Below are 57,671 nucleotides of genomic sequence, written 5' to 3'. Positions count from 1 at the left end.
CGCTCGGGTGCCGTCGTCGCAGGTGACATGGGTGCTGCGGTACGACTCCGATACCTTGCCGTCGACTCCTCCCAGGAACCGGGTGTCGGTGATCCGCTGGGCCAGCGTCCGTTCGTCGACCATCCGACGCAACCGACGGTCCCGCACCGGATCACGGTAGAACTCGATCATCGTGTCCTCCTGGCCCGCGTGCTGTTCGGGTCCGAAGGTCGGCTCGGTGACGTCGAGGACACCGTCGCGGGTGACCTGAGTCCGCTTGTAGCGGATGGTGATACCGCGGTCGAGCAGCGCCTCCTGCGTCACCTTCAGCAGCCGCAACACCGCGGGCAGGTCGTCCACAGGTGAGATGACGATGATCTCGTTGCGCACTGCGTTGAAACCGATTGCCTCACAGAGCGGTACCGCCTGCTCGGCCGCGATTTCGTCGCGGGCGGCCACTATGCCCGCGACCTCGAGGATCGCAGCGAGTTCCGCCTCGAGCGCCGCCCCGACCTGCCACAGTTCGTCGCACAGCAGCCGCGCGATCAGGGTCTCGCGCGCGGCACCCGTCGCCTCGGACTCGGTTGTCCTGGACTCCGCTGCCTCGGGCTCAGTCGTCTGCTGCCGCTCGGCTGCCGTTACCCGCACTGCCTGCCGGATCTCGTCCGGGTCCATCCCGGTCACGTCCAGGCCGAGTTGGCCGCACCAGCGGGCGATGTCGGCGTGGAACTCGCGCACCTGGCGGTCGGCTACCTGAACCTGGCGGCGCACACTCGCCCGCAGTTCACCCGGCGGTGTCGCCGGATCCGCGCGCCAGGTCTGCCAGGAAGGCAGTTGCGCGGCGGCCCGCCCCAGCTCCCGCTGCAGCTGCCGGTCCGCTTCGTCTTCTACCAGATCCAGCTCTGCTGGGGGCGTGTCGGTTTCCTCACCGAAAGGCAGGTCTCGGGCACCGTCGCGCAGCAACGCGATGACCTCATCAGCGAGTGTCTGCGGGCTGTCGGCCGCCAGACCTCCGAACCACGCCGACACCACCTCACCCGAACTGTGCGCGGCGCGCTTCGTTTTCGCGATCGCGTAGTGCCCTTGGCCGCTTCGCACCGTGCCCACAGCCACGATCTGGAGCCGGATCATGAAACCGTCGATGTCGATCAGCCGGGGAAGGACCAGGTGGCCCTCGTCGCCCTCGGGATCCGCGTCGTAGCGCAGGTCCTGGAGGGTGAATTCCCGCTCGACTATCTGCCGCGCGGCCTCCTTCGCACCGAAGATGTCCAGCACCTCGTCGGGATGGACGGCCCTGACCACCCGGACCAGGTCCTCCAGCGTGGGGTTGGGGCCGATCTCGCCCCGCGCCAACCAGTTCGGGAAGCCTTCCGGTTCCAGCATCCGCTTACCGCGCCGGTGGCGCAGATACAGCTCCAACAGCAGCGCCTTGACCTCGACCGAGGACAGTGCATGGTGGTATCCGCCCACCGGCTCGACCACGGCGTGGGTGGCCTCGGCGACCGTGCCGTCGGCGCCGAGTGCCAGCTCGATCTGAAGGATTGTGTACTTCTGCGGCCGCAACGGGGTCGGCGGCAGATATACATCCGTGAATTCCGCCGGGTCGCTGAACGCCAAATCCGTCAGGGCACGTCGGTGCCTGCCCTCGAGCGCCACGACACACAGCACCGGGAGGTCCGGGCCCGGCGTGTCGATAACGACAGCGTGCGGGCTGCCGACCTGCCTGCCGTGGGCGAGCCGTTCGGCGATGAAGCGCTCAGCCACCCGGGCATCGAGCTCCCGCATGGCATTGTCGCGTTCGCCGACCACAGTGGCGAGCTGGTCGATATCGCGGTCGCGGCGGACCAGCTCCGCGCGCCGGACCCGTGCGGCGGCGAAGCGCTCGGCATGTGGCCGCAACGGATCGTCCTGCGCCAGCGCGGCCGGATCCCCGAACGCGTCCAATCTGGCCGTCCAGAGCTGCGCCGGGTCTGTTCGCAGTTCGTCGGCGAGCTCTCGCCAGTCGCGCCGCACCTCGGCGAACAGCTCCTCGAACTGCGGGTCCGCCGGCGCCAGCGTAGTCGGGTCGGTGATCTCCAGCCGCTCGGCCAGTTCATCGCGCTGCTGTTCCAGCTCGCGGACCCGGGCAACGGCGGCGACGACTTCCGCCGGGTCGATCAGTCGAGCCGCGGGCACCACCGTCGGCGGTGCGATAGCGGGCTGCGGCTCGGGGCGCGGCACGGTGCGGTATTCGATCGAATAGTCCTGGCCGTTGCGCCCCGGCGCGGAACCGAGCACCCTGTCGAATTCGTCCCGGTGCTGCACAGCCAACCTGGTCAGCGCCCGGTCGTGCCCGCCGTCGAAAGCGACGACGATCAACCGTCGTTCGGCCGGGAACCAGGCGACCTGGTTGTCCCGGTTCTCCCCGCCGGGGCTGCCGGTCAACGCCTCATCGGCGATGATCCGCTCGACAATCGGGCCACACACCTGGGCCTGTATCTCGTCGTCGGCCCGCACCGCCGCCACGGTCTGGTCGTAGTGCAGTTCGGCGGTCAGCACCCGATAGCGCTGCAGCAGCTCCACCAACTCCGGCAGGTGTTGTTCCCGGTTCAGGATGTCGGTTCTGCGGTCGTCCAGCGCCCAGTACGCGGCGAGCTCACGCGGCAGCCCGATCCGCTCCAGGTCCACCTCTTCCTGCGCGACACCGGTTTCGGCGGCGAGGTCGAAAATCAACCTCCGTCGATCATCGGCAACCTGGATACGAGCAGTGGCGATCTCGGCGTCGACCAGCCATCCGGGCTGATCGACGGCCAACCTGCCCGGATCCCGTATCCCGAGCGCAGCCGCCAACTCGTCACGCCGCCGTTCCAGCGCCTGAAGCTGTCCGCGAACATCGGTTGCCGACTCAGGCTGCTCAGGTCGGGCACCCATGTTCTTCTTGGGGCCGCGGCCTGCCTGTTCCCATGGCACGAACCGGACGTCGGCGCGGCCGCCGTCGTGGATGACCATGACATGCACGTCGCCGATGTCCCTGGCATCGGCCAACCAGGCGGTGATCTCCCCGCCGCGCAGCGGGCGATTCGGGTTCGCGACCTTGTCGAAGAGAACGACCTCGTTCTCCTTCAACTTCCATTCCGGGTGCAGCTCAGCGAATTCCTTGCTGACCCGGACAAAGGCCGCGGCATGCGCACCAACCACCGCGCTGGGGTCCCGCATCAGCGGCTCGACTTCCAACCCGACCACGACCACCCGGGCTGTGCCGGTCATCAACGCAGCCGCATCGGCCATGCCCTGCGCGCCAGCGCCGATCGGCCCGTCCGCCCAACCTGCCACCAGATCCTCGGCCAGCACCAGGCCACCCAGCCCGAACTCGGCGTTATCGCGGTCCGACTGCCAGGCTTCCTGCCGGGGACGGCCGAATACCTCCATGACGTTCTGCTCGACCCACAGGGCACAGCCGAACGGACCCTGCTGCAGCTGCGCCAACACAGCCGATATGTCCTCGGCGCGCGACGCCGTCCGCTGGTCGGCGAGCCACGGCGTAGTGCTGTCACCGACAGACGACTCGGTGGGCCGGCGGTCGACGGCGGAGGGCTGTGGTTCCTGCGGCGGTGTGCCCTGGTCGTATGGCGTCGTGGCGTCGCCCGTGAACCAACCTGTCGTCAGATTCCGTAGTCGGCGCAGTAACTTTCGGCCGACACCCTTCAGATCGCCAGTGGGGCTGTGCAACTCCTCGACGGTCGTGGGCAGCTTCCGCGGGACGCTCGTTCCAGCGGGCGAGGGTCTGTCACCGTCCGTAGGCTTATCGGCCGTCGACGGGAAGAACCGTGACTGCCATGGCGCCCGATGCGGCCCCGGCGCGGGGACCGGCCCGGTGCCGTTGCGGATCCCGATCGCCCAGTCCGCCAGCTCCTGGTAGGAGATCCCCCACCGCACCGCGTCCACCACGAACGCTGGATGAGTCGGATCGTCCAAGTGCTCGTACTCGATCTGGACCGAGGCCTCCGACCTGGCTTCGTCCTCGTTCACCAGAAGGTGCGTATTTTCAGCCCCCTTGGCTCGGCTATAGGGGCTGAGCAGATCCGCCCAATCCTCTTCGGAGAGGGTCACCAAACCCCGGTCGACAAAATGCTCGTATGCCTCCTTCAACCACAGGTTGACGTTGATATAGGTGCTTTCGGAATCGGTGGAGTAGGTGAAGGCGTGAGTGACCTCATGTTTGGCCAGGGCCTCGAGCAGGTTGTCGAGGTCACCCGCACGGAATGCTCTGCCCTGCGCTTCTATCGGACGCGCTTCCATCCGATAGAACCGCTCCAGCCCTCGACGGGTGAAGTACCAGCTATTGACAATGACCGCCGGGCCCGTAGCTTCGGCAATCGTCCCCTCCGGACCCAGATAACCGACACGGATATGCCGCAACATGACGTCGAGTGACGGCCGGAATCTCCTGACGATGGAGAGCTCCTCGTCGATCTTCCCGATAAAACGCCGTACTGCCCTGAACGAGATCGACTCGTCATCGCACCCATCGACATCGATACCGGTCCGCGCGGTGAAATCCGTGAGGTACGCAGCCTTCGCCGCTTGCTCTTGCGCCGCCACAGCTTGCTCGGCCCGCAGCATCGCGGCGGTTCGGCCCGCCGTGGCGTCCAGGGCTTGCCCGGCGGCGTCAGCATCCGCATCGTCCGACGCCGACTCCGGGACGATCGTTCGCACAGCGATCGACGTCCCGGTGTCGGGTTCGAGCACCTCCATCCGCAGCGTCGGCATTCGCCCTGTCCTCGGCGACCAGGAAGCGGTCAACACCACCCGCCCGGATGGCGTGCCGTCGAACGCCTCCGCGAGCACCATGGACAGCGCTGGTTCCCACCCCGGAGCCACCGACATGACACGGGACCCGTCGTTGCTGTAGCGCGCGACGTAGCGCGTAACTCCCTCGATCACTGCTCGTGCAATTGGCTGGACTGCCCCTCGCTGAGCGTCCGTGCGAACGGGGAATTCCACCCGCAGCACCCCTGAGTGCGGCCTCTTGAAGGAGTGCGCGTCCACGACAAGCTCCGGATTCTCGCCATCGCTCAGCACCACCCGGAAATCGTCATAAGATTTGTCGCTGGTGGACACCGTCAACCGCGCCGGTGCTGTGGACTGCGCATGACGCAGGTACGCGGCCAGCACGCCGTCTGCTATCGCTGGCGGCGAATCATCGGATGGCTCGAGGCCGATAGTGAAATCGTTGACCGGCGTCCCGATATTCCTTCGGTCGACAGGCACCACTACCGTGCTGGTACCGGGGCGGAATACGAAGAACCCCGAGCCACGGGGACCGCCCGACACCTGGCCTCGGCAGTTCCCGGCGCCGGGCCGCATCGTCATTTCCACCGGTCGGCCCGTGCCCAGGAACCCGACCATGTTGCCCGTCAGCCGACCCATCCAGTTGCCAGCCGATTTCCTCCAGTTTTCCTCCGCCCAGACCGCGGCTACGGATTTGAACGCCTCCGAGAGGCGATCTTTGATCCCCCGGGAGTTTTCGCCCGCATCGAAACGTTCCACCACTGCCGGTGACCCGCCATCTACAGACCTCGCAGGAGAACCGTCCTCGATCGGTGGCTGCTCCGTGGCGGCGAACGTGCGCTCATTGATCGGTGCACCGCTGTCGTCGACCGCAGTCGCCCGGAATGTGGCCTGCGCACTGTCGTATACGAACAGCACCGTGCCGGTTCGGATCGCACGTGGACCACCATCGGCGGCGAATGCGTCATCCAGGAAGTCGCGAGCCTCGACCGTGAGGTCGCCTGCGTTGAAGTCCGGGTCATCCTGCCCGAATCCTTGCTCCAATCCCACACGAGCCCGCCATCCGGCCTCCACCGCCGTCTGAACCAGAGTCAGATCCGCACCCTGCTCGACCGGCACCGCCACCTGCCACACCGACGTTCCCGCCACAGCAGAACCGTCCGGCAGTTGCGCCGACGCCTCGACCGTGACCGCCGTTCCCGGGCGAGGGCCTGCCACCACAGCACGGAATCCGGTCACTCCTGGGCCCCGCCGATGCGACTCCATCACCAACCGCAGCGGCGACGTGGGCAATTCGTCGCGCACACCGACCGTCGACGCCGTCTCGAAAGCCGTCGCCAACACGTACGCGACCGCCTCGCCACCGCGCTGATGACCCGTCAAGTCCTGCACCAACGCCCGCAGCACCGCAGGCCGGAACTCCGGCATCGCGCCCGTCGCGGACAGCACCACAGCCACATCGAGATCGGCACCATCGGGATCAGCGCCGTCCGGCACCCGGAATTCAACGGCTGCCACGTCGTTCGCATGACCACACAGCTCGATCCGGATGCCCCCGGTCGGCAGTGGCATGGCACGGATCGCTCCAGCTGGATCACCAACCATCTCGCCGTGCACGAAGCGGGCCAGCAACGCGGTGATCTCACGCGCCGCAGCACGCTGATCCGCTGACCAGTCCGACATCGCTTCGTCGACCGTCTCGTCGGCGTACACCGTCGAGGCCACTGGCTCTGCAACAGCTGATGCCAGCTGCCGGTCGGTCTCCGGATTTCGCTCGAAGGTCCTGTCCAACGGCAATTTCGGCTCGCGTGGAGAGCGGCCGAACGGGGCCTGCGGGCGCACCACCGGAGTGGCCCCAGCGATCACATCCGCAGGTATCTCCGCGATTTCACCGCCGGGCAGGACGGTGGTCGCGTCGTTGACGCGACCACCATCCTGCCCGGCGGTAAAGGCGACGGTCCAGATACCCCGCAGATCCTGCGCTTCGAGCTCCGTCGGCGCGCCGACGCGGCCGTTGCCCAAGTCCTGTTCCAGGATCGCGCCGTTGCGGCCCCGGTCGTCGCAGATGAACTTCCACAGCCGGACGTGACCGTTGATCCCGTCCCGGGCCTGGCGCAGGCCGTCGATGACCAGCAGCGCCGCACCATTGCGCTCGGCAGGATCCAAGCCTTCCACCCAGGCCAGGAAAGCCGCTTCGACATGCTGGTGCGAGTGCTCCGGATCAACCGCGAACTCCTGCGCGATCCACCCCTCCTCCTGCACAGCCTGCCATACCGGGGTACCGCCGAGACCGCTGTTACGCACCGGGAAACCGAGCATGCCCATAGCCAACGCCCAGCACTGATTCTGGGGGTCCCCCACTTCCGCGAGCACCGCAGCCTCATCGAGGGGCCGGCGGTAGGTACTGTCGCCGTCCACCGGGGAAATCTCGATCGCGTCGGTGAAGAACCGGGTGTCGCCGACGGCGATGGTGGTGACAGCTCTATTGGCATGTTCGCCGTGCTCCACGATCTCACCGGTCGCCGCTGGCTCGGCCGATGGCGCGGGTGTATTCGCGCCTGCTCCGGCCTGATCCGGTGTTCGCGCAGTCAGTTCCCGCAATACGACTTCGCGGGCCAGCATCTCGTCGTGCCGGTCGAGCCGGTCGAGGATGTCATTGCGCACCGTCTCGTCGGATAGCTCTTCGGCCATCGTGCGCAGCGCGGTCGGTGGTACCTCATCCGGGTCGTCGATGACGGCGCCCTCGCCACGCAGCAAAGCAACAGCCTCGTCGAACAGACCGAACCGCTGCTCCAGCAATGCCGCGATCTCGGCGCGCAGCTGCGCCAGCTCCGCTTGCTCCTGGGTCGAATCCGGCGGCTCCGATCCGCCGCCACCATTGCCACCGCCTGCGGCAGCGGCGGGCGGCTGGGCGCGTGCGCCCGCGGTCAGCCATGGCGGTCGTCGTTCACCGCTGGTGCCGTCCGGAACCGCTTCCATCTCGGGGCCCGCCTCGGCGGTTTCGCCCATGACGAACCAGACCACTTTGCCGTCGGTCACGCGGTACCAACCCCAGCGCCCGTCGGTGTATCCGTCGGTGACTCGCCTGCCGCGCCTGCCGGTAGCCCATTGCAGCTCCCAGTCAACCGGATCGACATCGGGCGGGCATGGTGGCCGCGGCTGCAGCGGAGCTGTGCTGCTGGTGTCTTTGACCTTGACCACAATCCAGCGCGATCCGTGGGCGCTGTCGTGCAGGTCCAGTGTGATGGTCACCGGGCCCTCGGCGTATTTGAGCGAGTTCCCGATGATCTCGGAGCCCACCACGAGCGTCAGCTGGATCATTTGGGCAGGCAACCCCATCGCGGCCAGGCGCGCGTTCAGCCAGCTGCGTCCGACCTGGTTATCGGCCCTACGCACGTCGGGATCGTCGGTCTCGATCAGGCCGAGGGTCAGCTCCGGCCGCCGAACGCCACCACGCTGGAAGAACTCCAGCCACACCTTCTTGCCATCGTTCAAGGGTTCGACGCCCCAGTTGCCGGTCAGCGCATCCAGCTGCGGGACACCCTTGTCGAGGTTGCGATCCAGCTCATAGGTCACAACAGGATCCGGGCTGGTGGCGACTACTTCGACATGCAGTCGCTGCGCGCCGATGTCGCCGTCCACCCGGGCGGTCAACCACACCTGCACATCGCCGTGCCGGAACGCCTTATTGACCAAGGCTTTGATCAGTCGCTCCGCATACCGCTGCTGACGCGGATCACGCCAGCCGTGCCAGCGCATCAGATCGCCGATCTCCCGGCGCAGCACACCCTTGCGTCGCTCCCAGTCCTTGCGGGTCATCGCGGTCGGGTCGATTTCGCCACGATCCGCGACTGCCGCAGCGGTATCGGCTTGCTCGCGTTCCTGGGTGCGGATATGCGAGTACACGGCCGCGATGGCGGGACGAGCCCAGATCTTGTTCTTTTCCTGATTGAGCTTGTCCAGGCCGTCGCCAAGCGGATCGTCGTAGCTGCCACGCTGTTCCGGCAGCGCCTGGCCACCCTGGTCGGGCAGCCAGCCCTCGTGCACCACGCCGGCGACGTACTCGACCGCCAGGAAGCTGCCCAGGTCGACCCCGTGGTCGTGGGCGTCCGCCGCGGCCTGCAACGCGGTTCTGGCGCTGGCGCGGCACTGCTCCTGCCAGTGCGGCGGCAGGTCCCAGAGGGTCCTGCGGCTGTTGACATCGAACCGCTCTCGCGCGGGCGTCTCGTCGGTCACCGGTAGACCGTCGATGTGCTTTTCCCGCGGCGTATAGGTTCCGTCGGGCCTGCGGTACAGCTCGCGGTACCCGGCATACCCTTCGGCGGCGACCCGGTCGATATCCATCAGGAGGATGGTTTCCAGCGCGGTGGGGCCGAGCAGCGCGGCGACTTCATCGCGGAGTTCTTCGCCCGCCGGTTCGATGCCGCCGCGACCGACCGGCTTCTCGGTAAACACCATCGTTTCGTGAACGGTCCGGCGCAGTAGACCGTGGGCATCGGTCGCACCACCGTCGGTCTCCAGCTCGGTGATCGTCTCCAGCTCGACGATCAGTCGCCGGGTCCCGGCGATTCCGCTGGCCTGCGCACGGAGTGTGCCATTGCCGTTGGGCAGCAGATCGGAAATCTTCTGGAACAACTCGCCGAGCACCCGGTTCTGCTCGTCCTCGGGCCAATCACCCATCAGCTCCGACAGCGCCCGCACAGCCAAGGCCACCCGCCACGGCTCCTTCTGCCGCAGCGGCGCTTCCATAGCCACCCGGGGAATGAGTTCATCATCGATGGTCACCGACAACAGATCGGTGCCCGAAGCGTGCGCCACCCGCAGCCGCTGAATCGGGAAATCCTGGTCATCGATGAATTCCGGCTCCAGCGAGGCAGCACGGTCACCATCCAGCACGATCCCGACCGTCGCGGCGACCAACTCCGCGGTGGCTTCGTCGATACGCGGGAACAGCGCCAGGACCTCGCGCACCGCGACAGTGACCTCGTCATGTGCCGGACCGACCCGGACCCACACCACGTAACCGCGGCCGCGCGGATACCAGCCTTCCCAGGCACTGGTCTGCTCCGGTGTGCCCTGCACCGACGGCCGGTCCTTGGCAGGAAGGTCGCCGACCCAGGCTTCCAATACGAACGTCGGATTGTCCAGCGCATCGGCTGTCGCCCGCATTTCCAGCGCGCCGCTGGTCCACCGGAATGCCTTGGTCGCGAACGCGGAACAGACGATCACCGCGTCTTCGATCCAGCTCTCCTCCCAACCATCGGTGCGCAGCATCGCGGCCACCAGCATGCTCACCCGGTCCTGGTCCCGCCGGCGGAGGAAGGAGGACAGCCGCTCCAGGAAAGGCTGCCGCTCGACGGTCCACGACACCGTGCGCCTGGTCGGCACGGCGACTTCATTGCGGGGTTCCTCGCCCGCCGGTTCGATGCCGCCGCGGCCGACCGGCTTCTCGGTGAACTCCATCTTCTGGACGACGGTCCGGTGCAGTGCGCGGGTAGCGGCCGCACCGCCGTCGGTCTCCAGCGCGACGATCAGTCGCCGGGCCCCGGCGATCCCACTGGCCTGCGCACGCAGCGCGCCATTGCCGTTGGGCAGCAGATCGGAAATCTTTTGGAACAACTCGCCGAGCACCCGGTCCTGCTGTTCCGCAGGCCAACGACCCATCAGCTCCGACAGCGCCCGCACAGCCAAGGCCACCCGCCACGGCTCCTTCTGCCGCAGCGGCGCTTCCATAGTCACCCGGGGACTGAACTCACCATCGATGCTCACCGACAACAGATCGGTGCCCGAAGCGTGCGCCACCCGCAGCCGCTGAATCGGGAGATCCTGGTCATCGATGAATTCCGTCTCCAGCGAGGCAGCATGGTCACCATCCAGCACGATCCCGACCGTCGCGGCGACCAACTCCACAGTGGCTTCGTCGATACGCGCGAACAGCGCCAGTACCTCGCGCACCGCGACGGTCTCACGTACCAGTTCGGAGTTCTCGTCACGTTCCGTACCGACCCGGACCCACACCACGTAGCCGCTACCGCGCGGGTACCAGCCTTCCCAGGCACTGGTCTGCTCCGGTGTGCCCTGCACCAACGGCCGGCCCTTGGCAGGCAGCTCACTGACCCGGGCTTCCAACACGAACGTCGGATCGTCCGGCGGCCCATCGGTTGTCGCCCACAATTCCAGCGGACCGCCGGTCCGCCGGAATGCCTTGGCCACGAACGGAACACAGGTCAGTACCGCATCCTCGATCCGGCTCTCCGCCCAACCATCGGCGCGCAACATCAGGGTCACCAAGGCGCTCACTCGGTCGACCTCACCCCGACCGCGCATGAGTGGCAGCCGCTCGACGAACCACGACCGATCGATCGTCCACGACACCGTCCGTCGATTCGACGACGGCACACCGGACGGCGGCGGCTCGTGACCGATCGGCACATCGTCGTGCGGCTTGGTGACACCGGGCTCGCCGTTGCCGGGCACATACTCGCCCACCGGCACGCGCCGCCGGTCGGCGAAGATCGCGTGCTCGGCGACGACACCGGGTTGCTGTTGTCCCCAAATGTATTCGCGCTTGATCTCGCGTACCCGGGGGCGTTCCAGGTCACCGACGCGCGCCGCATCCGGCTCCCAGTTGCGCATGGTGAGCAACGGCAGACCAAGCGCATTCACGCCGCCCTCGTACACCAGCTCGCTGACATGCGCGGTCCGGTCGTCGTAGACCCGGACCAGCGCCGCCCGCGCGCCGCGGCCCACCTTCATCACGTCCAGGGCGATGCGGTCGGTGTCCGTCCGCGGCTGCACCGGCTCGTCTTCCAGGACGGGCCTGGCGAGCCCGAAATCTGTCGGCTGCCAGGTACCGCGCAGCCCGGCGCTGAGTTCATCGGCATTCCGGGTGACGCCCGCCAGTGCGCGCGGGTCCGCGCCGGTCCAGTCGGCGATGATGTAGCCGGTGCAGTCCTTCGGTTCGATCCCTTCCAGATCCTCCCGATGCCATGGCGAGGAGAGCCGGGAGACGTCCGGCGAGCGCCATGGTGCAAGGGATTCCGTCCCCACCGCCGCATAGACCGAATGCAGGTGGTGTCCGACACCGGTCGGCCCGAAGTCGTGATCGAGGTCGTCCATCACCGCCGCCACAATGGCCGCGCCCTCCGTGTGCTCGACGAAGGCGACCTCGGGCCTACACCCGGCGTGCGGCAAATGGGCGCGTGGCGGCAACCAGCCGTTGATCCGCTCGATCACCCGGGTCGCGGCCCACTCCGCGTACCCCACGCGCTTCGGCACCACGATCTGGGCGGTGGCCTCGATGCGCCGACCGGTGCCGTCCGGGCGGCCGAGGACGCCCACGGTCTGGTGGTACGCGGCCCGCGCCAGTCCTTCCGCCGCCGCCAGGCCGGTGTGCACCTCCCATCGGCGGGTGGTGTCGAGATCGTTGTAGGCGAACGCAGGCTCGTCCAGCGACAGCAGATGCACCGGTGTCGGCTCGGCACCGGGAATCCGCGCCGCCTGGCGCTGGGCCTGCGCCAACAGCTCCACCAGCTGACCCAGCTCGTCGAACTGCCGCTGCTGCTCGGCCGTGCGCTGGTTCTCCGGCACCTCGGTCAAAGCGGTGATGCGATGCACGATTTCGTACCGGTGGATCCGGTTGAGCCACCGCGCCGGGACACCGGCAAGGTCGATCGGCTGCTCTGGGTGACCACCCTCGGCAAGCGTCCACCGGTCATCGGAGACCAGGGACGCGAAAAACTCCGCAGTGCTGCCGAACTCGTGCCGCCGCGCCCAGATCGCCGCCGCCCGTTCCTTCGCCCCGGGCGCGGGTGGGAACGGCAGGGTGTCGCCCACCGGCGCCACCTCATCGGCAATCCGATCCCAACGCTGATCGATTCTTTCGGCCTGCTTCTGCAGTTCGACGAACTCCTCGGCGACCGTGATCATGTCGGCAAGCTGCTGCTGCTCGTCGTCCGCGGCGAACTGCCGCCGTCGCTCGAACCAGATCTCGCGCAGCGTGTACGGCACCTGGTGGCCCAGTGTCAATACCTCCAAAGGCACTCGACACTGGCCGGCCATCCGGGCAAGGTTCAGCTCGAGGTCCTGGATTCGGTGGAAGACCTCGATACCGGCCACCGCGTCCCAGAAACGGTCCGCCTGCTCCGCCTTTTTCAGAGCTTGATTGAGCTTATGAGCGTCGATGACCATGTCGTCGAACAGCGCTCGCTGCACAACGGTTGCGATCGAGCGGCGGGCGAATTCTTCACCCAGTTTCTGCCACCACCGCTGTGGCGGGCCCAATGTCGCCAAGTCCACCCGGCACTGCCCAGCCATTTCCGCCAGCTGTGCCTGCAGGTCCGCGATCTGCTGCACGGTCTCGATGTCGTCGGCTGCCCGGGCCTTGAGCCGGGTCACCAGATCGTCCAGCCGCCGGACGGTGTCATCGGCCCGCCGGAAGTCCTGAGCGAGCGCGACCAGATCGTCCAGGCCACGGTAGCGCGTCGACTGTTCCGCCGTACCGGGGCGGTATGCCTGCTCCCGCAACGCGCGTACCTCGGTCAGTGCTCCGGGGTCGGCGCCCAACCGCTCGGCGTCCTCCAGGAACTGCGCCACATGCGCCGCATGCTGTTCGCGGTAGCGCTGCTCGGCCTGCTCCCGCTTCGCACCGGCATTGCGGTACTCTTCCACCAGAACCTGGATTCCGTTGAGCTGCAATTCTTTTCGGAAATAGATGACTGCATCGGCCAGCACCTGGTCCTGGACGGCCAGCGCATGCTCGATTGCCTCAGAGGCCACCCCTTCCGGCGAGAGCAAGCGCTCATACCTGGCCCGCTCCTCGAGCCGGTCACGCAAGGCCCGCACTCGCGCCAGCCCATCCGGTTCGAACACACGGCGCATCCCGATCCGCGTCCGGGTGGCATCAAGCTGCCGCGTCATGAGGTCACGCAGACGAGCCAGGTTGGGTCCCAAAACCGGCTCGCCGGAAGCGCTTGCCGGCACCGGATCCGGTACCGCCCGCAGATGCCCTCCGCGCGGCGACCCATCGTGCCGTGGCATACCGAGGATCGCACCGTCCAGGACTGCACCGACCGTCCGCGGACGGCCCTCGGCGTCCCGGATACCAGCGAGCGCCTCCGCGCGGTCTTCGACGAACTCCCGCAACGGCCGCCCCTGAGCATCGAGGCCTGCGGCGATCACCTCCACCGCAGCGGCATCCAGCCGCACCACCTCCGCGGCCAGTTCCGCACCCTGGAACTCCCGCCACACCCCCTTCTCGTCGACATGCCGCAGCACCACAACGAACCGGTTATCGGCATGGCGGCGGAATTCACCGTTCTTGCCCCGGACGCACTCCAATCCGACCGCGTGCCCACCCGATTCGCCGCGACCGACCAACAGCATCCGCGCCCCGCCGCGCTGCTCCAGGTCCGTGACCGCCTCGTCCACCGATTCGAACCACAGCGCCCAATCTCCCACCTCTGCGGCCTCGATAAGCGTCAGCTCATCCACATTTCGCGCCGCAGCGAGCCGATTCACCTCCAGCAAAGGCTCTTTCGGCAAGACCCGCCCGGTGCCCTCAGCGACATGGGCCCGCATCATGCCCGCCACCGGCGGGGCGCAATACCCGATCCCAACCGAGGCGCCCGGCCGCACATAACTGCCCATGCCGTCCATCGGCGAACCTGGCGCGGGCATGCCTGCGGGACGGTCGAGTTCCATACCTACCGGTGCACCGTCCGCGGGTGGTCCCACCTGCCAGAAGCCTGCGTCTTCGTGCCGCAGGTGCGGCGTGGGACCGGTTTCGTCGACGACCAGTCGCACGAACTGCAGGTGATAGCTCTCGGACAGCTCGTCACGGAATTCGGGGTGGTCAAGCAGCAGTGCGAGCAGCGCCCGCTGATGCCGGTCTTCGGTCGCGAAGACGACCAGCTTGTTCTCGGCTGGGACGGTGACGATATTGCCACCCCATTGCCGCGCACCCGGAGTTCGGTCGAGTTCCTCGTCTACCGCGATCAGCGAGACGATGGCATCGGCCTCGTCCGCATGCCGGACGGACGTGGTCCGCGTTTTGTATTTCTCATCGAAAACCAGCACCGATAGCTGGGAAAGCTGCTGGACCCGACCGATGTGCTCGGACAGTTTGTCCGACAAGGCAGTCCGCGCCCGTTGACCACTGCCGAGGGCGGTGAACTTGTCGATCAACCCCTGGCGTTCCGTCGCCAGCTGAGCATGCAGTCGCTGCAGGACCGCGTCCCAGCCATGCTTATCGAGCACATTGGGCCCATCCAGACCTAGGTCCAGCGCCAGCCGAACGCGCTGGAGTTCCGACGCGTCCACCGGCTCCTCACCGGTCAGCAGCCGATAGAGCGCTTCCTCCGGACGCCGCAGATCCCGCCCGTGCGCGGCCATGGCGACGAGCGCTTCTGCCGGCGCTTCGACCGGATCTACTTTGGAAAGCGGAAATAGCTTGAGCAGTGGACCGAGCAGCGGCGCGAAGGTATTCCATTTCCGAAGGCTGTATCCAGATAGTTTTCGAATCCATCGCGAATATCCGGCCCGGACTATTCCCGCTTTCCGAAGCGCCTCATGAGTTTCCCTCAGGTATCGATCGGTCTCATCGGCCCCCGTCTGTCCTCGAGCATCTTGGAGCACATGAGCGAGTTCGTGGAGCAGCAGATCAACCATCGGGCGGCCGGTCCCCTGACGCATCCCGCCCAACAGCATCTCGACCCGATGCACCAACCAAAACACGTGGGGATGTCTCGCATAGAGCCTATTGACGACGAGTCCAGAGACATCGACCCGGCCAGCTTCGAAGAACCAGTTGCGCCGGGTAGTGATTTGGTTCAGCTCGACATCCGAAAAAACATTGAAAACATGCTCGGTAGCGCGGTGGATATCACGGGCTGTCGCGGCCGGAATTTTCTTGTGCAGCAGATCGTCGGCCGCTATTCCATATGAAATACGAAGATCGGACACCATCCAATGCTTGATCGCATCGTCGCCTTCCGGCAAAAATCTATAACGCTGGCGATCCACCAGACGCGGATCCGACCTGATCCGTTTGGTCGGTCGCCGGTCGTACTCGTCGATACGCGTCGGGCGAAGTGGATTTCCTTCTCGATCGAAGATGACGCCGTGAACGAGCAGATCCGCGTCAGCGCTCGGCGAAAACTGCCGCACCACTCCGGCACTCCGGTCGATGATCATGGCCGTGCCATCGAGGTTGGTCAAGAGGTAGCGAGTTCTGCTGCCGCCAGTGCTGTCCACCACCAGAATCGAGAACTGCGGACCCGCTATTCTCAGTTGCCGGATCAGCTCGGCATGATCCCGGAACCGGAACAGTCGGTACCCCGCCCGAGCCTGCAACTCGGCTCCGGTCAGGTGCAGCAGCGGATGCCCGCGAAGGTCGAAGGTAACCGGCCCCAGCCAGTCATCAGTGACCGACCATAGCGCGTCCCCCGTCTCGCCGGGCCTGCCCACCGGCCCGACATGCGCGGGCAGCACACCCGGGTTCGCCAGTGTGGCGGCCACTTCCCGCTCGAGCTGCCCAAGCACCGCAGCCGTGCGGTCATATCTCGAGGCGACCGTAACCAGATACTCCTCTCCCCGATCGACGGTCGATCGCCGGCTGAAATCCGTGGCCCGTTCCGTGAATGGCCCGCCACCCGACAGGTCGAAGCCAATCGACGCGGCGTGACGCTCGAGCTGACCGGACCAATACTCGTACGCCACCACTGCGGCGGTGTGCTCGCGTGCCAGGGAGCTCAGCCACTGACACATCAGGTCTGCATCGTGATACCGCCGGACATCGCGGATCAATCCTGCCCGATGCCCGTCGGCAGTGGTCTCGTCGCCGAGCAGCAGTTCTTGGGGCGAGGTTTCCGAATCGGATCCCAGCTCGCCGACGGCGGCGTCATAGGCCGGCCGCAGCATGGCGCGTTGGACTTCCGCCGCCCGCTGCGCACGCGACAACTCGACCATCCGCTCGGCATAGACTGCCGGCTTCTCGGCGGCTCGACGCTCGGCGAGCGGGATATCGGTCGGGACGCCGCGGAGCTTGCCTTGCAGCGCCTTGGCGTTGCGGATCGCCAGCGCCCGGTCGTCCTCGATGAACTCCGCCAACTTGTTCCCGTTGCCGTCGACGCCTGCGACGATCACCTCGGTCACATCCCGTTCCAGGCGCGCGAGCTCCTTGGTCAGGTCCGCGCCCTCGAACTCTCGCCACCAGCCGTCTTCGTCGACGTGCCGCATGACCACCGTGTTTTTGCCGTTGCGGACCACGCGTTCCAGTCCGATGACGTGCCCACCCTTGTCGCCGAAACCGACAACCAGTGCGCGCACACCGCCGTTGCGCCCCACCTCCTCGACCGCCTCGGCAAGTGGCCGGCCTGCTTGGTCTGGGCCTGGTTTCGTGAACCACAGCGCCCAGTCCCCCACCATGGCCGCGGAGATGAACACGTCCTCGGTCACATTGCCCGCGGCGGCGGAGTCTTTCAACACCAGCTGCGGCAGCGCGGCCAGCAGCGACCCGGTGTCCGCTCCGACATGATGCCGGGTCATCGCTGCCACCGGCTCCGCGCAGAAACCAACTCCGACAAAGGTATCCGGCGCGATCACGGCGCCGTTGTCCGCCGCTGCCTGTTCGGTGGTGTCGGCATCGGGTTCGGTGGCCGTTCCGGCGAACAGGTCGGGCAGTGCTGCCAGCCGCGTGTCCAGGGCCTCGGTGAGCCGATCGACCTTCGCGCGCAGCGTGACCAGGGTCTTCGCCATCGTGGTCATGGCGCCGAGCCGTAGCGCCCGATCCATCGACAGTTCCTGGGCGGTCATCCGCTCTAGTTCGTCGACCAGATCCTGGCCGTCGCCCAGCCCGCCCAAGGTCGTCTCGGCCTCGTCCGCGAGCTCCTCCAGCTCGGCCAAGGTCCCGTCGAGTTCGGCCACGGTGGCCTGCAATTGTTTGACCACGGTCGCGATTTCGTCGCGCTGGTCATTCAGCAGACTCACCCGCGCGGCCCAGCGGCCCGCTTCGCCCGAGTCGACGGGCGAGATCCGGAACTGCGAATAGGATTCGCGCAGACCGTTCTCCAGCATGTCGACGGCGATAATGTGTGCGTTCGCGCGGATCAGTGGGATCAGCTCGGCGTTGGCGATATCGAGGTCGTGCAGGCGCAGCGCGGTCGCCAGCAGCTCCTGGTTCGGTGCGTGTTCCCGACCCAGCTGCTCGACCCATACCGTCACCTCGTCCGGCGTCAGCGGGCGCTGCGGCTTGGGGACCGATCGTTGTCGGTGCAGCAGGTCGGAGAAGGCCGTGGCCAGCCGGACGCGTCGGACCGGCAGTTCCTGGATGGTGGCGGCGGTCACCGCCTCCGCGGCGACGCCGATCCGCGCCATGACCGCGCGCCGGGCTTCACGCTGCCGCAGCGCGTCATTGCGCAGCCGAACCAGCCACTCGCCCAACACAATATCGATACCCCTCGGGAAATCCTCGGGCAATGTCGCGGTCGTGGCCCGCACCGCGTCGGCGAATGCTTTCCGGCGCGCGGCGAGGGTGGTTTCGCGGGCGTAGATACGGTCGATCGCGGCTTTGAGCTGGCGGGTTTCCTCGAACGTCACTCCCAGCGTGGCCAGGGTCAGCTCCACCCCGCCCGCGTGTTCGGGCCGTACCTCGATGTTCCCGGTCCGCCGCGCCAGTTCTCTCGGGTCGAGATCCGCCGGATCGGTGCCGAGCGCCTCGGTGAGTTTCTCGTGTGCGTCGGCGAAAGCCTTTCGGATATGGGCTTCGATATCCGGTTCGGGCAGTTCATCGTCGGGATGCCAACCGTAGGCACTCATGACGCTCTCGATACTGATACCGCGCACTCGTGCGGGCAGTTCGCTCTCGTGCTCGACATCGAGTACCGCGGCGGCCATCCGGTTCAGCCGCGCCACCTCGGCGAGCACCTGGTCCAGTTCCGCCTGGTTCGCCAGACCGTGCCGCACCTGGGCTCGGGTGTAGTGCGCCAGGGCGTCGACCCGGTCCACCAAGGCCGTGGTGTCGGCATGGGCGTCGTAGGCGCGGCCGATGCCGGCCACCCATCGCGGCGCGACCGGCAGCTCGCCCGGCACGGCCAGATGATCCACGATCGCACTGGCCAGGGTGCCCTCATCCGGGTTGGCCGGGTCCAAGCCGAAGCCATCGCGGCCGGTGACGGCCACGACATCATCGACCAGGTCCACCCCGCGCTGGTTGCGCAGTGTGATACCCGGCCGCTGGTGGCCGGTGACAGCGTCGCCGCCTGCCGGGGTCCCGCCGCGCAGTGCACGGACCTTGGCCAAGGCCCGTGCGACCACACCGACCGGCTTCTCCACGACGGGCGGCGGGTGCAGTGGGCGAGGCGGCAGCGTTGCGGGTGCCCGTTCGGCCAGCAGGGCGTCGATCCGGCCTTCGACCCCGGCGAGCAACACGGTGCGTTCGTTGAACTCGACGGCCGCGGCATGCGCGGCGTCGATCCGGTACAGCGCCTCGACTGCCGCGCGGGCCTCGGCGTTCGCCAACCGCGGGTACCGCTGGAACTCCATCAGCAGCTCATGCACCGCTTCCGGAGTCAGCTCCTGCGGCACCTGCCCGCCGAATCGCCGGGCCAGCCAACCGGGATCGACTGCGGCGAGCAGCTGGTCGTGGCGCTGTGCGCGCAGGTACCGGAGCACGCCGGGGCGCTGCGTCGGGCTGCCCCATTCCCGCCACGGCAGCTCCTCGTGGCGAGCCACCGCGCGGATCCGTTCCCGCGCCTCGGCCCGACGGTTGCGCAGCAGCCGCTGTTCGTCCAGCAGCGCGTCGAGCCGACCGGCCAACTTGCGCAGCCGATCCTGTCGCTTCGGCGCCATCGCCTGCCACCATCGGTACCCGGCGGCCTCCAGGCCACCCAGTCCGGTGAGCCGGTCCAGCAGCGCTCCGGCCCGCTCCGCGTGCCGGCCTGCGCCCAGCGCGGCGACGCGGCGGCGCAGCACCGCGGTCGTCCACTTCATCCCCGCCAGGCCGAGCAGCTGCGCCAGCTGGTTGCCGACCTCGGCTGCCCGGTCGCGCATCGGGGTCGTCTCCCTCGGCGCGTTCGCCAGCACATCGGCGTCCTCGCCGAACACCGCTAGGTGAGCGTCGCGCAGCTGGTTGAACTCCGCTTCCGCCGCAGCCTGTTCCCGCTCTAGTTTCGCCAGGTCCTCCAGCAGCGAACGGATGTCGCGCTCCCGGGCCCGGGCTCGTACCAACTCATGCGCCAGCCGCAGGATCTGGTTGCAGCGCAGCAGTTTTCCCTCTGTCGCGGTCTGCGGGTCGCCCGCCAGCAGCTCCAGTTCCCGGATCGCCGCCGGGTCACCGGCCAGCACGGCTTCGGGCGCGATCCCGAGTTCCACACAATCGGCGGCCAGCGATTCGATCGCGTCCCGGGCGTTGCCGGCGCGGGCGTCGGCGTCGGACCACAAGGTGCGCAGTTCGGTGGTGCGTGTGGTCAACGGCACCCGCAGGGCACGCTCGGGCTCGGCGAATCGGACATGCGACTCGTAGCTCGGCCGGAAGGTGACGATCTGGTTGCGCAGGTTCACCGTCGGCCGTCGGGTGCCGAGATCGTGTTGCGCGACCGCCGTGATCTCGGCGGCATCCAGATGCGTCCGGATATGGAACGTGGCGTCTGCGGCGTACGGACCCCAATTCCGGTAGTAATCCCAGGATTCCACGACGCCGTCGAGGTCGCGGGCCAGCTGGTGACCGGCCACCGCCGGTGTGGTCTCGGGCGCCAGCCACACCAGCGCGCCGCGGGTGTCGTCCCGGTCGTTCAGCCCCATTCGCGCGTACCCCAGTGTCCACGACGATTCGGACTTGGACCCCATCACGGTGGCGGTGATCTCGTTCACCATCGGCCTGCCGAGGAAGAACATCAGCGGACTATCCGGATCGTCGGGCCCATCGGTGGCCAGCACATACACCCGACGCGCGGTCCTCGCCGCCCAGCCATCCAGGTCGTGCAGGTCGAGATCCCGGGTTTTCAGGGTCCGCAGCCGGTCCCGTTCGTCGACGCGCAGCTCCCCTCGCTCCTGCGCGGCCAGCAGATCAGCCAGTTCCGCCTCGACCAGCGCGCGGTTCGCCTGGTCACGCGCATCCCAGGAGACGCCTGGTGTCGTGGCCACCCATTCCGGGAGTTCGGCGATCAGCAGGTTCTTCTCCTGCGGGGTCAGCAGCCGCCACCGCCGGTCGACCACCGCGGCGGACCGGCCTGGCTCGATACCGGCGAACAGACCCGCCCAGATCAGGATCGCCTGTTGCCGCGCACTGCGGACGGTCCCCGCCAGAATGGCGTGCCGGGCATGGTCGAGTTCGACCAGCTGCCAGGCGAACTCCTCGACCGCGTCGACGACGATCTGGATGGTGGACAGGAGCGCCAGCTGTGCGGCCGCGTTCGCGCAGTGCAGCAGTTCCGCGTCGTGCTTCAGCGCATCCTCGACCTCCTGTAGCTCGGTATAACGCCAGATCCCGGTAGGCACATCGCCATCGAAGATCACGGCCAACAGCTTTTCGTCGATCCGGCCGATCTCGTCGATCAGCCGCTGCTGACCCTCCCGGCGGATATCGAGCAGGACCGTCGCCCGGTCCCCCAGCGGCGCCAGCCCACCCAGGTCGACCCCTAGGTCTTTGGTATACGAGATGATCTGCGATTCACGCATCGCGATCTGCTTGCGGATCTCCTCCCGCGCCAGCGCATTGGCTTCCAGCAGCTGGGCGGTGCGGTGCAGCTGCCCGAACCTGGACGAGTCCGTGTGCCGCAGACCGATTTCCAGTGCCTCGATGGCCTCGGCCCAGACCCGGGCCGCGACAAAGGCGCCCGCGTGGTCGATGGTGTCGTCGAGCGCCTGCAGCTGCTGACCCATCGGGTCACCGGTCGCCGGGGTCAGTTCCCGGACCCGCGCCGGGGTCAGCAACGCCGGATTCATCTGGTGCAGCTCGGCGAATCCCGCGCCCAAGCGGCCACGCAGAGCGTGCAGCCGGGCCAGGTCCTCGGGTGCCACTGTCGCGGTATCGACCTCGAAATCGACCTCGGTCCGCGCTCCGGTCGCGGCAATCGCCGCCTGGGTCACCTCCCGCTCCCACGCCGTGATAGCACGGGTCGAGGTAATCGCCGACCCCAGTTCACCACGCGGGATCTCGGGCAGCACCACACCCCGCTGGTCGACGGGGGGGATCCAGCTCGGATCGGTCGGGGTCGCGCCCACCCAGAATCCCTGTGTAAGGGTGAGTTTTTCCGAGCCGGGCAGCCGGAACGACCGGCCTTCCGAGTCAGCGGCCATCGTCCAGACGCCCGTGATGTCGGCGCGGTGTATCCGACGAGTCCGGTACTGCGCCCACGATGTTTCGACGCCATGCTCCTGGACGGTGACCGCACCGTGGTTGTACTCGAGCCGCAAAGTGTGGCCGCCGACCCCATGCCTGTCGGGCACCGCATAGCCGATGACCAGCAAAACCGAGGCGCCATTGCGTTTGTCGGCGTCCAGTTTGCCGACCTGGCGGCGGAAAGCGTTCACCACCGGCTGCAACGGGTGCAGCGCGCCGACCGGGAACTGTTGCACGTCCGCCCAGGTCATATCGGCGTCGGCGATATAGTCATCGAGCCGAACACCCTGTGGGCCAGCGTATTCGGGCACAATGATGTCGGGGTTTCCAGTCCGGTCCCGGTGCACCGTGAGGGTCAGCTGCACACAGTCGTTGCGGCCGTCGCCCGAGTCCGGGAGGCGGTGGGCACGGTCGCCATCCTGGAGTTGCTCCTGAGCGGGTGTGGACAGCGCCTGCGCCAGGGCGGCGTCGATCCGCTCGTCCAGGTCGCGGATCGAGTGGCGCAGAACATCGCAGGTGTTGTCCACCGCGATCATCTCGTCCAGCAGCTGGAGCCGAGCGGCCGCCGCACGCAGTTTGTTTGTCACCAGCGTCTGTCTGGCCTGCGCCGCCGCCAACTGAGGCAGCTGCCCGGGTGCCACATTGTCGACCCCGACCAGCCGTGCGAACTTGCCGACCAGTCGCAACTGCCGATCCCACTGGTGCGCCAACGCGGCTCCGGTGGCACCGACACCGCTGTCGCGCAGTGTCTCGTTCGCCGCATCCAGCTCCTGCTGCAGTGCGTGACGACGACGAGCCAGCTGTTCGATGCCCCGGATCTGCGCCACCACCGCCGGAGCGGGATCCGCACCGCGCAGATGCGCCTCGTGCAGATCGTCGGCCAGCATGCCGATCTGCTTGGCGCGCACATCGGCGGCATCGAACTGCACCCACAGTCCGATCACCGCATCCAGCTCACGCAGCGACCGAACCACTTCGACAACCGCCGAATCAATCAGCTGGGCCTGCAGTTTCGCGATCAGCCCGGTAAGCCGACCCGGCTCCAGATCCACCGGCCCGACCCCGAGCTCGACACCGAGCTGCGCAACGAAGTTCGCCGCGATCCGAGCCCGATCCCGTCGCAACTCCCGCAACCGCCCCGGCCCAACTGTCGGGTCGACCCGGAACGGCACTGCGGTTGTTTCCCTGACTCCGAGGATGATGGCGGGAGGCTTCTCGTCCTTCAGTGCGGCGCGCAGGTATTCGCGTTCCAGTTCCGCTTCGTCGCGAATCCGGAGCAATTCCGCGTCCAGTTTCGGTGCGGTCGCCTCGGCTAGGACGAGGTCCAGTTCCGCTTCCAGATGCGGCAGGGTGACGTCCCGGGCGTGGATCTTGTCGTAGAACCGGACCAGCTCCCGCAGCTCCAGGTATTCGGTGACCGCCGTCGAGCGGTCGATAGTCGCTTGCCGTGCGCCGGTCACTACCTGCTTGCGCCGTTCCTCCCACGCAGCTCGGTCTTCGGCACGCTGCTCATCGGTCATCCCGTTGGCGCGCTGTTCGTCGGTGAGCGGTTCGGCGAGCACACCCAGGTGCCAGTCCACCTCCTTCAGCTCGCCGGTCACCTGGTCCCGGTGCATGACCGGTACCGCCCCAGCATTCTCCAGTACCTCGTCGGCGATCAGCTCCGGATCGCCGCGCAGCCAGAGCAGTTCGACCAGCCGGGCCTTCGCACGCCGGAACTTCGCCCGGATCTCCACTTCGTCGAACTGCTCGCCCAGCAGCACATCACCGAGCTGGTCCAGCACCGTGTCCTCGGCGTACAGCGCACTGTCCGGCGGCAACGGCACCGCGTCGCGGCGGTATTTCGCCACGTTGACGGCCTTGCCGCGTACCCGCCCCAACGCTAGATCCTGCAGTTCGATGTCGTGGATGCGCTGAGCCAGACCCTCCATCCGCTGCACCGCGCGACGCAGCTCGGTCGTGTCCAGACCATTCGAATTCGCCTGGTACAGCAAGGTTTCAAGCTGAGTGATCCGGTCCGCCCGGCGGCGCAGCCAGTCGGCGCGCTGGACCCTAGTCACCAGTTCGTACGGGAATTCCTGCCCATCACTGTCCCGCTCCTGCGCGAACAGCTGTGCTCGCACGATGGAATCCGCGGGCAGCAGCAACCCGAGCACCGGGTCCTTGTGCAGCTGGTCCCACAGCAGCCGGTCCCGTTCGCGCATGATCCGCAGCGCGGAACCGATATCCGTCGAATCCGACGGCGGCGGCGGTGGTGGGGCAGGCGGCGCGGCCGGGTGGACCTCCGGTGCCAACACCGCCTCCGCGCCGATCAGCGAGACCGGGTAGTCCGCGCCGACAACAGCGTCGGAACGTTGCCCCTTGGCGAGCGGCCGGGCTGCACGACCCGGGTCACCCTTCTTCTTGCCCCGCAGCAGCACGATCGCGTAGCTATGCTCGATCAGCCGGCGCATGAGGGCCCGCCACTTGTCGAAGAGAATCAGCTCCCCGCGGTGGAGCACCTTTACTTGACCGTCGACTTTCGTGACAGGCACCGAATGTGATCCGGTCTGGTTCGCCCGATTCAGTCCTCGCCAGGTGACGGTCAGCACCACCGAGGCGACCTCGTTGTTCGGATCGTCGACCAGATCACGAATTTGATCCAGGGTGAGATTCTTTTTGTCCCAATCGGCGCGGGCCGACTCGGCGCCGGATTTGCCTTCTACCCCACCCGCGCCTTCGACCAGGTCGTCCAGCGCGCCTTCGGGTTTGCCGCCCGCGGCATCCCAGGCGTATTCCATCGACTCCCGGAAGCAGGTCGGCGCGGCGGTCGGCGGAATGGTCACCGCCGGGCAGATGCCGTCCCTGGCGCGCATCACAAGCGCGTCGACATCGCCGGGGTGCGCGGCATTCCTCAGCGTTTCCAGCACGACGTGCTTCCGGCGCGAGAGTGCCTCGTACTCGGTGTCCGCCTCGATCAGATCGTCGTACCGCATCAGCTGCGCGGCCGCGTTCAGCTGCTGGGTCTGCTTCTCGGTGTCCGGCTGTCGCTGACGGCGGCGCTGTTGCTGCTCATCGAGCAGTGCCTGCCGAACCTGTTGCGCCTGATCGGGGTTCAGTGCCTCGGGTGGGTTGCCGCCGAAGCATTTGGCCAACCATTCCGGCTCGAGCGACTCCACCAAATGCCGCAGTGCGACACCGCGCATGCGCTGCAATTCGGCGAGCCGCTCCGGGTTATTGTCAAGCGTGGTCGAGAGCAGGCGGCTCTCCTCGAACAGCCTGGCTTCCCGGTCGGCCAGCTCGGCCAGCTTGGCGAGGACCCGGCGCAGCTCGACCGACAGAGTGTCGTAGGTGCGAGCTCGCGTCGCCAGCTCGGCATCGGTAGCGGACTCGGCGGGCAAACCCCGAACGCCCTTATTCGCCAATGCGCCACGCGCGGCGATCAGGACCTCGATAGCGTCACCCTGTCCGACAAGTTCGGTAACCGGACGGGTTCCGGGCCTGGCCCGCCTGCGCAGCTCACGCAACGCTGTGACCGCCTGAGCCAACGCGTCGGCGTCGGCCTGCACGGTCTGCGGTGGCTCGCCGTCGACCTCGTTGTGCCGGAGCATGACGAACATCGCCTCGTTCGGGCCCAACTCCCGCTCGACGGCGACGCCGATAGCCTTTCGTATGGCGGTGTCCCGTTTCGCCGAGATCTCGGTAGCGTCCGACACCACCCCCAGTACCCGGGTGGCACCCACGGCATCACCAACCACCAGTCCGAGTCGACCGTTCGGGAATGTCACCAGTCGCACCGGCGGCCGATCACCCCGGTCCGGGAGCTGGTTTTCGGCAACGCGCAACGCTTCGGCCATCGACTTCAGCCGCGCGAGCCGTCGGGCCTCGACGACATCGAGAGTGCCGTCTTCGGCGCGGTCCTCCAGTTTCGTCAGCTCCGCATACCGTTCCGGCCACACTTCCTCGCGCCACAGTCCTGCCGAGAGGTCTTGCGGCACCTCAGGTGTCGTCTCCGAGACATCCAACACCGCCGCCATATCGGCCATTGCGGCCTTCAACTCGGCGGTGACCATGGGGTAGAGCGCGTCGAGCGTGGCCAATTCCTGGGCGATCGGCATCATGTCGTCCAGGCGCACCAGATGGATGGCCACCTCGCGGCGCAGCGTGGTGACACTGTCCGATCTCGGGTTCCTGACGAAGAACTTCTTCATCTGCCGGGCCTGCTGCGGCGTCAGCTCGGTGGGCAGGTCGCCGCCGAAATTGGTTTGCCACCATTGCTGCCCGAGCAGCTGCAACAACCACTGCTCTTGCCGCCGCCGCATGCGGCTGACAATTCCCGGCCGCCACGCAGGCGAACCCAGTTCATCCGGCCGCAGGTGGCTTCCCACGATCAGCCTGCGCAGCTGCTGCTCGGCTTCGGCCCGCCTGGTCTGGATCTGGTGCTGCCGCAGGGCCGGGGGCGCTACCCGGTCCGCCCAGTCGTTGAGCACCACCGGTGTATCGCCACGCCCGACCAACCGGAACTCCGGCACCCGGACCCCGCGGCGGCGGAAGAGACCGACCAGCGCGGAAATCTCCTGTGCGAGTTGCGCTCCGGTGCCCTGTGCCACCAGCACCGGCCTGGCCTGCGCGGGCTGCGACGACTCGCTCCCGTCCAGCGCCTGCTGCCGCTTCTGGTGGTCGAAACCCCGGAATACCCCGGCACGCAGTGTCGCGGCGGTCGGTTCCCCGCCCAACAGCAGCACATCCACCTGGGTAGGTGCGGAGTCACCGGGGACCGGGTCGAGCGGTCCGAGCGCGACACAGGTCGGCTGCGTCCGGTCGCCGTTCAGGTTCAGCGCGAACGGTTGGATCGGGAGCCGGTTGCCCCAGTGCATCGCCAGACCGAGCACATCCGCGATCGTCTCCAGCCGCGCCAGCCGCCGCTTCTGCCGAGCGGTCAGCGGTTTGCCGGTGTTGTGCAGTCGGGCGATTTCCCGCTGCAGCCACTCCCGATTCGCCAACTGCCGGATATGCGGCGGGACACCGACCAGCTGGGCGATCTCCCTCGGCTTCGACAACACCAGCGCGTGACGCAGGCCGTCATGCGCATCCCACCATTGCGCGACCTCGGGTGCGGTGCGGCCGGTCAACCGCTCCCACGCCGCCTCGGCGGCCCGGGCTTCCACGGCATTGGGCCGGTCGAGCTTCAGGTTCAGCGCCTTCGGCAGCGGATCGGCAGGCGTGGCAGGCACACCGGATGCGTGCACCTGGCGGGACAGCCGCCCGGCCACGGCCGTCCGCAGCTCGAGCCGCTTATCGGTGTACGAGTTCCGGTAGGAGTAGTAGATCTCGGTGACCGGTTCATCGCCGGGCAGCGCCGGGGGCCGATCCGCATTCCATCTCCGGACGGTGTCCACCAGCTCGTCGGCGTCCGCCCGCACGGCTGCGTCGTATGTTTCCGCCCTGGCCTGTCCGCTCTCGATGTCGTCGATCCGGAACATCGCGAACATCGCACCGCGACGGCCCGACCCCCATTGTTCGGCGAAGGTTTCGACAACCTGGTCCACCGTCTTGCCCAGTTCGTCGCGGGTCGACACGACAACGGGCGCATAGCCGGTCAACACCGACTCGTGCTCCGGCACACCTGCCACCATCATGATCCGACCGCGCGCGCCCTCGTCACCGTGGTGGAAGGACATCAGCCCCACCGGCAGGTCGATGCGGCGATCGGCGAGCCCATCGCGGAAACGGTCGTTCACCAACTGGACAATGTCGAGTTCCCGCTTGCGCTCGACCTCGACATCAGCGAGAGTGCCCTCCACACCGCGCAGATCGTCCCGCTCGGCAACCAGCGCCGAGAAGTTCTCGTCGCACTGTTCCACTGTCCACGGCGGGCCGCGCTCCGGTGGTAGCGCGCCGATGAAGTCCGGCGGGGCCTGGCCCGCCGCGACCAGCGCCGACCAGTCCGCCTCCGGGTTGAACGGCACATTCGGCACCGCTTTGCCATCGGCATCGATCCAGAAGCCGATTCCCCACACCTTGCCGAGCCGGAACCCGACCCGGGATTCCAGCCATGCCGCCACTTGCTCCCGCCCGCGCCAGTACCGCAGCTTCCCGTATTCCCGCTCCCACGCCACCACTTGGCCGTTCTCGTGGCGCAGCCCGGCGGCATGATGCCCGCGACGGCCCTCGAAGCCCATGGCCAACTCGAACGCCCCACCGGCTTCCGCCTGTGCCACCGCCTTCTCCAACGCCGCCCGGCCACGACCCAGGTACTCCCAGCCCGCCTGCAATGCCTGGGCCCGCTCCCAGCCCTGGACGCCCTGCATGTCGATGCGGACGCTGTCGGTGAGCACTGTCGTCGACAGCTCGAGCCCGTGCGCCGCCAGCCATGGCCGGATCTCTTGGTCCACGACCACCACGCAGTTCAGCGCGCCGTGGGCCAACAGATCCGGCAACGGCCCTTCGGGGCGCCGGTATTCGACCGCCGATTCGGCGCCGTCGACAGGGGGCAGCGCCGCCAGCAACCGCTGCACCTCCGCCGCGATGACGCGATCGATCGCACTGTGGCTGCGGTCGTCCGCCAGCCGAATCTCGCCGAAACGCTCGCGATCGGCGTAGCGGATACTCTCCCGAACCCCCAAGCTCAGAAGCACATCATCGTGCGGGCGTGGCACGTGGGTTGAGCTTCCAGCCCAACTGAACTCGCCCTGCTCCCGTGGCCGCTCCAACTCGGCCGCCCGCTCCAACTCGGCTGCCGCCGCCCGCTCCAACTCGGCCGCCGCCGCCCGCTCCTGCTCGGCCGCGGCCTCGGCGCGGGCCCGGGCCCGGGCCCGGGCCCGGGCCCGGGCCAGATCCTGGGTCGGTGCCGCCAAGGCGGCGGACAACTCGGCTTCCAGTCGCGGCAATGTGACGTCCCGAGCGTGGACCTTGTCGTAGAACCGGACCAGCTCCCGCAGCTCGAAGAATTCGGTGAGCGCGGTGGCCCGGTCGAACGCCGCCTTCGTCTGGTCCAGTTCGTCCTGGACTTCCTTCAGCTTCTTGTCCCGAGACGCGTTCCGGGCGGCGATCTGCTGCTCGGTCAGGCCCTCGACCGGCTTCGCGTAGACCTTCACCCAGGTATCGAGCTTCAGCTGAATTTTTACTGGGTGCTGCACTCGCGCAGGCGCTTTAGCTTCCAGTTGGCTATCGGTCAGCCGCAGGAGATCCACGGCGGATCCGAGTCCGATCTTCTCAGCCAATCGGTCTTTCGCCTGACGGAACTTCTCCCTGATGTCGTCCCCATCGAACTGCTCCCCCAGCAGCGCGCCCGCGAACTGTTCCCGCAGCGGCGACTCGTAGTACAGCTCGCTGCCTTCCGGATGCTGGATGGGATTCAGCCGGTATTTGGTCAAGTCCACGGCGTGGCCGCGCACCGTGCCCAGCGCCAGATCCTGGCCCTCGATGTCCCGCACCCGCCTGGCCAACTCGTTGAGCCAGGTGATCTCATCGACCAGCCTGCGGAACTCCGCGGCGTCGGTGCCCTCGGCAGCCGCGTCGTGCAGCTGCTGCATCAGCTGGGCGATCCGGTCCGCCCGCTGCTGGAGGCGCTCGGCTTCCTTCAGCCGAACCAGTAGCTCATGCGGGAACGCCTCCGCGTCCTCAGCACGTTTCTCGTCCAACTGTTTCCGCAGCCGCACATCGGCAGGCGACTGCGGCTTCAACAGCGGCTTCAGCATCGGGTCTTCGCCCAGCTGCGCCACCACGAGCAAGTCGGTGGCACGCAAACCCAGCAACTCGGCAGCGAGCGCGTCCGGAGCGATCAGCGCGGTGACCGCGTCATCCCGGGTCGGCGGGGGTGGTGGTGGCGGTGCACCTGGCGGCGCGGCCGCGACCATCGGCCCTGGTGGGCCGTTCAACCGCTGCCGGGGCATCGGACCGGTAGGAATCTCGCCTTCGCGGAGCGGGTGGCGCGGAAGTCCGTTCAGGGATTCGATACCGAAGAACGCTTCCGCATCGACCATTTCCCGCCGCGCCCACGCCTGGACATCCTCCGCGCCCTGAACATTTTCCGCGCCCTGAACAGTTTTCATGCCCAGGTAGAAGCGCTCCTCGCCATCACGCCACTCCTGCACCATGATCTGGTCCAATTCATGGTTCCAGGTGATGGTGGCCGTGTGTGCGCCCCGATTTCGGGTGTAGTCGACCCCGACCGTCACGGTCATCCAGATCTGTTGCCTGCCAAGCCTTTCCACCTCGGCGATGACCGGCATGATGCCGCCTTCGTACTGAATCCAATGGCCGCGCCGGGCGATCGCGACATCGACCGGATCATCGCCCGCGAGGGAGAACTCGCGTGGCTCAGTGGACGGCTCGACCGGGGCTTCGCGCCGGGCACGGCGGTCCGCAGCCTCGCCGGTCCGCACCGCATACGACGAGCAAGCGCCCTTCAGCCTGATCGATTCGGCAGTGGTGGGACGCTGCGGAGTCGTGACCGCAGGGTCGTCGACCAGCCCGAGCACCTGCGCCGGGGTCTGGGCCAGGCCGTCGGTCAGCACCTGGTCGATCGAGCGGACTTCGACGGCGCAGGTGTAGAACGTCTGCTCGGCCGCCAGCATTCGGTGCACCCAAGCGACCCCGGCGAGCCACCGACGGTGATCGTTCGTCAGGTCCGAACGCAGGATCAGCTCCCGTACCCGCTCGTCGGTCAGCTCGGATACCTCGGCTATCTCCCACGCCGACAACTGCTTCTGCCCGACTCGAGCCTTCAGCTGCTGCTGCTGGCGCTCCAGCTCGAACTGCAGGCGGCCGCGCACGGTGTGGTGGTCGGAACGTTCGCTGCCCGGCCGCTCGCCGTTCGTGTCGAGGGCATATTCCCCCAGCACGAACCTGCCGTCCTTGCGCGCCGCCGGCGGCTGATCCGCCAGGGTCTCCAGTCTCTCCTCGGCTTCCTCGCGCAGCTTCTCGACCCGAGCCCGCTCAGCCAGCAGGTAGTTGAACCGGCGCACCCGCTCCTGCAGGCGTTCGGTCTGTGCGGTCCATTCCTGGTACTTCTCACCGAGTTCCAGCAGCGCGCTCAGGTCTGCGTACCGTCGCACCGAGCTCGGCTGGTCCGGGTCGACCAGTTCGGCGGCGGACTGCCTGAGATCCCGCACTCCATCCAGGTCCAGCGGCGCGGCCAGCAACAGGAAAACATCATCGGGGAACTTCTCGCCGAACTCCGCCAGATAAGCCGCACGAGCATCCTCGAACCGCTCGCGGGTAACGACACAACTGGCATACCAGCGACGCAGGTTTGTCTGTTGCGCCGTGATCGCACGAATCCGCCGTCGCAGGCCGAGCAGTTCGGTGACATGTTCTTCCAGGGCGTGGATGTGCAGCCACTTGTCGGCGAACTTACGCTTTTCCGCCGCGATGTTCCCGTGGCCGAGATTGATCCTCCACTGCTCGACCCGCTCCGGGGTCAGCTCCCCGAACTTTATGAGCTTGCCCGCGGCCACCTTGAACTTCTTGTTCAGCTTCGCGCGTTCGCGGGACAACCTCGGCGCGGTCGTGTCATCGACCGTCTTCGGGTCGACGCCGAACTCCTTGCCCTTCTGCCGCAGCGTGACGCTCAGTTTCGCCGCCGCGAGCTCGGACTGCGCGCGGTATACCGACAGCCGCCCCTCCAGGGTGTAGCGGGACCCCTCGGCCGATGCCTTCGCGGCGCGGAATGTCTCGTCGAGTTCGGCCTCCCAGATGCGCAGCTGCTCATCCCGCTGTTCGACCCGGTCATTCCAGCGCAGCAGTGCCCGATCCCTCGCGGCGGACGCCGCGAGCGCACGTTTCTGCGCGCGGGCGACACTGATCTGCGACACATCGGCCTGGGCGATGTCAGCGCGCAGCCGCGCCACTGTCCGCCGCCCCAGCCGCGGTTGGACATTACCGTCGAGGTCGCAACCGCCACGCTGGGCCGCCTCGAGCAGGACCTGATCCGGCCATACCGGTTTGTCGCGGAGCTTACGAATGTCCTGGGTCAGCGTCGTGATTCGATCAGCCTGCTCGGCCAGTCGACGGTAGTCGCCGACGAACCCAGCATCCTGCTCGGACCTTTCATACGCTTCGAAGAGCCGGTCTTCCAACGCATCCACCCGGGCGCGCCAGTCGAGCAGACGACGCATTTCGCGCAGCCACTGCACCATCCGGTGCAGGCCGATGAACCGCTCGTCCGTGTCGACGATGCTGCGCAACTCGTCCGACATCGATTCCGGGGCAAGGCGAACCCGCAGATCCGCCCGCTCCTGTTCGACTCGGATGTCGTCATCCAAGTCCTCCGGCGAGACATCGACCAGCTCCGCGTACTGCTGCTGCGCAGCGGCTAGGTCCTGCTCCAATTTCCGGAAAGCCGGGCCGCCAGCCAAAAGGTGGTCGACGTTCGCCAATGGGTCGAGTTCCCCCACCATGTCAAGCAGCCGCACAATATCGGCGGTCACGTCGCTGCGCAAGACAACCAGTGCCTCCGGCAATGCCCCGGCAGGCTGCGTCTGCTCCGGCGCAGGCTTGCTGATCAGTTTCCGCAGGAACTTCCCGGCGCGGCCTGGCTTACCGTGCGCGTGCGCGGCGAAGTCCTCCGGCTCGTTGCCGCCGAAGGCATTCCACACCCCGAACTGCCGCACATCGAAACGGGCACCCTTGGGCAGCCGCTTGGGCACGAACGGCAGCACCTCCGCCGCACCAGGGGGTTTCGGCGGTGGTGGTGCGGGAGCCGCGGCCTCCTTGTCGAAGTCCTGGATGAGTGTGCCGCGGGTGGTGTCCGTGGTGACTATCAGATGGTCGCCGACCAGCTTTATCGTCACGGTGCCGTCGGCATCGACACGCAGCCCGCTGGTGCGGTGCGACACCTCGGACATGACCTGGGTGGCTTGGCGACCCCAGTCGGCCAGGAACTCCGGAATCAACCGCATCGCCAGCGGCGGCCGAGTGAGCCGCTCCTGCACCAGATGCGTGTGCACCGCGACCACCAGCACACCGTCCGGCCCGCGGGTCACATCGACATCCACCAGCGGACTGCTATCGCTGTCCAACACCCGGATCCGGCGGCCGTTGTCGAGGTCGACCACCGGCGCGAGCACAGCTCCGGTGCTGCCCAAGACCGCCCGCAGCACGGCGAGCACCCGGGCCTGGGTGGTGGCGTCCGGCTGCAGCGCCTCGGCCAGCGTGTCCTGGATCCGGGCCAGCTGCCGGGCCTGCGTCTCGACCACCACAGCGGTCGGCGCGTGGGCGGGCGCACTGTGCTGCGCGGAACCGTCCAGGTCATCCACCACACCGACGAGTTCATCCAAGCCCAGCCACGTCTCTGTGCTGGAGGACGGCGGTGGCGGCGGTCCACCCGGTGGCGGGGGTGGGGCAGCGGGAGCTGCAACCGGCTGTTCCAGCGGGTTGTCGACCGAATCCCATGCCGTGCCGTTGAAGGTCTTCCACTCCGCTTCGAGTTCGGCGAGTGCCTCGCTGCCGCCACGCTCCTCCGGCTGTTCCGGAACCTGCACCTCGGCGTCGCGACGCCGGCCGTGGTTGTCCAGTGCGTAGCCGACCTGCAGCGGGTTCTCCGCGATCCGCGGCAACGTCCCCGGCGCCAGTCGCTCCTCCGGGGCACCGACTAGCACCGGCGTGCCGTCCGAGCGTCGCGCGTCGGCCTGCGCCGGACCCTTGAACACGATCACCTCGACCCGCACCGCATTCTGCGGCTGCTCCCACTCCGCCCACAGTTTCAGCACACCGACCCAGCCGTCGTGCTCGAACACCCACACCCGGCCGTCCGCACCTTTGAACACCTGGATCAGATGCCCACCCTTGTCCCCGGGACGAGCGAATCCCACGAACGCCATGCCGCCGTGGTTCGCCACATGATCGCGGACCTCGTCGAACGACGTGACCCCGCCTTCCCGGTTGTTCGCCTCCACCCCGACCGCGATCCGACCGAAATCCACACCCTGCGCCGCGAGATCCGAATCATCCAGCGACAGCGGCTGAACCACCCGCACCCCGAGCTGCGCAGCGAACCACATCCCGATCGGCCCACAGTTCTTGATCGCCGGACCGGCCTTGCGCGCCGCCACCGCCGCCGGATCGGAGCCGTCACCCACCAGCGGAACCGGCGATCCGGAAATCTCCCGCCCCAACGCCCGAACCACGACACCCATATCCGACACCGCATCGGCGTTGCGACCCACATCCGGGCGAGTCGCAGGCGGCTGCGCGAGGAGGACCTCTTCCTTCTTTTCGAAGTACAGCCCCAGGTTGCCGCCGGTGCCCTTGACGATGACATCCAGGTGACCGTCGGCCAGCTTCATGGTCATAGTGCCGGTGCTACCCCCCAGCAGATGGCGGGTCCGGTGCAACACCATGCCGAACACCCGAGTCGCCTGCCGCGTCTCCCAGTCCGGCAGGAACACCGGAACCAGCCGCTGCGCGAACGCGGCACGGTCGGGGCGATCCTGCTCGATGTGCACGCGCGCCGTCACCACACCATCCGGCCCAGCGGTCACATCCACATCCAGCAGCGCACTGCCATCACCGTCGAGCACTCGGATGTGGTGGCCATCGTCGCGAACATCCACCGGCGCGAGCATTGCGCCATCGCGCCGCAGCGCCTCCGACAACACCGCGGCGATCCGATCCCAGGTGTCGGGGTCCAGGTTCAGGGCTACACCAAGCGTGTTCCGCAGCCAGTCGAGCGGATGGGCCTGCGCCGGCGGGGCCGGGCGCACCGACGGCTTCGCCGTGATTCCATAATCCCCGCCCACCGCAGCACGAGCTCCAGAGCCTTCCCCGTCCATCCCGGCATGCTTTTGGCCGGGGTGGACGGGGAGCTCCGCACCGGGGTGGGTGGAGGAAGTTCCAGCCGCTTCCAGCGCAGGCCGCTGGACGGTGATCGAGCCGTTCAGCTCCGCGACATCGACCACCAGCAGCGGGTTGTCGTATCCGTCGACGACCTGCAGGCGCCAAATGGGTTCGGCTGTTGTTCCCAGCCACTTCGGCATCCCTAGGTAGGCGCCGTCACCCAGTGCATCGCCCATCAGTTCGATGAGGTTGGCCTGGCTTACTCCGTCGAGCCCTCGAATCGTGGTAACCATCTCATGCAGTCGGAAGAGCTGGGCGTCGCGCGCTCGCTGCCGCACTGTTTCCCAATCCCATTCCTCGGGTCGGGCAGCGGCCTCGTTCTGCTTGCAGAAGTCGCGGATCAGCATGTCGGCTTCCATGAACTGGGCGCCGAGTTCCACCAGCCGCGCGGCGTCGGCGGCGGTGAACCGCACGCCGAGTTCGCCCAGCCACTCGATGTCAGCCGATTGAATCACCGGCCGCTGCGCGATACCCACCGCAACAGCCAACGTGTTCATGGTCAGCTGTTGCGGAGTGGTGTGCAGCAATGTCGCCAGCTCAGCAAGCATCGGTCCCCATTGCTCACGGGCGTCGATTACCTTGCCGAGCAGCTTGACTCGTTCCACACACCGGTAGTAGGTGTCGATCCGCTCCGCCAACGGATCGCCTGTGCGACGATGCGATTCCAGCGCATCGGACCCCAATCCCATATCGGCCAGGGCGGTATCGGATATGCCGGCGAGGGCGGCACGCGCCGCATCCCGGCGTGCCACCGCCCGCGCATGCTCCCTGACCAACTCATCCGCCCATGCCTGCCCGATCGGTGCATCCAGCGGTTGGGTCGAAACGATCCCCTGCGCGTCATTCCATGCCCGACGGTAGAATTCGGCCGCGCTTTCCCCGGTGCTCCACCCGACAATCTCGACAAACGGTCGGATGGCCGCGCGACCAGCCAGGAAACCATTGCCGCCCTGTGCGCTCGCCTCCTCGAATGCCTCCCGGAAGGTCCGCTCCAGCAACGTCTCCGGCAATTCCTCGTTCTTCACCCGCAGCTGTCGGATCGCGTTGGCCGCCGACGCCAATGCGGCCCATGCCCGGTCGAGTTTGCCCGCAACATATTCCGGCTGGGACGCCGTCAACAACTCCCGGATGGCACTGCGCTCGGCCTCGATCTGGACCTGGGCGGCGGCGCGGACTATCGCTGCCATCAATTCGAGATCGGTTGCTCCGACGTCGAGCACCAGAATCCCCTCGGCCGGGTACAGCCGATCATCTGCCACATCGAGCAGAATGTGAATTCCATACTCGGTCAAGATCCGACCGGCTTGCACACCCAGCTTCGTGTCGGTCAACATCCGGAGAACCCGCTGCACCCGCCGCGCCGAGGCCTGCTCGGCCAAATCCAACCAGCTGACCTGCGGCGGCGGCGGTGCCAGCAGTGTCACTCCCATAGGATCGACCGGCCAGACCCACATCTGTCCCGTGTTGCCAACTTCGACATACACATATTCGACGCCGAGCCGCCACCCCAGCCCCGTCGATTTCCGATAGCCTGCGACCAGTTCATCCAGCTCCCGCTGGTCGTCGCCCATCCCCCAGAGCACGACAAGCCGAGGTTCGTCGTGCTCTGTGATCAAAGCCGTCCGACGATCGAGCCGCTGCCGGAGCTCGATCTCCGGCTGTGTATCCCACTGCCGCTGCAGACCATCCAACACATCTTCAGCAGCCCGATGGGTGAGTGCACGGGTCGCTCTGTGCAGATCTGCCGCAGCGCGGGCACGCCATGCCACCATGTCACGAAGATTCAGCGCCGCATGTTCCCGGCGGCGCTCGTCCCGGTCTGACACCGGCGCGGCCGGCAAAGCTGCCGCGCGCCTGATCTCCCGATCGACGGCGCGCTGCAGGCGCGCAAGGTCCCGGCTCGCCCCAGTGCGCTTCATTGCCAACCGGCGCAGCTCGGCTGCTGCCTCCGACGAGCTCGGTCGGCGAATTTTCTCGATCGGGAGTTTTTTGAAATCTTCCCTATCCCGGAGGTACATCGCCGTGTAATAGCTGGGTTCATCGTTCTCACCAGGTTTTCCGAAGAATTCCCGCAGTTCCTGAGTGCCCTTCGCACGGCCGATAGCCACCAAATCCGTCTCGGAGAGTTCGGGGTTTCCCTCCTTGGCCTTGTCAATAGCCTCATTACGCGCGGTGATGTAGATCTCCGCGTGCTCGTCTCGCCGCCAGAAATAGCCCGCGTCCTCCGCGCGCAGACCCGCTTCGAATTGTTCGGCGAAGGCGTTGGCTTCTTCCGCGATTCCCGCGGACGCATACTCGTCGTCGTCCATGTTCGCCACATCCGGGGATACACCATCCCGGAAAGGCTTGCCATGTCCTTCTTGCTCGTGCACCTGGACGGTCATCTGGTGCACCCGACTACGACCCTGCATCGCGATGACAGTCGTCATGTCCTCGAAATCGAACCAGCCATCCAAATTATTCTCGAGGCGGGTCATAAAGCGAGACCTGAACAATCCCTCATCCGCCGTACCCGGCCCGTCGATGTCTTCGCGCAATTTCCGAACCTGACCGGCGGGAGTGTCCAGCACCAGCGCACCGAGCATCCCCGAGCCCGCGTTCACCGGCTCTGCCACCGAGCCGTCTTCCTTGACGAGCGGGTGCTTCGCCTTCCCGTTGCGGCCGATGACAATTCGCTTCACCACACCGGCGCGGGCGCCGACCTTGCGGCCCCAGACGGCGACCTCCTCCTCGCCGCGGATCAGCCGGCCTTCGGCGCCGCCGATGACAATCGGAATCCCGAGCTCGTCCTCAGCATTGTCGAAGACCACCACCTCACCGGGCTGCAGGTCCGCTATATCCCGATGTGCCGTGATGAAGCGGTCATCGACCTCGAACGCCAGCGCCGCGTGACCGAGACCCTTCCAGTGGTTGATCGCCAGCGCGACTATCCCGCCGTGCTCGCGCACCTGCCCGATCCCCAGCTCGATGCCCTCGACCCCGGTTACGAACGGATCCTCGTCCATGTCCGCGACGAAACCCTTGGCGAGCTGTTTTTCAGAGATCCCTTCGCGCTCAACCTTTTTGGTGCGCCGCGTCGCCTTCATCCTCGGATCGGCCTTCGATCCCAGCACCCAGATACCGGCCTTCTGCACCTGGATACCGCAGATCTTCGGCGGTGCCTCCCGGGCAGGCGCCGATTTCTCTGCTGTGTCGACCACTCCTACGCCCGACCGGCCGGGCACTGTGTCCCTGGAGACGCCGCGTGCCGACACAGCCAGCTTTGCAACGAAACCGATTTCGGTCATTGCCTGCCGGATCCGCTGTGCCGTTTTCTCGCTCACCTTTGCGGGTTCGCGCAACAACCGGCGGACTGTCTCGACGCTGGCCCCGGCACGGTGAGCAACATCGGCAACCGTCGGCGGCTGCGCCGCCTCCGAGATCTCGACCCGGTCGAGCAGGTCCTCGGGAAGCTTTTCGGCCAACCCTTCGGCAACCCGCTTCACCAGCCGAGAAATGGTACTCCGGTCCTTGCCTTCCTCGGCCGCGATCTGCGCGGCGTTTCGGCCCTGGAGGAACTGTTCGAAGCATTTCCACTCGAAGGAATCCGCAGCCGGAAGATGTGGCTGCAGCAACGCCGGATTTTTCCGCCATACCGCGCGCACCACCTGCGGCACCGCGCGACCAGTAGAGCCGGCCGCTGCGCGTGGCGAGGGCGCTGCGGGTTCGGAGCTGTCCCGCACCACCAGAACCGGGACCTGCGCGGGATCGGCCACCTTGGTGAATCCGGTCGGATCGGCAACCACCTTGGGGCGGCGGCGGGTCAACCCGAGCGGCTCGGCGACACGGAGCACCTTGGCCGCCGTGTTCGCAGACCCCAGATAGTTGCCACCAAGGATCTGCCGAATGGCCGACAGACCCAACCCGGTCTCCCGAACCACGTCGAGCGCGGTAGCACGGCGCAGCCGCCCAGCGCTCAGGAACAGTTCGACGACTCCCTCGGGCAGTCGGGCGATCAGGACATGCGCGAGATCATGCAGAACGTTGAACGCGACACCTTTGCCCCAGCCCAGATCGGCGTCGATTTCGGTTTGTGGCTTCTGTTCCGGACCGAAATACAGCTCGTAGCAAGCCCGTTCCTTGACAGTGAGCAGTCCGAGGTTGCTCTCCAGATAGCCGGGAGTGTATTCGTGGATCGCCTCCAACAACATCAGCTCGTCGGCGGGGGTCAACGACACCGTGCCGGTGATCCGGAAAACATCCACCGTCTGGGCGACATCCCAGAGGAAAACCTCGATGATCTGCAGGAGCTGGGTGATCTCCGATGGCTGGCCTAGTTCCTTGTTCAGTCGCCACAATTCGGCCATTGGCCGGGCCGGATTCGCCTCCCGCCATACCGGACTCAACTCTGGTACGGCCAGCATTTCCGCTAGTTCCACATCCAACCGGTCGGCCGTAGCCTCCAATGACCGCGCGGATTCCCGCTGCAGCTGGGCCTTTTTCTTCAGGGCTTTGTCTACCGCGAGGACAGCTCCTTGGGCGATACCTGTATCCCACTCCAGCTCGATCCGGCTCGCCAACCAGCTCCAGAAGTCCGGCAACTTGCCCCGCTGCGCGGCACGTTCCCATTCGGCGTCGGTCAAGCACCGCAGTTGGTTCTGCAGCAGAGTCACCGCGGAGCGCAGCCGCGCCCGGTTGATCTTCTCCGGATCGACACCCAACTGAGCCGCCAGAGCAGCGACCATCTCGGTCCGCGTCCCGAATCCCCGCTCGGCGATCCGTCGAACTTCGGCATTTCGTCGGTCGTATTCATCGACGAGCCGTTGCAACCCGTACAGCCGGGTGTACTCGTCGCACAGCCGCACCAGAGCCGCCGCGTCCTGCGTGTCCAACCCGCTCGCGGTATCCCGGATGGTCGTGATCCATTCGTCATCCCACTGTTCCACGCGCTTGTCGGCCACCCGGCCGGCGAGCTGTGTGTCCACCAACGGCGCTGTGTCGATGATGAACTGGGCTGCTGTCCGCAGCTTGCGCGGCAACTCGGTCTGGTCGGGGAGATACACCCGCAACTCTTCGGCGACCGCGTCTCGTTGAGCACGAGTCTCGTTGCGCAGCCCAGTAGCGCGAACAAGCTCCCGCGTCCGCACGACATTCCGGTCCGGGGCGGGCAGGTCATTGACCCGCGGCGACTCACCTTCGGCGATGTTGAGCAGCGTCGTCACGTTCTCGATCGGCTGATCCACCGGCGGGGCGCGTTCGGTGTCGCCGGGGATCGCACCAACGCGTTCCGGGATTTCGTCGGCGGGGACCATACGGTCTTTGCCAGTGAGGAACGGGACTTCGACATTGCCCTCGGCGTCCGCGAAGTAGCCGAAAATGCCGCGCAGTCCGCGGCGGTTATGGCGCATCATCCACCGTTCGGCCGCTTCCCAGCCGATGGCGGCTGGCAGCAGGTCGCCGTTTTCGTCGACAGCCCACTCACCGTTTTCGTCGACATCCCAGATGACCAGTTGGTCCCGTCCATCGATCTCGGCGATCTCCGCGTAGAACACGTGCCCCATGCCCTGGACGCCGCGATAGAGCAGCAGACCCATCATTGCGCCGCCGGCGGCTTCCAGATGGTCGAGCAGATCACGCAGGAACCGGAACCGCTGCCGGTCGGCGTCACCCGCCCGGGCGACCCGGATCTCAGGCACCCCGGATGTTTTGACTGCCTTGGTGTCAGCCAGTGCGGTTTGGGGTGGCAGCACATGCCCACGGTCCTCGCGGTAGGCCCGGAACCGTCTCGTCGCGTGTACGGCGCAGTTCAACGGGCCGGTATGCGGCGGCAACACGGGAACTTTCGCGGTGTCGCCGTTGCGCGGAAGTTCGAGGCCGTCGGCGAGTTCGGCTGTGAGCAGCGCGAACTGCTCGTCGATCCACTGCTGGTTCTCGACTTCCTCCGGTGCGATCTCACTGCGCAGGTCGGTCAGGTTCATCACCCGCTCGCCGCGGTGCAGCAGCCAGAACAGGCGGTTGTCCCAGCGGTCGCGGGCCTCGACGGCGTGGGCCACCTCGCGCACCGCGAGATACCGCTTGGCACGCTCTATGCGCGGGTCGGTCCACGTCAATTCTTTGATCTGCCCGCGCAGGAATTTCGGGGTCAGCTCTGATGGGCGCGCGTCGAAGTCTTCGGCCAGTTCGCGGTGCAGCTCGGTGCGCCGCACCGACAACGGCCGCAGCGCCGGGTTCTCGCTGCGTGCCTCGGCCGGGAGCTGGGCATGATGGGTGCGCTGCAATGCGATCACCTGCCGCCGTTGCCGCACCTGTTCGGCGTGCACGTCGCGCAGCTCGGTGAGCAGCGCGTCCTGCACCCGCCACTCGTCGGGCACGGCGGCATCCGGGTCGTCGACCATCCGGCGGAAGAATCGGGTTTCGGCATCGGCGATCGCGAACTTCGGAGCCAGGAGCTGCAGCCGCAGGATTCCGTCCTCCACCTGGTCACCCTGAGCCGCCCGGCGCAGCAGCCGTTCGTTCAGCTCGTCGATCAGGGGATGGTTCACCTCGTCGAGGTCGACCACCATGCTCACTTCCCCGGCCAGCTCGGAGATCCGGGCCGCCAGCAGCTCGCGGCGCAGGGCCGCGGTGCGCAGTTCCTTCGGGAAGTCGAGGTTCGCCCAGTGCTCCGGACCGCGGGTACGCAGGTAGTTCAGGTAGTTGTCGAAACTCTCGACCCGAACATCGTTGAGGTTGCGTCGGTTCCGGTCCGGCAGCTGCGCGGTGGCCGCGTCCATGCGCCGCCGATGGATCTCCTTTGCGGGATCGGGGAACCAGAAGTAGTCGTCATTGTCGCGGGCCGAATCGATGTCGGCGGACACTTCGTCTGCCGCCACGAGATGGTGCACCGCGGCGGCGCCGGTGCCCATGCCGACGAGGTGGTTCTCCTGACGTTGCTCATCCGGATACAGCGTGTGCTCACCGGCGACTTCCGCCGCGATCTCGCAGGCCAGCGCATTGCCGTCGGTCTCGGCCGTATCGGCTTCCGCGCCTGCGGGACCCTGTCGGACCACGACGTACTCGGTCGTGATCGTGTCCCGACGGAAACCCCCGATGATGTTCGAGGTGAGCGCACTCATCCGGGCCTCGTTGAGCACGGTCTGCGTTTCCAGCCACTTCCGCCTCGTCGACTTGTTCGCGTCCTTGATCGCGAATCGGATTTCCAGTCGACCGTCCGGCAGCTCGTGAGCACCCAAGAAGTACGCCGAAACCCCGACCATCACGGCCCGCAGCTCACCGTCCACCCTGTGCATCTGCCTTGCCGCCAGGCGGAATTCGGCGCTCGGCTGGTCCAGCGCCGCGCGTCCCGCCTTGTTCCGCGCCTCGTGCGGCCAGCCGACGAAACGCACCATCTCCTGCGGGCAGTCGTCGAAGAACGCCGAACGCGCATAGTGCGGCAGTCGACGCCAGATCGCGGCGTTGCGCGCCCCCAACCGCCGCGCCTGCTCGACATCCATATCAGGGCGCAGAACCAGGTCTTGGACGCTGGACAAGCCTTCCCAGCGCAATGCGGCCTGCACGATCCCCGCGGCGTCACCGGCCTGCGCGGGCGTCTGCTCGTCGACATCCTCGGTGGTCGCGACTTCAAGCGTGTGCGGCGGCAGCTGCGCCAGCATACGGCGCGCGTTCTCCATCATCCGCACGCCGTCCTCGTGCACGATCAGTTCGAGATCCAGGTCCGCCGCATCGAGCTCCGCAATCAGCCGCTGGATATCCCAGAACAAGGTGGTGACATGCGCCCCGGACCACCATGCCGAGACAACCGGCCGATCGGGTGCGGCCGTGGTCAGATCGGTCATCACCGTGTCGACGGTGTGCAAGGTACCGCGGTCGAACACACCGTCGAACCAACGGTTCCCGTTGACATGCACGATCAGCTTCGCCCGCTGCTGCTTCACCCGGCGCCTATCGCCGGCGATGAACATGGTGCGGTCGTCGCGGCCGAACAACCGGTGCCCCCGCAAGGTCACCGTCGGATTGCCCAGGTGTGTGGCCCAGCGCTCGGCCATCTGCAGCCGGTGTTCCCAGTCGGTGATTTCCCGGAACTGCCACCGGTCCTCGTCGGTGAACGCACCCTCGCCGCGGCGCAGCGTCTTCGCGATCTGCGTCCGAGTCAGCGCGTCCGCCATCGAATCCGACAGATCCGCCGCGACAGCCGCCGGCTCGAACCCGTTGTGATCGGACAGATAATCCATCAGCAGCAGCTGGTCACCCTCGGTCAGGCCCTGCCATTCCTGATCCAGCAGCGCCGGGCGCCGCCGATCCGCCTCGGCCTGATCCAGGTCCGCGACAGCGGCGTCCACCCGCTGTCGCAACTCCAGCCACAGCTGCTGGGCCTGGTCGTGCGACTGCTGACCGTCGGGCTCGGGCAGCAACTTCGGCAGCGCCGGCCGGGGTTCGACGTATTCGGGTTGTGCGTCAAACCGGCCCGCGATGGCGACATTGTCGTAGTCCAACCCGGCGATCGCCTGCGACTTCCCGTCGACCAGCGGGCGCCTCGGCGTGCCGCCCCGCATGATCTCGAACCCGGCGACACTGCGGATGCCCTTCTGCTCAGCTGCCCACTGCCGGAATGGGGTCCACTTCCCGTTGTCGAAGACCATCACCTTGTCGCCGTCACGCACCATTCCGACGGCATGCTGACCCGGCCGAGCGGCGTCGAAGAATCCGAGCTGCGAAATCAGCAGTACGACACCATCACCGGTGTTCCACACATGGTCTCTGGCCTCCCGGATGTCGCGGTACCCGTTCTCCCGGAGATCGGCTTCCATCAGTTCCGGCGCCAGCGGGGCCGGTATGCCTCCGGTCGTTGTCGGGTAGCGCCGCAGCCGGGCCGATACCTCGCCCCCCACCTTCTGCCGCACCGCCTCGGTGGCCCGCAGCAGGCAATCCGCCGCGCCATCGATCAGATGCAGCACCAACTTGGGGTGGGGCTGCTGATAGTCGGCCAGGTCCGTCACAGTGGCCGAGCCGATGACCTTCACGACATCGACGGCCAATCCGACGGCCAACGCCTGGTGGATGCGGTCGAGTTGGGCTGCGATCCGGTCGAATTCGGCGACATCGGCGATGAGCTGTTCCAGCTCCCGGAACCGAGCGATCCGCCCGACCAGGCCGAGGCGATGACGCCCGGCGAACATCTCGGGTCGGTCTGCCATCAGCTGATCCAGCTGCGCCCAAGTCAATTCCGTCTCGGAAAGCCCCGCATCGGCCAGGACATCGTGACCGATATCCACCGCGAGAACGGCCCGCTCAGTGCGCTGGAATCGGCGCAGCTGCTCCGCCCGCTCGACATCCGGCCCCAACCAGTCGAACTCGAACCCGGCTTGCACCTGGATCCGCCCGTTGCGTTCGTCGAGTTCCCGCCGCAGCCGGAAGTGCTCGCCCGCAAGAGACGTGAACTTGAAGTCCAGCTCTTTGAGCCACTGGATCCGCCGATCCCACAGCTGCCACTGTTCGGCGACCTCGAGCATCGTCGCGAGCGAACTCTCGATGTCGCCCAGGACGGCCATTTCCTCGGGACGGAATTTGCGCTGCTTGGCCTTGTCCAACAGTCGCCGCAGCCGTGCGGCATCCGGAATGCCCTCCGAAAGCCCGAATCCGTTGTCGGCGAGCCATTCCCGATCGGCATCAGCGAGATCCACCAGGTGCCGTCCCAATACCAGCAGCCGCGCGTTCGCTCGGGCCAGCGCCGCGTGCAGCCGGTCGACGCCGCCCTGTCGCTGCTGTACCGCGACGAACTCCGTCGCGTCCGGAATCAGCCTGTCGTATGCCCGGCATTTTTCCGCGGCCGCAAGGCGCGCCTGGTCATGCTGCTGCTGCAGCTGAGCCGTCATCCCCGCGACCCGGGCCGGGGTCAGCTGCTCGGGGTGGCTGCCCACCAGCACACCGAGTGCGGCGGCGGCCTTTTCCCTAGCCGCCCGTAACTGTTCCGGTGTGTGCGTGGAAAATGCATTCGGGTGTACGGCAACATCTTCGCGACTGCCATGCTTCAACAGAACCTGATGCAGCTGGGATCGGCGCGACGCATCGCCATCCGCGAACGCGATCAGATCCGCGCCCAGCACAAACTGCGCGCCGACTCCGTCCTCATCGGTGATCTGCCTGGCGTTGCGGAGGGTCGCCGCCAGCTCGTCGTCGAATTCTTGGTCGAGTCGACGCAGCTCCGTCGCCGTCGATTCCCGATTGCTCGCATTGATCTCTTCCGACACTTCCGCCAAAGCACGGATCCTCAGTGCCTTTTCGCTGAGCGCGACCACCTGTGCGTTAAGTGCGTCGAATTCCTCCGCGAGCAAGACTTCCTGCTCGAACCACGCTTGCGCGTGGAACAGGAGGACTTCCAACTCGTCGATCAGCCCGGGCCGCATCGCGCACCGGCCCGCGTCCATGATCATTGTCACCGAGTCGTACAGCGAGACGTAATCCGTGGCCCGCCCGCGCACCTCGGCAGGCGTATCAGGCTGCTCGATCAGAGCCGCGGCATAATGCCGGAGCGTTTCATCCTCACCCGGCGGGTTGCCCGCCGTCTGGATAAGAACGTCCCTGGCTTGGATCAGTTCGTCCCGCCAGAAGTCCCGCAGCGTCCCGGGCCGCACCAGATCGGCCACATTCGTGTCGGGGAAGCGGTTCTTCAGTTCGGCAATCAGCTCCGGATGCCGCGCCCGAGCCAAGCGCCGCATCGTATTCAGCTCGCCGAGCCCGGGTTCGACGGGGGCCGGTCCGGCCGTGGCCGGCGCTGCGGACTTGGGGCGCTGCCGGTTCAACGGTGAATGGCGGGAAACCCAGTCCATGGCCCGTTGGATGGGCTGCGGCAGGGGCTCGTCCGGCACGTGCCTTGGCTTCGGCAAATGGGTGAAGGCGTCGCGGTGCTCGTTCAGCCGGTCGTCATTCGCGGCGGCGAACAACAGTTCTCGGCCGCCCGGTTTCTCCGGGAACAACTGAATTTTCTGCTCCGCAGCGGTCGTGTCCGCACAGTTCTCCGCGAGTTCGACAAGGTCGTCGGCCAACTGTTGCCAATTGTCTGCCAACAACAAAACCACCGCGGGCGACTGGCCTGCGCGCTGGCGTTCCACGAATGTCTGTACTGCCTGGTGCAGCCCATTGCGCAGCGATGCCGTAGTAGTCCCTGCGAATATCCACGCCACGACCTGATCGGCAGTGCGCGGATCACCAATCCAGAGCTGCCCGGATGGCTCGACCGACCGGACCTGCAGTTCGGGTGCGCCGGGCAGCTCCGCTAGCCACCGCGTCACCCGATCGGTGATGTCCTGTGGCTCCAGGCGCGCAGGCATAGCGCCCTGCCGAACCTGCACCGCGTCGACACCATTGCCGTGCAGCTGCGCCGCTACCGCCGCCCATGCCTCGACACCGGGAGTGTCACCGCGGGAGATCAATTCAATGAGCGGCGGCTCATTGTCCTGGACTGCCCGGTTGTCCCGCGCTCCGTTGGAAGACGAAACCCGATGCACCACCGCCTCGCCGGCGAAATTCTCCCGGTCCCGCAGACCTGTGGCATCACCGTGCCGGTGCACCACCCGGGTAGCGGCCACTCGAGTGGGCCGATGCTCGGTTTCAGCGAAGTCCGCGCCGATGTGCGCGGAGACGGCCATCTCGTCCAAGTCACCGGCATGTTCCGGGACGAACCAGATCACGTCCTGCGCGATAAGTTCCTGGTCACCGTACTCGACGATGACACAGCCAGGACTGCCGAGCCCGTTGCCGCGGTCGAACGACAGCAGATGGAACGGTACCCCCATCTTCTGAGCCCGCTTCTTGCCTTCCGCGACCACGACACGGAAAGCCGCCAGGTCGCGCCTGCGCGGATCGTCCGCACTACGCCGCTGCCATTCCTCTTCCAGCGCCTTTTCGTTCAGTTTGCTGCGGATCGGCCCCGGAATGCCTTCGGCCTCGCCGAGAACGTCCGGGTGGAGTTCCTGCAGCGCCTTGCGCTGTTCGGAGGTCGAGAAATCCCACAGCACGGTGTTCGTGCGGCCCTGCGCATGCGCCGCCACCGGATCAGGGATTTCGCCCGCGTGATGCACCAGCTGGGCGATATCACCGATCCCTGCCTGCTTCAACGCCTCCCGCACCAGCACCGCATTGTCGGCCGGTTCCGCCGCGCCGACGAAGAACGGCCGGGGCCGCGGCGGCCGGGTTTCCACGCCGGCCAGGTCGTCGATGGCGTAGCCGTCGGCGCCGACGAATATCGCCACCGCGATCTGGCCTTCCGGATCCCGCGCGGGCGGTCGGAAGTCGCGGATGATCTCGTTGTTCTTCGGATTCAGCTGCTCGACCCGGATGTTGTCGCCCTCGACGACCGCCACCCAGAGCACCGCGTGCCCGAGACCTTCCGGCGGTGCGGTCGCCACAACCATCTGCAGGCCGTTGCCGCTGCCCTTGCGCTGTGCCTCGCGCGCGGCTACCTCGGCCTCGAGCCGGTCGAATCCGTCCTGCAGACCGTGCAGCTGATGTGCGAGCACCGGTTCGCGCCCGGGCCGGTCCAGCCACTCCTCGGCGTCCGCGAGATCCGCGCCCATTCCCGGGACGGCGGCCCGGATTCCGGAGCGATCACGCTTGCCGCGGAAGGCGATGTCCGCCGCGATCGCGGGCCAACACTGGTCGGCCAACAGCGGCCTCGGGTCCCGCCGCACGAAGGTAGCAAGGCCCTCGGCATCCGGGGCCTGGGACTGGGGCCGGGCCGGCTGGTCAGGCACCACCTCGATGCCGTTGGTCCGGCCGGTCGGAGGCTCCGGACGGGTGGCGACCGGGCCCGCGGTGGCCAGCCGGGTGGCGGCGGCCAGTTTCTCGCGCAACTGTCGTTCGAGCGCCTGGACTTCACCGGACAGCTCGGCGAACTCCGCATCGGATCGGGCGGCGTCTCGCAGCAGCTCGCTTTTGGCGGCCCGCAGCTTGGCCGCCACCGCTTCGAGCTCGGTGGCGTGCGCGTCCAGTATGCCGAACTGCTGCTGCCACTGATCATGGCGTTCCGCGATGGCGATCAACTCGACCAGCCCGGCGGCATGGTCCGGGTCTCTTCCCACTGCCGCGGTGTGCTCATCCTGCAGCTGTTCGAGCGCGTCCACACCCGGCGCGACAATGCCGAGCCGCATGTGGGTGTCGGCGAACTGTGTCCGCGCGTTCAACCGGTTTACGTGCGCTGCCTTCAGTGCGGCCGCGAGCAGGTCCAACTCAGCGAGCACGACGCCATCGGCGAAGAAGCCGCCGGGCGCCATCTGACGCGCCCTGGCATCGATACGAATCTGGGAAAGGTTGTGGCCCAAGTCGACTCGCGGCGCGGGCGGCTTTTCTCTGGCCGCCCGCTCGGCCCGGTCCAACTCGGTGTCCAGCAGCGGACGCTGCATCGCCAGCATGTCCGTGACCTCGGCGACCCGGTCCAGCTCGGCGCGCAGTGCCCTGATCTCCAGCAAAGTCCGGGCAACCGATTCGGTGAACAGATCCAGCTCGGCCCACTGGTCGTCGGTCAGATTCGCCGGGTCGACATCGCCGAGCAAGGCCTCCAGCAGACCCCGCGCTTCGTCCTCGTCGGCCGACAGCTGCCGCACGGCCGCACGGGGCTGGAACCACTCGCCTGGCGTGAGACCGCGCAGGTTCTCCACAATCCGGCCGCGCACCCACGGTGGCCGGAAACCCGCCTCGCGTTCGGCCTCGATCACCGTGCAGGCCACCTGGTCGAGTTCGTGCGCGCGCTGCGCGAACTCGTCGAACATTTCGCCGGTGTCCAGCTTCTGTTCCCACCGGGACAAGGTGTCGCGCAGCGCCTCGTGCAGTGCGATGATCTGCTCGATCTGCTGCTCGGCCCGCTGGATATCCGCGATCCGCTTCAGCAGTTCATGCACTTCGACGAAATCCCGTTCGGCCCCGGTGAGTTCGCCCTTGACCCGCAGATCCGCCAATGTCTGCCCGATGAGCAGCTCATTGGACACCACCATGTCCGGCAGTACCTCGTCGCGCGCCGCCCGGTAGCGCCGAATCCAGCTATCCCGCACCGGGGAAATCGGTGCGATCAGCCGATCCACCGCATCCGGCGTCAGCCTGAATGCGGCTGCCAGGGTGGCTTTTTCGAGTGTGCGGCGTACGACGGCGTTGCCGAGCAACGTCACCAACCAGCTGCCCAGCTGGTCGCCGTCGCTGCCGCGATCACCGTGCGCTTGGATCTGGACCGTGGGCAACGCCAGGTTGTTGTCTTGTTCACCGGCGAGCAGACGCAGCTGGAGAACCGCGGTCAGTTCGTCGACCATGCGGCGCAGGTCCGCACCTCGGTACATCAGCGACGCCAACTCCAGGTCCGGGTTGACGTCCTTGGCGGCCTGATACCGGTCGACAGTGTGCTGCAGCCCCTCGTCGAGCGACACCGGACTTTTCTCGCCGACAATCAGATTGACATCGATCAAGTCCGCCTCGGCGCTGATGCCGATCGCGACGAACGGATCCGTCAGCGACAGCACCGCCGAAGTCGGTGCACCGGGCAGATAGGCGACCGAACGGCGGAACCGGTTCAACGCATGCACGGTCTGACGCAGCTGCGTCAGTTGCTGCCTTGCCTCCGGTGGCGCAACGTCGCGGAAATCCTGTTCTTCCTTGCGGACGCGTTCCTCGGCAGCGCGAAGCGCTTCGGCGAGCAGCATGACGGTAGCGACGTGCCGGGAATAGTCGTCGGCTCCGGGCAAGTCGGCGATCGCGGCTGGGTCGACCCCAACCAGATCGGTGACCTCGTCCGCACGCTCGGCAAGCACCGCGGCGACCTGCTGGGCCGAGGGGACCGGGCCGAGTTCTGCCAACGCCTGCCGCAGCCGCTGCGCACCCGCTTCCATCCGGTCGGTGACATCCTCGCCCTCCGCCTGGTCAACGGCTTCGGCGGCGAGTTCCGCGAACACATCCCACGGGGAAGCAACGTCGAACTCCTTGTCGACCTCCTGGTCCAGCTCAGGTAGCGCATTGACCGCGTGCACAACGTCGATGCGATCGCCAGCGCCGTCCAGCAATATCCGCAGCCGGTTCCCGGCGCGGAATCTATGGGCCGCGTTCAGCAGCACAACCTGCTCGGCAAGCATCGAGACATCGGTGCCGTGCCGATCATCGAGAATGGTGGCCCAGCCCACCGTCGGTTGCCGCAGGTCATAGCTGACGGTCACGATCATCGTCACGGTACCCAGCTCGGCCTGGTAGGCGGCATAGGTGTCGGCGATGCCCGCGAGCACCCGCGGCAGTTCGTCCGGGCTGCTCACGGTGTCAGCCGCGGCCAAGATCACCGTGTCCGCATCCGGCGGTCCCAGCCTGAACTGCGCCTGGACCCGGCCGCCCTGGTCCGCGGACCCACCGTCCGGGCCGATATCCGGCAGATGCTTCGCCGCCAACAGCGGTACCGGCGCGTCCATCGCCTGTTCGAAGGTGCCGTGCATCTCCGCCACGATTTCCGTCGTGGTCTGGTCGAACGCCCCGTCGGGCCCCAGTGCGGCAGTGACCGCCTGCTTCAACGCCGCATCGGGCACCGCGCCGATCAGACCGCCCAGCTTCGGATGCCGCGCCACCAGCGCCTGCCACATCCCCGGCCGCTGCGCCGCCTCGTCGAACAGCTGGGCCACCACCCGCCCACGCTGCCGCGCCACCCCCAACACACCGTGTCCGCGGGAGTGCGGGAACAGCGATTCCAGGCTCTGCAACCCATTGCGCTGCAATACATCTTCCAGCAACGGCATCGGATCCGGTTCGGTCAGCTCGAACCAAACCCGCTTACGCCAGTCACCGTCCTCACGGACCACACCACCGCGCCGCAGCGGCGCCCGGTCGGCTCCGCCGAGGACCGGGACGGGCACCAGCAGGCGGTCGACGTCATGTACCGAGACCCGCAGCCGCCCGTCGCCGACCTCGAAGGTGACGCGGATCTTGTCATCGTTCCGGTGGGGCGCCGCACAAACCCACTCCACGATCTCGTCGATCGAGGCGACGATCTCGTCGGCCCGCCACAGCGCCCAGTCCGCCAGCCGCGTGGTCAGCCAGTTCCGCACTCCGACAAGCGTTTGCTCATTCAGCATGTCCGCGGTTGGACCATAGGGAAGGAAGGTCGCACCGAACGTATGCGTCGGTTCCCATTCCAACAGATCAGTTTCCACCACTGTCGGCGCGGAGGTTCCCGGGGTCGCACTGTCGGCGGCCCACTCGAGTCCGGACCAGTCCAACCAGGCGGTGGTCCGCTTGTCCAGCAGGTCGAAGACCGGGCGGGTACGCTCCGGTTCCGTCCCCAGGTCGATCGCCCGCCAGCGCGCGGTGTATTCACCGTCGACCCGCTCCAGTTCCACTACCGCGGAACCGGATTCGCCCCGCACCGGAGTAAAGGTCACGGTGACCGCGATCCCGTTCGCCGTCGCCTGGATCATGGTGATATCCACCGAGAAGTCGTCGCCGTCCACCACACCGAATCCGACGAAGACCTTGTCCAGGTCCATGCCGCTGTTGTCGATAACGATGGGCGCCGACGACTCCTCGGTGAACCGGCCGTTCCACAGTTCACCTTGATGTCTCACTGGCCGAAACGGCAGGGAGTCGGGGTTGAATCCGTTGCGGCGCAGCTCAGCCCGGAGGTTAGCGATGTATTTCGGATCGGTCCGGTCGAACTGGAACCCGTCCTCGCTATCGAGATGAATGTCGTGGAGTCTGCCGTTGACGATCTGCCACGTTCCGAAGGCCGCCGGACCGCCCTCCTGCGCCCGGTAGGTCCGCGACACCGTGGTGTGGGTGCCTTTCGCATCACTGCGGAACCCCGCGTCGGGAACCGAATCCATCACGAACAGCTCGCCGAAGGTGCCTCCCCGCGTGCTGTAGCGCTTGCCATCCGCGCCGACGAACAGCGGCAGCGGGTCGCCTTCGACCTTTTTGATACGCACGCGGCGCATCGTCGTCGAGACCTTCCGCCCCTGCGGGTCGGTGATCGGCGCGATGTCATAGGTCGGCTTGCTCGGTTCGACCCGGCCGAGGACGACATCCGTATCGCGCGCCGGTCGCGGGTCGAGGCCTTCCGGCTCGGCGACGGCGACGCCGTGCTGGTTGGCCAACGCCAGCACCTTCTTCGGCTGCTCCCCCTCGGCGAGCTGCTCGGGCACGAAGTTGCGGATGACTGTGCCGCGACCGGCATCGACCAGATCGACGCGGGGGACACCGTCCTCGACGACCAGCACTAGTTCGCGCAAGTGCGCCAGCCGCTTGTCCAGGCCGTCAGCCACGAACATCGCCAGCCCGTCGCCTGCGTTCTCATCGTCCGGGTTCCGACGTTTGAGCTCGTCATGCCAGGCCAACAGTCGGTCGAAAGCGTCACCGATGTCGTTCAGCTGCTCGAACAGCACCGGTTCCTGATCTGGTCCAGCTGCCCACTCCTCGACGGCACTGATTAGAGTGCCTGCCAACGGGTCAGCGTCCCGAATGCCGTTCGGATCCCGGTTGTTGCGGATCGCATTGGCCCGCATCGCCTCGGGGGCACACTGATTCGCCTGCGGCCGTTGCGAATCCGGCCGCGCGGGTCCGGTATCACCCTCGCCGCCCGCCTGCGGCAGAACGTTCAGGCGCCGCAAAATCCGACGCAGGACCCCACCCGCACGGTGAGCCGTCGGCTCGGCGCGCACCGGCGTCGGCCTCGGCAAGTCCTGTTCCCGCGGCGGGCCGTCGGCCACCTCGCGCAGGATGGCGTCGACCTCACCGTCCAGGCCGGCGAGCCGCGTGGTGGCTCGTTGAATCAGATGGACGGTCCCGCGCATCTCGTCGAGCCACCGCAGTCGGTCGGCGGCGACCCGCAGCGGTGCGTCCGGCGGCAGGTCCTGTACCGCTGCGACGACTTCTCGCACCTGCGCGGGGTGCAGTTCGTCGACTACCGGCGTGCCGAACAACCGCCACCGCAGCTCGACATCCAGCTCATTCAGCAACTGCCGAAGCCAGCGCCGCCGTTCTCGGCGCAATACCGCGACATGTTCCGGCCAGGTTGTGCCCCAATCCAACTCGGCGAATTCGGGTCGGTCCGCCAGCGAATGGAACCATTCCGTCCGCCGTACTCGATCCGCTTCGAGCTCACGCCGCTGCTCGACTCCGGCGGCGAGTCGGTCGGTCAAGTCCCGCAGCCGGGTGGTCTCCTCGACCGCCTCGTGGTGCCGAATGGCGGCGTCTTCCAGCGTGTTCAGGCTGCGCCAGCGATCACGAATCCGCTGGGCATGCTCCGCATCCACGGTGGGGCGCTCCTTGGGACCCCCGCGCCTGCGCGGGCCCAGGATCACCCCGACCGACGACGCAGCGGCTCGTGCCTGCCCGCGCAGGGTGGCCGCGTTTGCCATCGTCACCGTATCGAGCGGGAAGTTTTCCCGATGGAACTCGTTGAGTTCATCGAATTTCTGCTGTGCTTGCGCGGCAACGGTTTCCGCGTCGCGGCGGGCTGTTTCCAGCTCTGCGATCCGGTCGCGGCGGGCATCCGCGCGGGCCGCGTCGAACGCCCGCAACCGCTCCTGCGCATCGGCGCGCAGCTCGTCCTCGACCGGCGGCCGGTACGACGCGGTCGGCTCGGCCTGCAACTCCGGGTACGAGAAGCCGATGCGGACCTGCGGCACGTTCCCGGCCGGGTTGCGCGCCGGATTCCACCCGGCGAGATGACGCTCGGCGAACGGCCAGATGCCGAAGGCGCTGGGGTGCAGAACGATATCGATCGCCGGTTGCGGCCGCGATTGATTCCACCGGTGGACCGTGGGCCAAGCGCCGATCAGACTGTCGACGATATCGTCGGCAAGCTGATGTCCAGCCGCCGTATCCGTGGCGTCCGGTGCGAACCAGAACGCCACCGCGCTGCCGGTTCCGGCGTCATCCAGCCACGTGAAAGCCTCGTCCAGCAAATCCGGCACCGTCTCCTGGGGTCGATTCCCCAAGACATGCAGCCGAATCGTGGTCGCGCCGGGCCGCCCGATGACCGCCAGCAACCGCCCGTGCGCGTCCCGCCGCACCTCGGACACTACGTTCGGATGCGGCGCATCGGACACCAGCACCGTGACCGGCGGACGGCCTCGCTCGGCCCGAGCGCCCGCGTCGAAGAACGCCTGGCCGCGTTCCTGCAGTAGCTCCAGTATGTGCCGTTCGTCCTCGCCGAGATCGGCTCTCGGCGTGCTCGATCGGGCAGCGGTGTCTTCCACGACTGCCTGATTGGCGCGGTGTCGATCCGACCATGCGATCCCGCCGGTCGCCGCCACCCAACCGGGCAGCCAGGTGGTGAACAGGTCGCGATCCCCGTCCGACAGGTTGCTCCACTGCCGCATCGTGCGATCGCCCCGCTCGACGGGTCGCATACCGAACCGATGCCCCCACACCAGCACCGCCGCGTCGCGCCCCTGGGTGATGTCCGCCAGCCACTCGTAAGCCGCGGGCCACTCGGTCCCCGGCGTCCCACCACCATGCTGGCCCTGGAACTTCCGAATTCCCTGGACGAGCCAGCCGACCCGGATATTCAGCCACCGGAACCGTTGGGTCCACCGGAACTCATCCGGCTCCGTCGGATCGACACGCCGAGCATCCGCCTCAGCACGGTCTTTCGCCAGCTTTTCGATACCACCGGCCAGCGCACCGGCGCAGATGAACTTCCTGGCGTGGTCGAGCACCCGGTCCAACTTCTGCAGCCGCGTCCCGACCGGATCCTGGTGTACCCCCTGCACAGCCAACTGCCGCACAGCCTCCGGCGTCATCAGCCGCGCGACTTCGCCCTGATTGTCGGCGAACTCGGCGGCCAGCTGCCACCACCGCTGCTCCAGCAGCGCGACCTCTTCCGGCCCGACCTTCGCCGGATAATCCAGGAACTCTCGACCCTCCGTGTCCAGAACCTCACCGGACACTATCCGCTGCAACACCAGATCGCTGTACAGCCCGGCGATTTCCTCCCCGAGCCCGGCGCCGGGCGATGCGCCGACGTAGATCTCCCCCTGCGGGATGGTGTCCGGGTCGAGCGGGTTCGCGTTGTCGACCTGGACCGGGACGCCGCCTTTGTCCAGGTGCAGCACCATCACCGGTGGGCCGCCCGGATCCGGAGTCCAGTCGGCGATGAAGACACCGTTGATCGGATCGCGGTATTCCAGGCGTTGGACACTGCCGACAACATGCCGGATCACCCAGACCAGGTGATATCCCGGCCCTCTCTCGGTGGCTCCGAGCTGGCGCGGGAGGGCCACCAGCATCTTGATCCCGTTGCCACCCGGATTACGGGTATCCGGCTGTTGCCGATCCAAGGTCCGCCCGCGGAACTCGAAGTCATCGACCGCGTCGTCGAGGTTCGCCCACCACTGTGGCTCGATGGGACTGCCCCGCTGTTCGGCATTGGCGAAACCCGCCGCGCCCTGCCGAAACAGCCTGCCAGTCAACGGATCAGCAGGCACGATCTCCATATCGGTGCGGCCGGTGACCATCGCGACGTCGGCCTGCACCACCGTGAAGCACTGGTTGGGTTCATCCACCCAGATCTCGCGCGGCCGCTTGTACAACAGCACACCATCGGCCAGCCGCAGGTTCAGATCGGCATCGAGTTCGTCGAGCTGGTTGTGGTGCGCGTCGTACAGCTCCGCGACCCGAGCCATCTCGTCGAAGTGCCTGCGCAGCTGGGATTCGGCAGGGGCATTGCGGGCCCTGGCCCGGAATATCGCCGCCCAGCGCTGCGGCGGCCCCAGCTCCGACAGGTTGATCGGCGCATGCAACTTCTTGGTTGCGTAGCGGGCCAGAATCCGCAGCTGACGCCGAATACCGTCGACGCGTCCCAGAAGCCGGTCCCGGTCCTGGATCTTGTCCTGCGCGAACCGGAGCGCGGCCTGCTGCTTGTGTGGCAGCCGAGGATCGATCGGCGGGCGCGGTGCCTCTGGGAACTCGGGCCCGTCGACCTCACCCGCCGCCACCGGGAGCAGAACGCGGCGGTCGCGGGTCGCCGGGAGGGGCGGATGCATCAGCGCCGCGACGGTGAGGTTGTCGCCACCGTCCATAGCGCGCGCCAACCCGGCCAACCTGATCACGATGCGCTCCGGCTGCTCCGGGTTCTGCTCGTAGACCTTCTCGACCTCGTCGGCGTCGCGGCTGTCGGTGAAGCCGTCGGAACCGATCGAGATGATGACCTTGCGTTCCGGGTCCAATTCGACGACTTTGCTGTAGGTCGTGGTCCCCTTCGGTGATGCCCCTGCCATGACGGAATGGCTGAGCCTGCCGCCACTCCATTCGGCTGCTTTCAGCGCCTCGGCTTCGGACATTCCCTTGTCGATGAGCTGGTTGAGGAATGAGTGATCCCGGGTCACCTGCTCCAAGCCGACAAAGCCGCGACTGTCGCCGGACCATGCGAAGGTGGCCTTCCCGCGCTGTACGACGGCGATCACGATCGTGGTGGCGCTGTCGGGCGTCGCCTCCGCGGCGGCCTGCACGGTGTCGACGGCGCCCTCGGCGATCCGCTGTGCGTCGAGTTCCCGGCCATTGGCGGCGAGGATCCCCGCTTTCACATGGGCGAGCGCCGTTCTCGCCGACTTCTTGGCGATCTTGTGGCCACCCGCCGAACTGGACACACCATCGCAGACGATCGCGACCTCGATGGGCTCACCGTTGTGCATGACAACGGCGATTTCCACCGCGTCCTCGTTGCCATGCTGATGGGATTTGGCCACACCACCCGGGTACTTCTTCTTACCGCCCGGCTTGGCGTTGCCGATATGGGTGAGGGCGGCAACCGGCCCCAGGTCCAGCAGCATGTGCGGTTCATTGCCCGGCAGCGCCTTCTCGAACACTGCGGTCGACACATGGCCTTCGTCCCCTGGACCCGGCGAGAAACGTTGCCGTTCGGTGGATTCCGGCGACAGTGGATGCTTCGACAGCACCCATTCACCGGGTTGCGCCACCGGCAGCGGCGGAAACGCCGCGATCCCGCCGGTGGCGTTGTCGGGCCCACCGTCCGCCAGGGCCTGGTCGGCCAGCGTGACCGCGATCGCCTGCAGATCATTCGGATGGGCGGCGACCGCATCAGCGAACGCGTACAACGGCATACCGTCGGTCAACACCCCGATGACCCGGTTGCCTTCGACTGCGAACGTCTTGATGTAGCTCGTCGCATCCGCTGGGAGGTTTTTCTCCGCGGCGAAATAGTGGTGCTCGACATCGGCGGGATCCACCGGATCCAGTATTTCGGCGCCTGCCATCGGATCATCCGGATCCACCGAAAGCACTTCGACGTCACCGAATTTCCCGACAATGATCTTTCCGGGCAACATGATCGCCGCCGCCGCGGAAGCTCCGGGCGTCCGCTCCCCCGGCTTCAGATTCGCGTACTCGGCGGCGGTCAGGTTCTCGATCGCATCCATGCCCTCCTCGAACGCCAGCCGCATCGCCGCTTCGGGTGCGACACCCGCCTGCAGCTGTACTGCCAGAGTGTCGCGGATCGTCTGCACGACGAGTTCCGATGCCTTCTCACCATGCTTTCGCGAGGTGACCCCATCGCCGGACACCAACACGGTCGCCGGTTGACCGTCGAACTCGCCGACCGCGAACGCCATCGCGTCCTCATTGCCGTGGCCATGCTTGGCGGTGTCGCCGTTATTGGTGATCAGGACGGCTGCATCCGGTCCCCACCGCGATCGCGACCCCGAACGCGCGACCTCGACGACATGCCGTTCCCATGGTGCGCCGAACAGCAGGGTGTCTTCGCGGGGCATGTGCACGCCGTGCAGTGCGCTGGGTTCCTCGCCCGGTGTGAGGG

General features: G+C 67.0%; 1 protein-coding gene (running past one end of the window). It reads right to left on the bottom strand.

Going from position 1 to position 57,671, the window contains the following annotated elements; all coding sequences use genetic code 11:
• A protein-coding gene (locus AB0H00_RS15450) for an alpha/beta fold hydrolase (protein WP_357266140.1) crosses the window boundary here: on the bottom strand, positions 1-57,627 show its beginning. The gene continues 71,598 nt to the left of window position 1, outside the view; 57,627 of the gene's 129,225 nt are visible here — the first part of the coding sequence; the start codon lies at positions 57,625-57,627; its stop codon lies off the left edge, out of view.
• Positions 57,628-57,671 lie beyond the last annotated feature (44 nt).

Origin of the sequence: Nocardia sp. NPDC023852, assembly GCF_040639505.1 — a bacterium.
Classification (GTDB): domain Bacteria; phylum Actinomycetota; class Actinomycetes; order Mycobacteriales; family Mycobacteriaceae; genus Nocardia.
Note: the sequence above shows the minus strand (reverse complement) of the source record. Positions and strands in the feature narration are given on the sequence as shown.